The following is a 47678-nucleotide window of genomic DNA, read 5'->3' as shown; positions in this document are numbered from 1 at the left end:
GGCGGCGGCCCAGCAGCGGGGCCGCGCCGGGTTCGGGCAGCGACAGCTTCAGGCCCAGGCCCTGCGCCTCCTGGGCCACCCGCGCCGCGTCAGGGTGGGCCGCGCCGCCCAGCAGGGCATGCAGCTCGCGGAGCTGTTCCGGGGCCAGCGGGGTTGCGCCCGCCAGCGCGTAGGCCGTGGCTGCCGTGTGGGCCGCCGCCTGCACGTCGTCTGCGCCCTGTGTTCGGGCCTGTCTTCGGGCGTGGGTCAGCAGCGCGTGGCGGTAAGCGTCGGCCAGCGCCTCGCGGGTTTCCAGCACCCACTCTTCCAGCTCCCCCGACAGCTCGGCGTGGCCCAGGCCCAGTAAAAACGGCCCGCCGTACAGGTCCGCCGCCGCCGCCAGATCAAGGGCGTGCAGGGCCGCCTGAAACTGCGCCGCGTCGCACGCCAGCAGGGTAGACACCCGGCTCTCGGTGGCCACGATCAGCGTGGGCGAGGTTTTGCGGAGCTGGGCCACCGCCACCGACAGACTGTTCATCGGATTGGCCGCCGACGGCCAGAAGAGCTGGGCCACGTCCCGGCGCGGCTGCTCTCCGCGCAGCGCCAGATACGCCAGCAGCAGCAGCGGCTTTTCACGGCCAAAGGCGTGACCGATCAGCTCCAGGCATCCCAATGTCCGTAGATATGGCGTCCGCAGATGTGGCGTCCGCGAAGGCCGTGGGCGGAGATGACGGGCCGTCATGCGCCGATTGTAGTCGCTGGCGCAGGGAAAGCCCGGGTCTGGCCCGGCGCGGTGGGACACATGGGATGCCAGAACCGCTGGTCCAAAAGCCCTAGAATGCCCGACATGTTGTTTCTGTCGGCCCTGTTGCTGCTGGTGGCCTTTCTCGTGGGCAGCCTGCCGCTGGGCTATCTGCTCCTGAGCCGCGCCGGGGTCAACACCCGCCTGAGCAACGCCCACAACCTGGGCGTGGAAAACATGCTGCGGCTGGTGGGGCCGGGACTGGCGACGGCCTCCGCGCTGCTGGACGCGGGCAAAGGGCTGCTGGCGGTGCTGATGGCCTCCAGCCTGGGCCTCCCGGAAGTGAGCGTGCTGGCGGCGCTGGCGGCGTACCTGGGGCATCTCAATCCGCCGAACGCGCTGTATCGCCCGCTTTATGGCCCAGCTTTTGGAAGGGTGCCGCCGCGTGGGCGCGGGAGTCTGGTGCTGCTGGGCGTGCTGGCGGGAGTGGCGGTGACCGGGGCCGTGCCGCTGTGGGCCGCCGCCCTGCCAGTGGTGGTCTACGCGGGCGTCACCGGGTACTGGGGCTATGTCAGCGCGGCAACCCTTTCGGGACTGGCGGCCTTCGCCGCCGTGGTGGCGCTGCTGCCCATCGGCGTTCCGGCCAAGCTGGGGGCGCTGGGGCTGCTGGTGGCGGCGGGCTGGCGCTTCAAGGAAAACATCGGGCGCATGCTGGACGGCACCGAGCCAAAATTTGGCGAGGAAGTGCCGCTGGCCGGAAAGCGCAGCGACGAGGTGGTGGCCGCCTTCATGATCCACCCGATGACGCTGGAGAATTTCTGGTCCGCCCCCCGTTTCGCGTGGCTCAGACCTCTGGTGGAACGCGGCGTGATCAGCGAGGCCAGCGTGCGCCAGATGGCCGCCAACCTGCGCCCCATGAAGGTGGGCGAACTGCGCGGCATCCGCACCCCGGAGGGCCAGAGCATCCGCTGCTACCTGCTGTCCAGCCCGCTGCTGCCCGACGTGTTCGACACCAACCCGGAACTGGCGACGCGCCGGGCCATCGAGGGCGCGCGGCTGGCGCATGAGCTGGGCGCGGAGGTCTTCGGGCTGGGCGCGTTCTGGTCCGTGGTGGGCAACAAGGGCGTGGACGTGCAGGCCGCCGTGCCCGAAATCACCGTGACCAACGGCGGCGCGTATACCTCCGGGACCATTAAAGCCGCCATTCCGGGCATCCTGAAACACTTCGAGTCCGAGGGCCGGGACCTGAAGGCCGCCACTGCCGGAATCGTGGGCGCGAACGGCGTGGTGGCTTTCGGCATCGCGCGGACCATTGCGCCGCAGGTGGCCAAAATTATCATGCTGGGCCGCAATCTGGACAAGCTGGAACGCAGCGCCGCCACCCTGCGCCGCGCCAACAAGGACACCGAGATCGTGACCACCACCGATTACGCCGCGCTGACAGAGGCCGACCTGATCTTCACGGCCACCAGCGACCCGCTGCCGGTGATCTTTCCTCAGCACGTCAAACCCGGCACCTGGATCTTCGACGAGGGCCGCCCGGCAGACGTGGACGAGAGCGTGGCGAGCATTCCCGGCGTGCGCATCATTCCCGGCGGCGTGGTGCGCCCCCCCGGCGGCATGACCAGCAACATCGACCTGCAATTCGGCGAGGGCGCGGTCCCCGCCTGTCTGGCCGAGACGCTGATCATCGCGGCCACCGGGGAGCATGGGCGCAAGAGCCTGGGGCCACAGACCCTGAGCGAGAACATCAATTTCTTTGTGGAACAGGCCGCGCGGCTGGGCTTTGAAGTGGTGGACTAGAGCGGTTACTGGAAGAAGCGAGAGAGTTGAGGCAGGCATCAGACGCGCTTCCCTCCCCTTCCCCCCGCTGACCATCATCCGGTCTCCGCGCCCAAGCTGACGCCTCTCTAAGAGATTTCGAGACATGCCTTAAACTGCGCCCTGCACGGTTCCGGCGGGCCTATGCTGCGGCGTGATGTTCCGTGCGGCGCGTTCCCTTCTGACCCTCGCGGTCCTGGCCTGCGGCGGAACAGGACTGGGCGCGGAATTGCCGCTTTTCCTGGGACCCGCGCTGCCTGCCGCACCCCTGAATCTGCCCGCCTGCGCCCCGCCCACGGACCCGCTGGAACGGGCGGTGTGGGGGGTAGTCACCGAGAATGGCCAGCCGGACCTGAGTTGTGACAATGCCTTCGTGGGCTACCTGCGGACGCCGCGCAGCCTGACTACACCGCTGGACGCTTTCGAGGTCACCGCCAGCCAGATCGCCAACGCCCACAGCGAGGTGCTGCTGGCCAGCATGGAATGGCAGGCCGGGCCAGGAAAACCCGGCTGGACCTTCGCGCAGGCGGTGGCCACCCTGTACGGGCGGGTGCGGGCCGATCCCGCCGCGTACCCGCAGGGCATGACGGTGCGGGCACTGCTGGGCGGCTTTCCAGACTTTCAGCGCCCGGATGGCCGCACGCAGCCACTGGCGCTGCTGGGCGATCTGCTGGGGCTGGGCGTGCCAATGGAAGACGCCCGCGTGGGCTGGAAGCTCAGCATCCTCAACTACCGCTACTTTCCGCACAGCCACGTCAAGCTGCACGTCATCGACGGACGGGACCTGACCGTGGCCGGCTACAACTACACCGACTGGCACCTGCCCGCTGCCGAACCGGGGGGACGCAGCCTGCATGACCTGGGCCTGCGCATGACGGGACCGGTGGCGCAGAACGGCGTGGCCGTCTTCGACGATCTGTGGCGGCACAGCCTGCAACTGCGCTGCCCGGCAGGGGTGACGGCGGCGGAAGCCGAAGCGCAGTGCCAGATGGCCCCACCGGACCCGGTGACGCACCCGGCAGCCGCGCGGGAAGCCGTGCCGGGCGGCCACGCGCGGGCCTTCATGCTGTACCGCCGCCCCGGCGACGACGCGGCGGACCGCGCCCATCTGGCCCTGCTGGGCGCGGCGCAGCAGCAGATCGAGCTGATGCAGGCGGATTTTGGCCCCACCCTGAACTGCTGGGGCGCGTACCTGAACCCGCAGGGCTGCGGCCCGGACTCCTGGCCGGTGTACATGACCGCCGTGCTGGACGCGCTGGAGCGTGGGGTGCATGTCCGGCTGCTGACCGTGGATTACGGAATCAGCGCGGCACCCAACCGCAGCGGCATCACCCTGTTGCGTCAGGAGTTACGCCGCCGGGGCATCGAGGACCGTTTCGAGGCGCGCTACACCACCTTCAACATGCACACCAAGGCGCTGTCGGTGGACCGCCGCATGGTGGTGGTGGGCAGCATGAACTTCCACTTCAGTTCCTGGGGCACCCTGGGGCTGGCCGAGGCTGCCCTGGCGACAGACGATCCAGCCGCCGTGCAGGAGCAGGAAACCAGCTTCGAGACCATCTGGAAGACCGCCAGCCGCCCTGTGCCGGACGAATGGTGGCTGAAGAACGTGACGCGTGATCTGACGACACAACCCGCCGCCGGGACAGCCGACACGGTCACGCCGCGCCCCGGCCCGTAAACTGGGGGCATGACTGACCTCTCCCCCGTTTCCCTGGGCCTGCCGCATGGTTGAGCGCATCTACCTTGCCAAGCCGCGCGGCTTTTGCGCGGGCGTGGTCATGGCCATCGGCGCAGTCGAACGCGCCGCGCGGACCGAGGAAAAACCGGTCACGGTCTACCATTCCATCGTCCACAACCACACCGTCGTGGACCGCCTGGCGCGCGACCACAGCGTGCATTTCGTGGAAAATCTGGATGACGTCGAAGCCTTGCCGGAAGGGGGCGAGACCGTCGTGTTCTCCGCGCACGGCATCAGCCCGCTGGTGCGCGAGCGGGCGCGGGCGCTGGGGCTGGCCACCATCGACGCCACCTGTCCGCTGGTCACCAAGGTCCACACCGAGGCCAAGAAATACGCCCGCGAGGGCCACACCATCCTGCTGATCGGCGACAGCGCCCAGCACCAGGAGGTGATCGGCACGCGCGGCGAGGCCCCGGACAACACCATTCTGGTGGGCGTGCTGGGCAAGCGCGGCGAGGGCCTGCACGACCCGCATACCGTTACGGTGCCGGACCCCGAAAAACTGGTGGTGCTGACCCAGACAACCCTCAGCGTGGACGACACGCGGCGCACGGTGGACATCCTGAAAGCCCGCTTCCCGAAGCTGATCGTGCCGCCCAGCGAGGACCTGTGCTACGCCACCAAGAACCGCCAGGACGCCGTGAAGGCCATCGCGCCCAACGTGGACGCCTTTCTGGTGCTGACCAGCACGCACTCCAGCAATGGCATGCGGCTGCTGGAGCTGGCCGCCGAAACCTGTGGCCGCGCCGAGCGACTGGAAACTGTGGCCGATCTGGCAGGACTTGATCTGGAGGGCGTGAAGGCTGTGGGCATCACCAGCGCCGCCAGCACCCCCGACGATCTGGTGCAGGAGGTGGTGGCCCACTTCCGCGCCCTGAACCCAGATTTGCAGGTGATCGAGGAAGGCGAGTGGGAGAATATCGAATTCCGGGAGCCGAAGAAGATCCTGGCCAGCCAGCCTCTGCCGCGCACGATGGGGTGATACAGACCGTCTGAACGTCTGATCGCCCGCCATCTGCCGTTTGCTCTAGCATGCCCCGCATGAGGGTACGAGCTTGATTGTGGTCAAAGTGGGCGGCAGCGCCGGGATCGATTACGACGCGGTGTGCGCCGATCTGGCGGCGCGCTGGAAGGCGGGCGAGAAGCTCATTCTGGTCCACGGCGGCAGCGGCGAGACCAACCGCGTGGCCGAGGCGCTGGGCCATCCGCCCAGGTTCGTGACCAGTCCCAGCGGCTATACCTCGCGCTTTACAGACCGCCAGACCCTCGAAATCTTTGAGATGGTCTACTGCGGCAAGATCAACAAGGGCATCGTGGAGCGGCTGCAACGGCTGGGCGTCAACGCGGTGGGCCTGTCGGGCCTGGACGGGCGCATCTTCGAGGGCCGCCATAAGGACAGCGTGCGCGCGGTGGAAAACGGCAAGACGAAGGTGCTGCGCGGCGATCACACTGGGACAGTGGAAAAGGTCAACACCGGCCTGATCGAGCTGCTGCTGGGCGCGGGCTACCTGCCGGTGCTGACGCCGCCCGCCAGCAGTTACGAGGGCGTGGCGATCAACGTGGACGGGGACCGCGCCGCCGCCGCGCTGGCCGTGGCCTTAAAGGCCGAGGCGTTGCTGCTGCTGTCCAACGTGCCGGGCCTGCTGCGCGATTACCCCGACGAAGCCAGCCTGATCCGCCAGATTCCGGCAGATGACGTGGAATCGTATCTGGAATTTGCCCAGGACCGCATGAAAAAGAAGGTGCTGGGCGCGGCGGAGGCGGTGGCGGGCGGCGTCAAGCGCGTCATCTTCGGGGACGCCCGCGCCGGGCAGCCGATCACGGCGGCGCTGGACGGAGCGGGAACCGTCGTTTCGTAAGCATCAGTATTGAGAGATAAGGAGACACATGGACAAGATCATGATCACCACCGCGAACGAGTTAGAGGGCTTCCGCGTCGTGCGCCAGTTGGGCGTGGTGCGCGGGCTGACCGTGCGCTCGCGCAGCGTGCTGGGGAATCTGGGCGCGTCGCTGCAAACCCTGATCGGCGGCAACATCACCCTGTACACCGAACTGGCCGAGAAGGCCCGTCAGGAGGCGTATGACCTGCTGGTGCAGCACGCGCTGGAGCATGGGGCCAACGCCATCATCGCCATGCGCTATGACGCCAACGACATCGCCGACGGCGTGACCGAGGTGCTGGCCTACGGTACGGCGGTGGTGGTGGAACCGCGCTGAGTCACCCTTGACTGCCATCAGATGAATGCCGCCGAACTCCTGAATTACCTGAACGCCAGAGGCGGCCAGGAATACCGTGTCACCGCCCTGCTACACGTCGGCAAGGGCAAGAAAGCCAGCGTGCGCGAGCTGGGCGAATACTGCCTGAACGTGCGCGGCACCCAGGTGCAGGCCACCGGCCCCAGCGGGCAGACCCGCCTGCTGGACCGGGGCGAATTCATGGCCGTCTTCAGCAGCTATTCGTTCAGCCCCGCGACACCCACCGGGGAAATGACCGATCTGGGACCACTATTCGGCTAGGCGAGCGTGCGCTTTTCGGCCTCGCCCATTTACGTCCGGCACAGCAAAAAGAGGAAGGGGGCAGAGGTCACAACCCCCCGCCCCACTCCTGGTATTCCTTCTGGATTTACTGCTGTTGCGCGGTGGGGAAAGTCACATCGCCGAGGTTGACCGTGACCTCGCGGGTCTGGCCTCCGCGCTTGACCGTCAGCTTCACGCTGTCGCCCATGCTCTTGCCCAGGACGGCGCTCTGAAGGCTGTTGTCGTCGGTGATCGGCTGGCCGTCGATGGCCGTGATCAGGTCACCGTCGGTGGAGACCGTGGTGGTCTGGCCCGTGGCGGGGTTGGTCAGCTTGATGCTGTCGTTGCTGCCCGCCTGCAACTTGGCGTTGGCGGCGGGGCTGCCCGGCACCACGGACTGGATCAGCGCGCCGCTGGCGGGCAATCCGGCGGTCTTGCGCTGGGCGTCGGTCAGGCCGCTGACATCGGTGAACTGGATGCCCATGCGCGGCGGCTGCACCACACCGCCGTTGCCTGCCTGAAGCTGAGGCAGCAGTTTCTTGACGGTGTTGACCGGGATGGCGAAGCCCACGCCCGCGCTCTGGCCCGCGCCGCCGGTCAGGATCTGGGTGTTGACACCGATCACCTCGCCAGCACTGTCCAGCAGCGGACCGCCGGAGTTGCCGGGATTGATGGCCGCGTCGGTCTGGATCAGCTTCTGATTGATGCCCTGCGTGCCCACCGGGGCGGTGCGTTCCAGGCTGGAGATAATGCCCTCGGAGACGCTGAAGTCCAGGCCGAAGGGTGCGCCCATCGCCACCGCTTTCAGGCCCACGTCCAGCCTGTCGCTGTCCCCCAGTGGAATCGGCTGGATCAGGTTTTTGGGCAGGCCCTCGGGACGGATCAGGGCCAGATCGAAGTCGGGGGCGCGGGCGATGACTTTGGCCTTGTACTCGGTCTTGTCGCCGTGGACGCGGATGGTGATCTCGCTGGCCCCGTCCACCACATGGTTGTTGGTGATGATGTCGCCCTGGCTGTCCACGAAAAAGCCGCTGCCCGTGCCGGTCTGGGGCTGGGGCGTGCTGTCCCCGCTGCCACTGCTCCCGCCACTGCCATCCCCGCCGTCACCGAAGGGAAAGCCAAAGGGCATCTGCTCCTGCATGCGCTTGCGAAGCTGCGCCTGTGGGCTGCTGGAGCTGTCGGCCTTCTCGGTCACGCTGACGAAGACCAGGCCGCCCTGCCGCTGCTTGACCACATCGACGGTGTTGGCCTCGGACTCGGTGCGGGCGCGGCCCCCGTCATAGCTCTGGGAAAGCGGGGCCTGGGGCGGCGTCGCCAGGGTCTGCACCATCTGCCCCTGGATGTTCTGGGAAGCGGTCACAGGTGTGGCGTTCTGGGCGCTGCCACGTTCATTAATGCCGTAGCCCACGAACGCGCCGAGGGCCAGCGTGCCCGACAGGGCCAGGATAGACAGGTTCTTCTTCATGCCTGTCACTTTGCCGCCCTATGGTTACACGGCGGTTAAAAGGAACCGCCCCCGACCATTTCGGGCCGGAGGCGGTTTCTTTTAAGCTCTGGTTTACTTCTTGCGTTTGCCGCCGCCACTGCTGCCCGGCTTTTTGGGGCCGCCCGTGGTGGTGCGTTCCTTGGCGTCGCGCATGAAGGAGCGCAGCTTGGCCTCGAACTGAGGACTCTGCCGCCCGATAGCGCGCGGACGCGGCACTTCCTCGGGTTCTTCGAGCAGTTCCTTGATCGACAGGTCCAGACGGCCCCGCTCATCGCGGCCCAGCACCTTGACCTCGATGCTGTCGCCCTCGCGCACGTGATCGTGGATGTTGCGCACGAACGAATGGGCGATCTGCGAGATGTGAACGAGGCCCGTCTCACCGTTCTCGAACTGGATAAACGCGCCGAAATCGGTCACGCGGGTGATGCGGCCCTCGGCCACCGCGCCAGAATCAAGTTGCACTAAAGGGTTTCTCCTAGGGAAAGCATGGCTCATATGGTACACCATGCGGGCCGCAAGAGAGTTGCTTTTTAAACGTGGGGTCAAGTCCAGATAGAAAATGCCGTCCAGACGCATAAAAATCGGCGCATGAAAACGCCTGGGCAGTCCGAAGACCGTCCAGGCGTTATGCCCAAGATTTGAAAAATTCAGGGGCAGACGGTTTTGGCCGAGGCGCTGTTACGCGGTGCAGGCGCAGCCGCCGTGAAGTCCTTGCCGTTGTTGTTGGTGTCGGTGCAACCATTGCCTGCGCGCAGGGCGGCTGTGGTGCTGCTCAGCCCCGGTGTGGCAGCGTTGCCCTCGGATTCGTTGGCATTGCCGTAACCGACGAAATCGAGCAAGTCGCTGTCGGTGACGCCAGTGACGGCTTCTGTATTGCCTGCCAGCACGACCTTGCCACCGCTACCGCCCATAGACAGTGTGCCGGTGGCATCTGCGGTTGGCAGATCAGCCTTACCCGCCGCACCTTTGGCAAGCTGGATCAGGTAGTACCCGCCCGGCTGGATAGTTGCATCGGGCAGATTAAAGACATTGCCTGCTGTAAAACCGCTGCCCGTCGCGCTGCCGTATTGTACGCTCTTGCCTGCCGTGCTGACCGCCACCTTCCCAGCATTGAACAGTTCCACGAAGTCGTTCTTGAATGGGGCTTCATCGGCTCCAGTGCCGTTGCCGCCGCCACCAAACACCTGACTGATCACCAGACCGCCCGCATTGGGGGCAGTGACCGTGACCTTCAGAGTGGTCGTGTCGATTTCCTTGTCGCCATCGCGTCCGGCCTTCACCGTGATGGTGTAGTTCCCCGCAACCTTGTAGGTATGGATATGTGGGCCGCTGGCCGCGATGGGAATTAGAGGCTCGAAGCCGCCTCCATCGCCCCAGTCGGCCACCAGCGTGGTGGGAGCGCCACTGGTGGTCACGTTGATGGTGTAAACCTTGCCCACAGTCGCCGTGTCAGGGCCAGTCGCCCCCACAGTCAGGGGAGTGGTGACTGCGCCGTCTGCCTTGAGCTTCAGGCCCACCACCACGGGATCGTGGTCACTGCTGCGGTAAGCGTTGGGCGCATACAGACCAGCGATCTGCTCGGGCGTCTTGAACTCCGTGTTGTAGTCCAGCACCACCGGCTCGTCGGAGTTGATGTGCCACTCGGTAATCCCGGTGATCTGTTCGCCCAGCCCTGCGCTGGCCAGGGCGTGGTCCAGATAGCCGAACTGGCCGTCGAACTGGTAGGAATAACGGTCTGCCAGGGGAATCTTCTTGTTCAGGCTCTCGAAGCCGCCTGCCTCCAGCGCCTTGATCGGCTTTTCCTCGCCGTAGGCGTTCAGATCGCCCATCAGCAGCACGTCTGGATCGGTCAATTTCAGCTTGTCGGCGAAGGCCAGCACGGCTCCGGCCTGCTGCACACGCTGCATATTCCAGCAGCCTTCGCCGGTGTCCACGTCGCCCGTCGTGGGGCAACTGCCCTTGCTCTTGAAGTGGTTGGCCACCACCGTGAACACGCCCTTCCCGGCCAGATCGCGGAAGGTCTGGGCCACGGGCGGGCGCGAGTAGACGCTGTTGGTGTCGATGCGGGCGCTTCCCACCGTTTCCACCTTGCCGGGGCGGTAGATGATCGCCACGCGGATGGCGTCGGTGCCCACCGTGCCGGTCATGACGCTGGCGTATTCGGTCTTGCCAGCGGCGGTGTTCAGGGCAGCCACCAGATCGTTCAGGGCAGTCTCGCCGTTGTTCTCGATCTCCATCAGGGTAATCACGTCGGCGTCCAGGGCGCGCAGTTCGGCCACGATCTTGGTTTTCTGGCGGGTGAACTCCAGGGCATTGTCTGCGCCGCGCGCATTGGAATCGACGTCACCCAGCGTGGTGAAGTAGTTCAGGACGTTCGCGCCCGCCACCTTCAGGGTGCTGTCGCCCACCGATTTGGGCGCGGCGGTGCGGGGGTTGCTGTTCACGAACACGGGCGCTTTGGTGGGTTCCAGCTTGTAGGCGTTGTTGGCGTAGTGCATCACGCCTTCCAGCCCGGTCACGGTGTCCCCGGAACGGCGCGTGTTGTCGGCGTTCAGGTAAGGAATGGTGGGCGGGTTCTGCTTGCTGAGGCCGTCATCCAGCACCAGGGTCCGCAGCGTGTTGGATTCCAGGCTGCCGCCCTGCCCGTTGGTGGGATTGAACAGCCGCCCGTCGCTGGACAGGCCCAGTTCGCCGTAACGGCCCAGCGTGAAGGTGTTGGTCACGGTCATGGTGTTGGTGACCGTGACCAGCATGCCTTCCACGTTTTCCAGCGCGTCCGGCGCAGACAGCGGGTAGGCCAGTTTCGTGGGCGCGGGCAGCGTCGTGGTGCCGCAGGAGGTCACGGTGGTCACGTTGTCGAGCTGGGTGGTCCCGAAGAATTCCTTGACCGTGCCGCTGATTTCCAGCACCTCGCCCACCTTGACAGTGTTGGGCGCGGCGGCGGTGTACACGAACAGGCCCTCGCTGGTCTTCGGGTCACTATCGGGCTTCATGTCCTGCACGAAAAAGCCGCTGAGGCCCGCCTGCGCGTCCTGCGTGACCACACCGCGAATGGTCACCACCTTGTCGGCCAGGGGGCTGGCTGCCCCGGTCCCCTGAACGCTAGAAATCGGCGTGACGGTGGTCCCCACCGGACAGGTGTAGGCCGGAATGGGCGGCTCGGTGGTGTCGGGGGTGTTGCAGGATGCCAGCAGCGCGGTCAGGCCGAGCAGCAGCGCGCCGCCTTGCAGAAACTTCATGGTCATGGGGACTCCGTGTGAACAGGGGAAAGAGGCGAAATGATTGTGATGGAGAGCCAGCTTAGCGGTTTCGCCCCCGCGCCGTCATGAGCGGGCCGGGACAGGCACGGGGGCAGAAGGACGCGGTCCCACGCTGCCTTCACATTGTCAGCGCACTTTCAGACCGTCAGCCGCAATGGGCCAGCGCTTCCCGCACGGCACTGGGCGGAATTCGGCCCGCGCCCGCCACCTTGAGCAGCAGTTCCAGACGCAGCCGCCACAGCAGTCCCAGATCGATTCGCCCGGACCAGCGCGCCAGCGCAGGCTCCAGCTCATCCAGCACGGCGCATTCGTGTTCCAGGGTGGCCCAGCCCGCGTTGCCCCAGTCCAGCAGCCCGGCGTACTGGCCCCGCGCGTCGGCCAGCAGGTTGTGGCGGTACACGTCGCCGTGGACGAACACGGGCGCGGTGAGCGGGTACGGCGTGGACAGCACCCGCAGCAGCGCGGCAAGCTCGGCAGGCGTCCAGTCCGTACCCTCTGCCAGCCCCGGATCGCCCACCCACAGTTCTGATGGACGGGGCGAGTACGCTTCAGGCGGGGCGGCATGCAACCTTTCCAGATCGTCCAGCACGGCGTTCCAGAAATGCGGCGTGAGCTGTGCGGGCGTGGGCATTCCGCCGGGCAAGCGTTCCCACAGGTTGTAATCCGTTCCCCAGAACAGCGGTCTGGCCGTGTGAACTCCCGCCGCCAACGCGCCCAGAGCCACACCCGCCTCCCGAGCGTGATCCGTCCTGGGACTGAGGCGCAGCACGGCGTCATCGGTCAACCAGACCTCGTTGGAAAAGCCCGTGTCGGCGCGGCGCAGGCCCACAAGGCTCAGGCCGTGGCGCGTGAAATAGAGGGCAGGATCGGCAGTCATGGGCAGGGCGCTGAGGGAAGACCCTTTCGCCAGCAAAAAGCATGCCATGCCCAATGACGGCAGGCCCCAAAACCACAGGTAAGTGACGATAGGCCCGGAAAAATACTGCCCGGTAGACTAATCTGAAGGTTATGGTCCCGCCCTCTTCCACCTCACTGTCCCAGGCCGAGACTCCCTCTCGCCCGGTCAAGCCGCTGTGGGTGGCACTGGGCTTCGTGCTGTGCGCGATTGGCTTCGTGGGATTGGTGCTGCCCGGTTTTCCGGGAACAGTGTGGTTCGTGCTGGCCGCCGCCAGTTTCGCGCGGGGCGATCCGCGCTGGGAGGCGTGGCTGCTGTCGCGCCCGGTGATCGGGCAACTGGTTCAGGATTACCGCGACGGCAAGGGCATGCCGCTGCGTGCCAAATGGTTCGCCTGCATCTGCATCGCCGTGGCGGTCAGCTTCAGCCTGGGCCGCATTCCGGTGCTGGTGGGGCAGGTGGGCTGGGTGCTTGTTGGGTTGTTCGGGATTTACTACATCTGCCTGCGGGTGCCAACAAAACGGTAGGAGACTGCCCCCCTGGGGTAGGGCGCGTATTGCCGTCCCCGCGCCCTACCCCAGGGGGGCAGGGGGATCTAACGTTGCACTGGGCACGAGTTCTCGAATGTGGGTGGCGGGAGTGGACGGCGATATCCGGGTCTGATGCTCTGCTCCATGACGCTGAATGCGGCCCGTCCGCTACGCGCCCGACGGCCTTCGGCTGCTGCTTTGCTGAGGGTTGCGAAAGTGCTGGGCTGGCGTCTTTGGCTCCTCTCCCCGTGCAGGGAAGACTGGAAAGGGGAAACGCAACCGCCTTCCCAGCACGGCTTGAACGAAAAGGCATCCATCTTCCGGCGCAAGATGAGACACCTTTTAAAACACGCTCTCGGACCGTTCTATCCCACCCGCCCCCGCGCAAACGCTCCGCCTACCTTCGGCGTCACACTCGCCAGCAGCACGCCGCCCACGCAGCCCAGCAGGCCCACCAGGGCCAGGGCGCTCAGGCGTTCGCCGTACAGGAAGTACGCTTCAATGACCACCAGGGGCGGCACCAGATAGAACAGACTGCTCACGCGGGCGGCGGGCATCCGGCGAATCAGGGTGAGCAGCAGCAGGATTGCGCCCACCGACAGCGCCAGCGTCAGCCAGACCAGCGAGACGATAAATTCCATGTTCCAGTGGATGTACGCGCCGCCGTGGACGGCGGTCAGGGTCAGCATGGCGACGGCGCTGGCCGCGTACTGTCCAGTGGTCCCGCCCAGCAACGGCACGTCCGCGCCCGAACGCCGCTGATACAGCGTGCCCAGCGTGGTGGCCAGCAGGGCAAACAGCGCCGCCAGCAGGGCTGGAGTCGTGTACGCGCCGCCCCCCGGTGCGCGGCCCAGGACCACCAGCACCACACCCACGAAGCCCAGACCCAGGCCCGCCCACTGCCGGGGACTCACCGACTCGCCCAGCAGTGGCCCCGAGAGCAGCCCCGTCAGCAGCGGTTGCAGCCCCACGATCACCGACATCACCCCGGCGGGCAGATGCTGGGCGATGCCGTAGGTCACGGCCCCCAGATACCCGGCGTGCAGCAATAGTCCGCTGACCGCCGCCTGGGTCCACTGCGCGCGTCCTCGCGGCCAGGGTGCGCGCAGGGCCAGGGTCAGTCCGGCCATCAGGAGTGCGGCCAGCACGAAGCGAACGCTTAAAAAGGCGAAGGGATCGGCATTCAGCGCCGCGCCCTTGGTGCCGATGAACCCGGTACTCCACAGAAAGACGAACAGCAGCGGGGCCAGCGTGGTGGCCGCTGGATTGGGCGAGGTGGGGACAGGACGAGGTGTCACGTCAAAGAGCCTAGAGCAAGCGTGTCAGCGGCAGCGGCCAGACGTCTTTCCTCTGAAGCGGATTGAGGCGTCAGGCCGTGAAACATCAGACGCGCCCGCCCACCACATGCTCGTCAAAGAAGGCCATCACGCGGTTCCAGGCGTCCACACTCGCCACCGCGTCAAAGTTGGGACCCTGATTGGCGAACGAATGCTTCGCGCCCTCGTAGACCTTGATGTCGTTGGGGACGCCCGCCGCCGTCAGTTCGTCGCGCAGCGCCTCGCCCTGCTTGCGCGTCACGTCCTGGCCCGGATAGCTGCCCACCACCGGGCAACTGCGCCGCACGGCCTCCAGCGGGCGCGGGTTGAAGCCGTAATACGGGGCGATGGCCTTCACGCGGTCATCGGTGCAGGCCATCGCCACCGCCAGACTGCCGCCCATGCAAAAGCCCACCGCTCCCAGCCGCGAGGCGTCCACGCCGTCCAGCTCGCCCAGCGCGGTTAGCGCCTGCTTCGTGTCCTGCACCCCCGCATGCTCCAGCGAATTGAGGAAGATACCCGACATCATGCGCGTCATGCAGACCGCGCGGTTCTGCTCGGCAAAGAGGTCCACAGCCAGCGCCACATAGCCCGCCGCCGCGAAACGGTCCGCGATGCCCCGAATATCGTCGTTCAAGCCAAACGCTTCGTGGATGACCAGCACGCCGGGGGCGTCCCTATCCATCAGGGCGGGGCGGGCCAGATAGGCGGGCAGGCTGCGGCTTCCTGATTGAACCCGGATGGTCTGAATATTTCTGGGGGAGGGCATGGGCCAGACTAGCGCCGCAAACCTGCCAGTCCTGCTCAGGGTTCACTCGCCCTGCAATTCTCCTGCCACCGCTGCCAGCGCGAAGGCGTATTCCTCTGCCGCCTCGTTCAGGGCGTCGTAGCGTCCGCTGCTGCCGCCGTGGCCCGCGCCCATGTTGGTCTTGAGGACCAGCGTACCGCTGCTAGGTTCCTCCAGCGTTCGCAACCGGGCCACGTACTTGGCTGGTTCCCAGTACGCCACGCGCGGATCGTTGAGGCCCGTGGACACGAACAGGTGCGGGTAGACGCCCGCCTTGAGGTTGTCGTAGGGGCTGTAGGCGCGCATGTCGGCGTAGGCTCCCGCGTCGTTGGGATTGCCCCACTCGTCGTATTCCCCGGTGGTCAGCGGGATGCTGGCGTCCAGCATGGTACTCAGCACGTCCACGAACGGCACGCCCACGAAGGCCGCCTTCCACAGGTCCGGGCGCAGGTTGACCACCGCGCCCATCAGCAGGCCGCCCGCGCTGCGGCCCATCGCCACCAGATCGCCTGCCATGCCAGCCGCTTTGAGGTGTTCGCCCGCCGCCACAAAATCGGTGAAGGTGTTCATCTTGTGGCCCAGCCGCCCCGCGTCGTACCAGCGCCGCCCGCGCTCCGAGCCGCCCCGGATGTGCGCGATGGCCCAGACCCACCCCCGGTCCAGCAGCGGCAGCCGGGTCATGGAAAAGGAGGGGTCCATAGGGATTCCGTAGCTGCCGTAGCCGTACAGCAGCGTCGGGGCGGGCAGGGCAGTGTCACGGCGGCGCACCACGCTCACCGGCACCTGTTCGCCGTCCGGGGCGGTGGCCCAGACCATCTCCGAGACGTACTGAGACGCGTCGTAATTGGGGACGGGCGTGGCCTTGACCAGCACCGTTTCCAGGGTGTTCAGGTCCAGGTCCAGATGTTCGGTGGGCCGGGTCAGGCTGCTGTAGAGAATGCGCGCCGTACCGGTGTCATAAACCCGGTTCCCGCCGATGCGGACGGTGTAGCTGTCTTCCGGGAATTCCACCCGGCGGGCCGCGCTGTAGCCGCTTTTTCCATCGGCACTGACCGTGCGCGGCAACACCCACAGCCGCGTAAAGCCGTCCTCACGCCCGGAGAGCAGCAGGTGGGTTTTGAAGAGGTGCATGCCGGTCAGGTGGCGCTCGGCGGTGTAGGGCACAACCTCGTCTGCGTTCTGGAGGTCCATCTCTCCTACTTTGGGCAGGCGCACCAGCTTGAATTCCTCCGCGCCGCCCGCGTTGGTCAGGGCCAGCCAGTGATCGCCGCCGTCGGCCAGCGTGACCTCGGTTCCCCGCACGCGTGGCAACAGCATCTGCGGCGTGGCCCCCGCGTCGTGGGCGTCCAGCGCCAGCCATTCCTGCGCCATGTTGGCCTCGCTGGCCAGCAGCAGCGTCTCCCCGTTCTCCGAGAGGGACGCGCCCACGCGGAAGGTGGAATCGTCTTCCTGCAACAGCAGTTCGTCGGTACTCTGCGGCTGGCCCAGTGTGTGTCGCCAGAGCTTGTCAGCGCGCTGGGTGTCGTCCTCGGTGGCGTACAGCAGGGCCGAACTGTCGGCGTGCCACGCCAGCGTCCAGCCGCTGATGCCCGTCAACGCGGCCTCGGCCAGTTCTCCGGTCTGGGTGTCCAGCACGCGCAGTTCCCAGACCTCCTGGCCCGTTTTGTCCATCAGGTAGGCCCAGTAGCGCCCGTCCGGGCTGGGGCGGGTCAGGTAGACCCAGACGTTGTCCAGGCCCTCGCGCTCTTTCAGGGCGTTCAGGTCCAGCAACGTCTGCTCCTCGCCCCCGGCGTGCGGGCGGCGCAGGAAGACCGGGTGTGCCTTGCCCTCCAGCGTGCGGGTGAAGTAGTGCCACTCGCCGTCCTGCACCGGGGGCTGCTCGTCGTCCTCCTGAACGTGCGAGAGGAGTTCCTTGTAAATGGTGGCCTGCGTCCCGCGCAGCGGCGACATCACCGCATCCAGGTGGGCATTCTCGGCGTTCAGATAGCCCAGCACCCCGGCGTCGGCCCTGCCGCGCGTCTTGAGCCAGTGGTAATCGTCCGGGCGGGTCTCGCCGTGAATGCTGTGGGTGATCGGTTCGCGGTCTGCGCTGGGCGGCTGTGCAGTGGGCGGCTGGGGGGTGGGCCGACTCTCTGAAGGATCAGGCATGGGTAGAGGGTAACAGTGCAGGGGGCAGGCGGAGGGTAGCCTGCGCCCATGTTCCGCCGCGATCCCGTCAAACTGGCCCTGGCGCGCGTCTCGGAGGTGCTGGAGGTGGACGCCCGGCCCCTGCTGCCGCTCACGCGCACGGTCTTTCGGCGCGGCGGCGTGCTGGCGGTCTCGCGCGGGGGGAAGCGGGTGCTGGTGCCGCTGGGCGGGGTGGAGGCAGGCGGCGTCTTTGAACTTGCCAGCGTGACCAAGCCCTTTACCGCCGCGCTGGCCGGGGCGCTGGTGGACGCTGGACGGCTGGAGTGGGAGGCACCGCTGTCCAGTCTGGGTAGCCCATTTCGCCGCCTGCCCGCCCACCTGACCGCCCTCTCGCTCGCCACCCACACGGCGGGCCTGCCGATGCATCCGGCGCGGGCAGCAGTGACCGTCTTCACGCGTTTCTATGACCCGTATGGCGGCATGGGCGCGGCGGACGTGATCGCCAGTGCGCGGCGCTGGAGCCAGCCTTCGCGCCAGCCCCGGTTCATGTATTCCAACCTGGGCGCGGGTATGCTGGCCCTGGCCCTGGCCCACGCGGCGGGCGAGGACGCCAGCGCGGCAGGGTATGGACGGGCGCTGGAGGGCTGGGTCACGGGACCGCTGGGGCTGGACGTGACCCTCGCTCCGGCGGGCGCGGTGGTGCGGCCCTCGGGTCTGCTGGGAGGCAGCACTTTAACTGGGTTTGGCCCACTGGCCGGAGCGGGAGGTCTGTTCGGCCCGGCAGCAGACCTGCTGACTTTTGGCGAGTCCCGGCTGGCTGCGCCGTCCCCACCCCTCCTGAACCCGCCGGGCCTGCCCCGCCACCTGCGCGGCGTGGCCCCCGGCTGGATGGTCTCCGGCCCAGACGGCGAGGTGCGCTGGCACGACGGGCTGGCGCGCGGCACCCGCGCAGGGTTGGGGTCTAACCTTCAGTCCGGCGCGGTGGTGGCGCTGCTGTCGCGCGGCACCGATTCACCGCTGGGTATGCGCGGGGCCATGCCTGCGCTGCTGCTTTCGCTGCTGGGGGCGGGTGGAGAGGACAGGTAAAGGCGGTCAAAGCTGTGCTTCTCCCCCGCCCGGTCCTCTGTGCATCACCCTTCTGCGCGTCAGCGCGGTCTCTCCAGAAACCGCAGACCGTCCCCACCGCAGCCGTCCAGAGCGTTTCAGGATCAACCCCCCAATCACGCGCCCATTCATATTGCAAGCCCGTCAGGCACATGCTAGAGTCCCTTTCGCCCGTGTTGCGCCGGGTTGCAGGACAAAACCAGAGATACGGGGCCATAGCTCAGCTGGGAGAGCGCGTCGTTCGCAATGACGAGGTCAGCAGTTCGATCCTGCTTGGCTCCACCACAAAAAAGTCCGTCATAGACGGACTTTTTATTTTTGTTCAAACACCGCTGGAGCCAGAATCCACCAAATTCGGCGAAGGTGTCACTACAGAACCCTGGGTTCATCACAGAAGTCACAAAGACAGTGACGCCCACGGAAGACGCAACCAGCGCGTCAAATGACCATCGTGCTGATCATGCTGTTGTAAGCCGATTCAGTTGGTGGCCCGCGTCGACAGAGGACTCCTGACCTCATACGGATTCCGTTTGTTTCGTGTAGAAATCGGGACAGCGCCGATTCCTACACTCCACGTCCAGCATCCGTTTTTTTCCTGCTCGCTCCGCTCGGATTACGGGTGTTTTCAACACCCTCTAATCGGAGTCCATATCACTCCCTCCGCTGACCGCCCAGTCAGTCTTCTGACCTCAACGCCACCGCGCGCGCCCTGGAGCAACTGTTCAGCAAGGGCTATATGTCGGCGCGGCGCAACGTCACGAATCGGCACTGGACCGGGGGCGAGGGTATCTGGAAGGACTCGCGGTGCGGGGCATGACCGGCTGCTCCCAAACTCCGGGGCGAAGTGACTTGGCCTGTGGTCCCGCCCGAAGGTTTCATTCCAGACGGTCCAGTACATCCACCACCCTCTGTCACTCCGTCAGACGAGACACCAGTGCCCGCAACTGTGCCGGGCGAAAACCATCGGTAATCAACGCAGGTAAATCCAGTTCCACCGCCACATCGGGATTCCACAGTGCCAGATGCACCACCCGGCGTCCACTCAGGTTCCGCGCCAATTGCTGGACTGCCTCGCCCACTTCCCAGCGTTCGGTGGTGGCCAGAAGAATGGCCGCGTCTGGACATTCTGAGAGCAGAGCCGTCACGACAGACAGGTCCTGACCATCATGCAAGGCCAGCCGCAGCTTCGGAAAGGCGGGCCGCAGAGCGTGTGCCAGCTCCTCGCCGCCCAGGCTGTCACCGTATGGCCCGCCCAGTCCCGGTTGCCGGTGGGCAATCAGCACCACCGTCTCCTGAGAATCCAATCTGGGAAGGTGGCCCAGACTGTGCAGACTGCGCTGAGCAATGCCAGTGGCCCAGGCGTCATCGGTTTGCTGCTGCGCCGCCGGGTATGCCCTGGGACGCCCAGGAAAGCGCCGCGCGGCCTGTTCCAGGCGTCCCACCGCTTCCACCACCCGCGCCGCTGAGAGTTCACCCGCCTGAACGGCACGCTGGACCGCCTCCAGATGCCGGACATGAATGTCCAGACCACCGTGACCACAGACCAGCACGGCGTCCGCCCCAGCGCCCAGCGCCAGCGGCGCGCCGTGTCCGTCCGGGTAACGGTCCGCCACCGCCCGCATGTCCATCGCATCGGTGACGATCACGCCGCCGTAGCCCCACTCCCGGCGCAGCAAGTCGTGCAGCAGCGCGGGCGAGAGGGTGGCGGGATGTTCGGCGTCGATCTGCGGATAGAGAATATGGGCGGTCATGATGCTGCCCAGATTCGCCCGGACGGCGGCGCGGAAGGGCAGCCACTCCACCGCCTCCAGTTCGGCGCGGGACTTGTCTACCACGGGCAGCGCCAGATGGCTGTCGGTACGCGTGTCGCCGTGGCCGGGAAAATGTTTGACGGCGCTCAGCACACCCATCTCCTCGCTGCCCTGCGCCCACGCCACACCCAGGTCAGCCACCACGCGCGGGTTCGCGCCGAAAGACCGCTCACCGATCACCGGATTCAGCGGGTCCACGTTGACATCCAGGCTGGGCGCGTAATTCCAGTTGATGCCCAGTTCGATCAGGCCCCGCGCCGCCACCCGCCCGGCCTCGCGCGCCGCTTCGGCGTCACCCAGCCGTCCCAGCGCCTGTGGTGTGGGAGGATGCGGCACGTCCAGCCGTCGCAATACCGCCCCGCCTTCCTGATCGGTGGCCACCAGGGCGTCGTGGCCCAGGGCGCTGCGGATATCGGTCACCAGACGCGCCGTGCGCTCAGGAGTCGTGATGTTGCGCGCGAACAGACACACACCGCCGAAACTATGCTGGGCAAGGAAACGCCCCTGCTCTGGCGTCAGGTCCGGTCCCGGAAGGTCCACGATCAGGGTTCGGGCAGGATTCACTGGAGGCCACCGTGAACGGGGTCAAAGAGGATGAAAACGTCCGCCCCTGCGGCCCTCAGACCCCTGAGTCCTCTCACTTCACGGCTCCTTCCATGCCGCGCATGAACAGCTTCTGCGCCGCCAGGAACACCAGCAGCACGGGAATCATCATGATGATCGAACCGGCGGCGATGTTGAAGGGATCGTAGTTGAACTGGCCCTTAAGCTTCAGCACGGCCACGCTCAGCGGTACGGCGTCGGGCGCACCTGACAGCGCCAGCATGGGCCAGAAATAGGCGTTCCAGGTGCCCACCAGCGTGAAGATGCCCAGCGCAGCCAGCGACGGCACGCTCAGCGGCAACATGATGCGGGTCAGGATGGTCAGCTCGCCCGCGCCGTCCAGCCGGGCCGCCTCCAGCAGCGCCTGCGGAATGCTTAGAAACGCCTGACGCATCAGAAAGATGCCGAAGGCCGCCGCCACGGTGGGCAGCACCACGCCCAGGTGTGTTCCCAGCAGCCCCATCTTCTTGAGGGTCAGCGTGTTGACGATAAAGGTGGTCTCGCCGGGCAGCACGAGGGTGGCGATGATCACGGCGAAGATGATGCCCTTGCCCGGAAAGCGGAAGCGGGCCAGTGGATACGCTGCCAGCGCCGACACCAGCAGCGTGCCGATGATGGTCATGCCCGTGATAGAGACACTGTTCCAGATGTATTTGCCCAGGCTGAAGGTGCGGTACACGTCTGCGAAGTTGTGGAACGTGATGGCCTTCGGGAACAGGCTGGCCGGGAAGTTGTAGATGCTGCCGCCCGCCGTCTTATCGGTCAGGGCAATCGCCAGCGTCCACAGAAAGGGAAAGACCGCGAAGATCAGCACCGCGATCAGAAAGACGTAGCGCACGATGATGCGGCCCAGCTTGACGTTGCGGCGGCGCGGCGCGGCGGTCTGGGAGGGCGCGCGGACGACAAGACTCATGATTCTCCCCCATCGCTTTCACGGAACAGGCGGAAGTTGACCACCGACAGCAGCAGCGCCACCACCGCCACCACCAGTCCGGCGGCGCTCGCCAGACCGTAATCGAAGTTGAAGCCCTGGAACGCCTTGGAATACACGTACATCAGCGCCGTGTACGTGCTGTTCAGCGGTCCACCGTTGGTCAGCACCAGCACTTCCTCCAGCACGCGCAGCGCGGCGATGGTGGACAGCAGGCTGCACAGCAGGATGGTGGGTTTCATCAGCGGTACCGTGATGCTCCAGAACCGTTTCCAGGAATTTGCCCCGTCCAGCACCGCCGCTTCCTCCAGCTCGGCGGGAATGCCCTGAAGTCCGGCCAGATACAGCACCATGTAATAGCCGAAGCCGCGCCAGAAGGTCACCAGCATCACGGCCCAGAAGGCGGTCTGCTCGTTGTTCAGCCAGCCGAAGAAACTGCCTTCAGGAATGATGTGCAACACGCCCAACGCCCAGTTCAGGGTGCCTTCCTTGTTGTACACCCAGTCCCACATCACGGCGGCCAGCGAGATGCTGGTGACCACCGGGACGTAATACGCGGCCCGGAAAAAGGCCATGCCGGGCAGGTTCTTGTTGACCAGCACGGCCACCGACAGCGAGGCCAGTTGCAGCACGGGCACGATCACCAGATATTTGACGCTGTTGCCCAGCGCCGTGATAAACAGCGGATCGGCGGCCAGCGTGCGGAAGTTCTCCAGCCCGATCCATTTGGGGGCCAGCCCCTGGGCGAAGCGCGCCCCGCCGTACTCGGTAAAGCCCAGATACGAGCCGTAGGCCAGCGGATAAAAGGTGAACAGGGTCAGCAGAATCAGCGCCGGAGCCAGAAAGCCGTAGGACAGCAGCGTGTCCCGCAGGGAATATCTGGCGCGGGGTTGTTTGGCCTTGAGTGGCTGTGAACGGGTCATGTCATCACCTCCTGGGGTGGGACGCATCGAGGGCGTTTGTCTTCCCCGTGGGCGAGGGCCGATCTCCTTGCCCCAAAAGTAAAGCCCCGCCCGTCGATCTCAGGGCGGGCACTCTGGGATTTAGAGGGCGGCTGAGAACAGCGTCAGCCTCCCGCCGAAACTCACTTCTTCATGTTGGCGTTCCAGAACTTCACGGAGTCGTTCAGCGCGGCCTTGGGGGTCTTCTTGCCCAGCAGCGCGGCCTCGATGTTGTCGCTGAAGTTCTTGTACAGGTCATCGCTGTTGCCCGGAGCCTTGAAGCCGGGGTTGATAAAGCGGCCCGATGCGCCCACCAGGGCGGTGGCCTTGGCAATCGGGTCGCTGGACGCGCCCTTGAACAGCGGATCGTTCTGCGCGGCGGCGGTGGTGGGAACAATCGGCACGATCTTGGCAAAGGCGATCTGGTTGGCGTTGTTGGTGAAGTACGCGGCCAGTTTGGCGGCCTCGGCGGGGTGCTTGCTGGCCTGCGGAATGACCATGCCCATGCTGGTGCCGGTCTGGGTGTTGGCCTTGCCCAGCGGCGCGGTGGTCACCACTGTCTTGGCATACAGGCCGGGGTTGGTGTCCTTGATGCGGTTCAGTGCCTGCGGGCCGCCCACGATCATGGCGACGCGGTTCTGCGCGTACAGTTCGGTGGCGAGCTGGAAGGCTTCCTTGCGCAGCGCGTCCTCGGGGAAGTAGCCGCCCTTGAACAGATCGACATATTTCTGAAGGATCGCCACGTGTGCCGGGCTGTTGAACGCCGCCTCACCCTTGGCGTTATAGATCGGCAGGCCGTCGGAGGAAAAGTAGCCCAGGAACGACGCGCCACCCGGATCTTTCAGGGCCGGGACCCAGGCGAAGGCCCCGGTCTTATCCTTGATAGTCTTGACCATGTTCAGCAGCTCGGTCATGTTCCTGGGGGCCTTGACGCCCGCTTTCGCCATCAGCTCCGGGTTGTACAGCAGCACACCTTCGTTCAGCGAGCCGTACCACGGGTAGCCGTAGACCTTGCCGCCAATGGTGAAGTTGGCCAGGGTCTGTGGATAGAAGGTGGATTTCAGGTTGGCCAGCGGCGTCAGGGCGTCCACGTTGCGCAGAAAGCCGTTCTGGGCAGCCTTGCCGGTTTCGTCGATATTGAGGTTCACCACGTCCGGGGCGCTTCCCAGGTTCACGCTGGCGATGAAGTCCTGCACCATGCTGTCCTGCTTGTCGAACCACTTGACCTTGATCGTGGGGTTGGCCTTCTCGAAGGCGGCGATGGTGTCTTTGATGTACGGGTCAAACTTGGGGCTGAGGTACCACGTCCAGAAGGTGATCTCGGTGGCGGCCTGCGCGGCGGCAGGTGCAGAAACAGCGGTCAGGCCGAGGCCGAGGGTCAGGGCGAGCAGTGCATTTTTGTGGAACTGTTTCATGGGCATTCCTCCTGGGAAAGTGAGGGGGCGAATGGACGGGGTTCAGTACTTTTTTTCCACGACACTTTCGGCAGTGACGCGCAGCATGGCGTTGGATTCGGGACGGTGGCCCAGAACAGCGGCGTACAGCACTTCCAGCAACATCACCTGACTGGTCAGGGTGTCCAGCACGGCGTCGGTCAGGGGATCTTCCTGGGCGGCGGTGAACAGCACCATGCCGGCGTGGCGCGTGATCGGGCTGCTGGCCCGGTGGGTGATCGCCACGGTGGACACCCCGCACGACTGCGCCAGCTTCAGGTGCTGCACGGTGTCGATGGTGCTGCCTGAACTGCTCAGGCCGATCACCACCCCCCCACGCGGCAGCGTGCTGATGCTCACGGCAGCCAGATGTGGGTCGGTATACGCGCTGGCGGTAATGCCGATCCGCATCAGGCGGTGGGCGAAGAACTGCGCGATCAGGCCGCTGTTGCCCTGCCCCGTCAGGTCCACCCTGGGGGCGCGGGCCAGCAGCCGGGCCACGTCCTCCAGCGTCACAGGATCGAGCAGGCGGGCAGTGTCGTCCAGCGTGCGCGCCGCCTGCTGGAACAACCGCTGGGTGGCCGTGGGCATGTCCGCGCCCACCTGTTCCTGTGCCGTGCGCCCCCGCTGTTCGCGTCCGCCCAGATCGGCAGCCAGGGCAATCTTGAAGGCGTGAAATCCAGCGTAATCCAGCTTGCGGCACAGCCGGGTGATCGTCGCCTCGGACACGCCCACGCTGGCGGCCACCTCGGTAATAGTCTGATGGACGGCGCTGTCGGCATGTTGAATAACGTGTTCCGCCACGCGGCGCAGGCTGGGCGAGAGGCTATGGGCCTGGAGGCGAATGCGCCCGATGGCCCCACTGGACGGGGAACTGGGCAATGGAAACTGAAGCTGGGTCATGGTGCTGGCCCCCTCTGACCGGGTCATGCCGACGTGTGGTGCAACTGGTTCAGCTCGAACGTTTGGATTTGGCTGTGTAGTCACAGTACGCTTGAAAATTATTTTTGTCAACTTTTTGAAAATGCTGAGAATAATTTTCAGGATGATCCAGAACGGACCCTAGAAAAAGTTCCATCAGAAAGAGCAGAGTGGGCTTTTGCATCCACGGCAGTGGGTCTAGAACGGCCATTATTAGTACCACATGACGCAGGAGATTTTTGCCGGGCAGGATGAACTCGAAAAGCTGCGAAGGAGAGACTGAAGCTACCAGAAAAACGGACTTCCGGCACCTCGTTCAGAGACCTGCTCTAAACCTCAACTGCCTGACGACGAGGCCGCTCCCCAGACAGGTTTCACACTGGCGGCAGATGTAAAATAATTTCCAGGATCACTGTGGACGCACGACACAAATTCTGCCTCGAAGAGGGGGACGCAATGCCTGGAAACCGATTGGCTGGCCCACAGATTCTGGAAACCGACCTGTTGCTGTCGGTGGCCTCGCTGGGGCCGAGTGTTCATATCTCAGTCGAGCAGCGAGGAGAGGTTTTTCCATGACGCACGCCCTGACGACGGCCCAGATCCTCATTCGCCTGCACAATCGCCTCAACGAGCTGGGGGCCTGGCGCGACGCCCGGCGGCAGCCGCTGCCGGGCGGTGAGTTCTTCGCTCATGGCTCGGATCGGGCCTCTCCCATTGCGTTGAATGAGAGCTGGCCCAGCCGCGCTTTCCCGGTCACCCTGCGCTTTGAGGCCACGGTGCCGGCAGATTGGACGGGGCCGGTCTCCCTGCGTTTTGATGTCGGCGGTGAGGGTCTGTTGACTGTGAACGGGCGGCCCATAGGCGGTCTCAATCCATACCACCTTGAGTACCGGCTCCCTGAGATCTCCGGCGGGCAGCGGCTGAGCATCGAGATTCAGGCCAGCCCCAAGGACCTGTTCGGACGCCCGAACCTGCATCCACGGCTGAAGGTGGCCCATCTGGTGGAGCCTGACCTGGAGGTCCGCGCGCTGCACGACGATCTCAGCGCGGCACATGAAGCGGCCCGGCAACTCCTGGCACACGGCCAGCCTGATCTGGCCGCCCAGATCGCCGACGCCCTCAGTGAGCTGTTGACTGGGCTTCCGGTCCAGCGCAGTGACAGCGCCGCGTACCTTTCGCGCGCGGTCCAGCAGCCTGAGCAGGCGGACCAGATCGCCGGGATCTGGGACGAGTGGGATTTTGCCAGCGAGGACAGCCCGCCGTTCCCCGATGACCTGCGCCCGGCGCTCAGGCAGGCACGCCAGATCTGGGATGAGCGCCAGGCAGAGCTGCTGAAACGCTTCCCGCCCACCGGGGAGATCAGCCTGTCGGGCCATGCCCACATTGATCTGGCCTGGCTGTGGCCGCTCTCCGAGACGCGCCTCAAAGCGCAGCGCACCTTTTCCACGGTGTTGACCCTGATGGAGCAGTACCCCGATTTCACCTTCAACCAGTCCTCGGCCCAGCTTTACCGTTACGTCGAGGAAGACGCCCCCGCACTGTTCGGGCGCATCCAGCAGCGCGTTCAGGAAGGCCGCTGGGACGTGGTCGGCGGCATGTGGGTGGAACCCGACGGCAACCTGATTTCCGGCGAATCGTGGGCGCGGCAGTTGCTCTACGGCCAGCGCTATTTTGCCGAGAAATTCGGCAAGGTGGCCCGCGTCTGCTGGCTGCCCGACACCTTCGGCTACGCCGCCAACCTGCCGCAACTGCTGCAACTCTCGAACATTCCCTATTTTTTTACCACCAAGCTGACCTGGAACGAGACCAACACCTTTCCCTATGACCTGTATCGCTGGGAGGGGCTGGACGGCAGCCAGGTGCTGGCCCATAGCTTTTTCAATCCCCTGCCCGCGCAGGGCTACAACGGCGATATCGCCCCGCTGGACATGTTGCAGACCTGGCAGAATTTCCGGGGCAAGCGCCAGAGTCACGCCTCACTGCTCAGCTTTGGCCACGGCGATGGCGGCGGCGGCCCCACCGCCGAGATGCTGGAAAGTTACGGACGCCTCAGGGAGTTCCCCGGTCTTCCGCGCCTGAAGATGACACGGGTGGCCGAGTTCTACGACGAGGTGAAGGCCAACAAACTGCCCGTCTGGCACGGTGATCAGTACCTGGAAATGCACCGGGGCACGTTTACTTCCCAGGCCCGCATGAAGAAGTTCAACCGCCGTCTGGAACACACGCTGATGGAAACCGAGGCGGCCTGTACCCTGGCCTTCCGGCTGCTGGGACACCCCTACCCCCGACAGGATCTGACCACGTTGTGGCAGACGCTGCTCAGGAACCAGTTTCACGACATTCTGCCGGGTTCCAGCGTCAAGGCCGTGTACGACGTGGCCCACCAGGAACTTGGCGCGGCACTGGAGAAGGCGACTGCCATGCGAAATGCAGCGCTGCAAGCCCTCAGCGACGCGGTGAGCGGCCCGGAGCGCATCGTCGTCTGGAACCTCTCTTCCGATGATCGCCCGCTGCAGGCTGTCCTTGAAACGGGGCGTCCGCTGGCCCTGACGACGGATGAAGGACTTGCGGTCCAGACGCACTTCCAGGGTGGGCAGCTTCACCTTCACGGTGAAATGACCGTGCCGGGTCTGGGCTACCTGGCGCTCAAGGTGGGGCAGGCCGAGGCTCCAAAGTCAGCCCGCAGCACTGACACTGACGACCTGACGCTGGACAATGCTTGCCTGCGCGTGACGGTAGGCGACGACGGCACGCTCACGTCCATGTACGACAAACGGCTGGCCCGCGAGATGCTCGCTGGGCGCGGCAACCAGGTGTGGGCCTACGTGGACATCGCCCGCGAGTACGACGCCTGGGAGGTGGACGCCGCCTACGCCGAGGACGGTGAAGAACTGCTGGCTGCTCAGCCTCCACAACGGCTCTCGGACGCGCCGTATCCGGCCATTCGGGTGATCCGCAAGCACGGCGACAGCACCATCACCCAGGTCTATGAGCTGCGGCCCGGCAGTGCCCGGCTGGACATCGAAACGGAAGTGGACTGGCGTGGCCGCCACACCTTCTTGCGCTCGCTGACGCCTGTGAATATTCGCAGCCCACACGCCACCTACGAAACGGCCTACGGCAGCGTCGTTCGCACCACCCACACCAACACCAGTTGGGACGCCGCGCAATTCGAGGTGCCCGCCCACCGCTGGGCTGACCTGAATGATGGGGCCTGTGGGGTCAGCCTGCTCAATGACAGCAAGTATGGGTATTCGTGCCGGGGCAACGTGCTGGGCCTGAGCTTGCTCAGATCGCCGGTCTATCCTGATCCCACGGCGGATGAGGGGCACCACCAGTTCACCTACGCGCTTTACCCGCACGCGGGGGACTGGCGCGGGGGCACCCTGAGGGAAGCCCAGGACCTCAACGCCCCCCTGACCGCCCTTCACAGCGCGGCAACGGAAGGCACACTTCTGGCCCAGTCGCGCTTGATCAGCCTGCCCGCTGGTCTGCGCCTGAGCGCCCTCAAGCTGGCCGAGGACTCAGACGCCGTCATCCTGCGCGTCTATGAGGCCCACGGCCAGCAGACCTCGCTGGACGGCCTGAGTGCGCTGGAGATTCACCGCTGGAAGGTTGTGAATCTCCTGGAGGAAGTGGTTTCAGACTCCGCAGAGACGGAGCAAACCATCAGGCCATACCAAGTGATAACGCTCCTCGCAGGCGAGTGAAAGAACAGAGGTGCCCAGTCGGTCCAGCAGCGAACCCATCTCCATCTCATGGAACCGCCAGAGTCGCCGTGGTCCAGGCAAACCCAGTCAAGAATGCGCCTCTCGCCCAGGAAGAATGATCCCGGAAATGCGCTCATATCGGAGAGGACCTGACCCCACCGTGTGGTCTTATCAATGGTTCGGACAGTTTTGGGTGGCGTCGCGTGCTGGATGGAGAGGAGAAAAAGTGGGGTGTCGCGAGACGTCCAAGGCTCTGCTGGACACAGAATGCTCTGTATTCAGGTGATGTGTCTCCGATTGATCAACAGGGCTGTCTGGCAGGGCAAATAAATAATATCAATCCGGGTGTCGGTGTCGGATTGAGTTTAATTCGGGCAACGGTTGAAAAACACCGTTCTGCTGGCAGCGTACCTGCTGAAAACTGTCCGAACCATTGCTGATACGGACTCCGTTTGTTTCGTGCAGGAATCGGAACAGCGCCGATCCTTCCACTCCACGCCCGGAACCCGTTTTTCTCCTTCTCGCTCCGCTCGGATTTTCAGGTGTTTTCAACACCCTTTAATCGGAGTCCGTATTATCCCTGCTGACCCAGCGCCGTCAGCGTCTCGTCCAAGTCCTCCCCGTGCGTCAGGCGTTCCTCGTTGTCGACGGTGCGGTAAAACGCCAGCAGGGTCCGGGTATCGGTGTGTCCAAGGTCTGCGGCAACGAGTTCGAGCGCGACGCCCCGTTTCCGCCGCAGGGTGGTGAATATTCGGCGCAACGCTTGGATCGACAGGGTCTGGACGCCAGCCTCCGCACAGACGCTCGCGAAGACGGTCTTGAGGCTGTTGGGGTCGATGGGGCCACCCGCCGGGATGCCCTTCCGCCCACCCACGCGCGTGCTGAAGATTAGCCCCTGGTCCGTCCACGCGCCCCCTGAGGCAACCAAAACCTCACGCTCGGCGGCCTGGACCATCTGCCACTCCCACAAACGCTCGAGCAGGCGCGGCGGAAGCTTGACCACGCGTTCAGAGCCATCCGTTTTCAGCGGCCCAAGACTGGGTTTGCCCGTGACCACTTTGACGCCGCGCACGAGACGCACGGCTCCTGCGGCCCAGTCGACGTGCTTCCATTCCAGGCCGCAGGCCTCGCCACGCCGCGTCCCCAGCACGAGGCTCAGCTCGTGCCCACCTCCAAAAGTTCAGACCGCTACTGTTTGGTCATGCCTGCTGAGGGTTCAGCGTTTGAGCCAGGCGGTCCGCAGCCCGATATAGCTGGTGTTGGCAAAATGCGAGTAGCCCTGGACCGATTTGCGCGCCGCCTCGTACTGGGTGCTGGAGTAGAGGAAGACCATCGGCGAAAGGTCCACCAGGCGTTTTTGCACGTCCACATACAGCTTCTTGCGGGCTGCCGGATCGGCCACCTGCCGGCCCTGATCCAGCCACTTGTCGATGGTGGCATCCTTGAAGTTGGTCAGGTTGCCGCCCGAATCGGACGCAAACGGCGTGTACAGATAGTCGTCCGGGTCGCCCTGGCCGCTCTCGCCCAGGATGGTGGCGGTGTATTTCTTCGCCAGGATGTCGGGCAGGAAGACGCTCCACTCCAGGGCATTGATATTGACCTTGATCCCGATAGGTGCCAGTTGCGCCTGGATGATCTCGGCGGGCACCCGCAGGAAGTCGTAGGTGCTGGTCACCTTGAGGTCCAGGGTAAACCCGTTCGGGTAGCCTGCCTCCTTGAGCAGGGCGCGGGCCTTGTCGAGGTTGGGCTTGCCGTAGCTGGCGTCCGGCGAGGCGTAGTAGTTGCCGTCAGGGAAGACCGTGCCAGGCGAGGCGATCCCGCCCACGCCCAGCAGCGCGACGTCCACGATCTCCTGGTTGTTGAGGGCGTAGGCGATGGCGCGGCGCACCTTGGGGTTGTCCAGCGGCTTCTGGGCCACATTGAAGAACAGCGCGCGGTAATTGGCAGCGGGGCCACCCAGCACATTCACGCCAGCGTCGGCCTTGAGCGTCTGGATCGAGGTGGACGGCACGTACTCGATCCAGTCCACGTTACCGGTCCGCAGGGCGGTCACGCGCGCTGTGGCGTCGGGCAAATACGAGTAGGTGATGCCGTCGAGGTACGGCAGCTTGTTGCCCTTGGCGTCCTTGCCCCAGAAGTTGGGATTCTTCTTGAGCACCATGCGGGTCTGCGGGACGTACTCGACAAAAGAGAAGGGGCCGGTGCCGACAGGCTTGGTGTTGAGGGTGGCCGCCGCCTCCTTCGGCACGATCACGTTCAGGGTGAAGGCCAGCTTGCTCAGCAGCGGCGAGAAGGGCTTGCTCAGGGTAATCACGGCGGTGGTCTTGTTCGGTGCGGTCACGCTCTTGATCAGCTCGAAGTCGCCGCTGCGGGGGGACTTGGTGGCGGGGTCCTTGATGCGGTTAATGGAATACACCACGTCGCTGGCCTCGAAGGCCCGTCCGTTGTGAAATTTCACGCCGCTACGCAGGGTAAAGGTCCAGGTCAGCCCGTCCTTGCTCGTCGTCCATTTGGTTGCCAGCGACGGCACGATCTTGCCGCTGGGATCGAAGGCCACCAGGGTGTCGTAGACGTTTTCCAGTTGGTTGCGCGTGGAGGTGGCCTGCGTGACGTGCGGATCGAGGCCCACCGGATCGGCCTGCATTCCGGCCCGCAAAATGCCACCGGAAGTCTGTGCCTGGGCTGAAGTGACCGCGCCCGTGAGCAGGAGCAGGGTGCTGAGACCAAGGATGCGGGCAGTGTGCTTATTTTTGAACATGGGTCCTCCTGTAGGGGACGTGCAGTGGCTGTGAAGAGAGTCTAGCGGCCCAGCCGGGGATCGAGGGCGTCGCGCAGGGCGTCACCCAGCAGATTGAAGCCCAGCACCGTGACCATGATTGCCAGTCCCGGGGCCACCGAGATCCAGGCGTTGAGTTCCAGGAAAGGCCGTCCATCGGCGATCATCTGGCCCCAGGCCGGGGCGGGCGGCTGCGTTCCCAGGCCCAGGAAACTCAGGGCGGCCTCGCCGAGAATGGCGTAGGCCAGCCGCAGCGTGACCTCCACCATGATCGGCCCCAGCGAGTTGGGCAGCACATGCCGCCACAGCAACCGGGCGTCCGACGCGCCCAGCGCGGTACTGGCCTCCACGAACATGGCCTCGCGGCTGCGCAGAACTGCGGCCCTCACCACCCGTGCAAACGGCGCGGTGAAGGCCACCGCAATGGCCAGCGTCAGGTTCCAGAAACCGCCGCCTAAAAAGGCCAGCAGGGCGATGGCCAGCAAAATCGCTGGAAAGGCCAGCAGCACGTCGGTCAGGCGCATGATCAGGGTGTCCACCCATTTCAGGTAAAAGCCCGCCAGCGCGCCCAGCAGCCCGCCGACGATCAGCGCGAAGGACACGCTGAGGATGCTGACCGACAGGCTGATGCGGCTGCCGTAGATCACCCGCGACAGCAGATCGCGTCCATACAGATCCGTGCCGAGCCAGTGGCGCACCGATGGCCCCTGCATCCGGTCGGCGGGCAGGTATTTGACCGGGTCATACGGGGAAATCTGGGCGGCGAAGACGGCGCAGATCACCACCAGCAAAACCAGCGCCAGCCCCACCACGCCGCTGGGCGTGCGGAAAAAGAGCTGCGCGGCGCGGCGGGCGGGCGAACGCGGAACGGCAAACTCGGGCTGAGAAACGGCGCTCACGAGTAGCGCACCCGGCTATCGATCACGCCGTACAGCACGTCCACCACCACATTGACCAGCACGTAACTCACCGCGATCCATAGCACCGCGCCCTGCACCACCGGGTAATCGCGCAGGTTGATGCCCTCCAGCGCGAAACGCCCGATCCCAGGCAGGCCGAACAATTGCTCGATGATCACCGCCCCGCCCAGCAGGTTGCCCACCTGGAGGCCGATCACCGTGATCACCGGAATCAGGGCGTTGCGTAGGGCGTGGCGGATCACCACAGAGCCGCCACTGAGTCCCTTGGCGTGGGCAGTACGGATGTAATCCTGCGACAGCACGTCCAGCAGGCTGGCCCGCACGATCCGGGTGGTGGCGGCGGCCAGCCCGAAGCTCAGGGCCAGCGCGGGGAGAAACAGGCTCCTCAGGTTGCCGATCAGCGACTCGCCCGGTGAGACGTAGCCGTTGGGCGGGAACCAGCCCAGGTTGAGGCTGAACAGCAAGATCAGCAGGATCGCCAGCCAGAACTCCGGCGCGGCCAGGCCGACAAGGACAAAGGAGCTGGAAATCAGGTCGGCAGCCTTGCCCCGCTTGAGCGCGGCCAGGATGCCCAGCGGCAGGCCCACCAGCAGGGCGAACAGCAGGGCCATCGCTGAGAGCTGGAGCGTGACCGGGAAGCGCAGCAGCAGATCGGCGAAGACGGGCCGGTCTGTGCGGAGACTGACGCCAAAATCGCCGCGCAGCAGCGCCCCGAACCAGCTCAGGAACTGCATCCAGATCGGTTGATCCAGACCGAACAGGCGGCGCATCTCGGCCTGCTGCGCAGCGCTGACGTTGCCCTCCAGGCCGATCAATTGCGTGACCACGTCGCCGGGGATCAGCCGCAGCAGGGTAAAGACCAGCACCCCCACACCGAAGGCGGCCAGCAGGGCCAGCAGCACGCGCCGGACCAGCCAGCCTCCGGTCAAAGTTTTTCCAGCAGCACGTAGCTGAGGGTCACGTCCTCCAGCACCTCGGCCTCGTGAACCTCCCCTGCTGGGATCAGGGTCACGTCGCCGCCGCGCAGGGTATAGCTCTGACCGCCGCTGACGGCGCGCAGCACGCCGCTGTGAATGAACGAGATCTCGTCCTGCTCATGGCTGCCCGGTGGCAGGACGGTGCCCGCAGCGAAGCTCAACATGCCGACGCGGGCGGGCAGGGCCGTGAACTCTCCAACGTTGACGTTCTCGCTCATGGTGAGCCGTTCCATACGTCCTCCTTTGTGTTTGCGGCTTCCACTATGGCGCTTTAACGGCACGACAGTCCGCACTCAGGCAGGCAAGGTCAACCCGGCAAAGTGAGACTGTCCAGATCGCGCGGGTAATCGGTCAGCAACTCCATGCCCGACGCCGTGATCAGAATGGTATCGGAGTGCCGGAAGCCCCCCAGCCCTGGCACGTACAGCCCCGGCTCGACGCTCAGCACCATGCCCGGCTCCAGGGGGCGACTGTCGCCGATGTCCAGAAATGGACTTTCGTGGATGCGCTGGCCCAGGCTATGGCCTACATGGTGGCGCCAGTGGTCCCAGAGCTGCTCACGCTCGTAGTACGCCCGCACCGCCTCGTCGACGTGGGCACAGGTCAATCCTGGTTTGAACGCCTCAAAAGCGATGTCCTGCAAGTTGAGCATGTGCTGAAAGAAGCGCTGCTGCTCCCCGCTGGCCTCGCCGACGAACATGGTGCGTTCCAACTCGCTGATGTAGCCCCAGACGGCGGCCCCGGCCCCGGTGACCAGCGTGTCGCCGTGCTGAAAGGTGGCCCCGGTGGTCATGGCATGCGGCAGGGCACTGTGGACGCCGATTTGCCCCCGGTACAGCGCCACCGCGCCGCTCATCCAGCGGTTCTGGCCCCGGTAAGTGTCGCCCAGCGCGGCGATCATGGCAGCGGTGGCCTCTTTGGTGGCGCGGGCTTCGACCTCGGTCTCGTTCTCGCCGACGCGGGTGTAGTCCTGGAGCAGATGGTGGGCGTACGCGCCCCAGCGGGCGCTTTCCCGGATCAACTCCACCTCGGCGGGCGATTTGAGCGCCATCTGATGGTCCAGGGCGCGCGACACCCGACTGACGGTGGCCCCTGGCAGCGCCTCGCTGAGCGCCGGGCCGTCATAGCCCATCACGGGCGGATAGCCGTCATGGTCCACGCCGATAGAGGCTTTCTCCAGGCCCAGTTCGGTCAGCAGATCCGCCAGTTGCCGCAGCGGATGACGCTGGCCGGGAAATTCCGGGTAGTCGGCCACGCGCTCGGCCTCGCTGACCTGCTGGGCGTGTTCGCGTTCCAGGCGGGGAACGAACAGGATGCGCTCACCCTCCCGCGTGATGACCAGGGCCACCGGCCGCTCGATGGGGAAAAACGCGAAGCCGCAGTAGTAAAAGATGAACTGATCGTCGAACAGCACCAGGGCGTCTTGCGGCGATTCCAGATGACCAAAGGCCGTCTTCGCCCGCGTGGCGCGCTCTTCGCGGCTGATCGGCTGAGCAGTTTGACGGGGCTGGGCGGTCATGCGCCCACCGATGACAGGTGACGGGTCAGGAACTCGCGCACGGTCTTAAGGTAAAGGGGCTGCTCTTCCAACTGCGGTGAATGCCCGCTGTGGTCAAAGACCACCAGTTCACTGTTCGGCAGATGCGCGGCCAGTTCTTCACTGGCCTCCAGCGGGGTAATCCAGTCATGACGGCCCACCGTGACCAGCACCGGCACCTGGATTTCTTTGAGTCGGTCTACCACGTCGTAGTTCGGCTGGTTGCGCGAGAAGGCCCAGTTGTGCGTCTGGTAGCGAAAGGGGATTTTCGACAGGCGCTCGGCCTCCGCCGCAGGATCACGTTCCACGGTATACAGCGGCTGAATCTGAGCGAAGCTGATACGGAAGTCGTCGTCGTCGCGCATCTGGCCGGAAAACATGCGGTCCAGAGAAGCCTCGTCCATCGGAAATTCGCTGTCCATCGCCCGCTTCTTGCTGGTGTCCTGGAAGCGGTTGCTGGCTGCCGTATCGCGCAGGATCACGGCCTGGAGGTTCTGGGGACGCGCCAGCGCGTATTCCAGGGCCAGAAATCCCCCATAACTGCCGCCCAGCACCACGATCTTGCCCAGCCCCAGCGTCTCGCGCAGCGCCTCCAGATCGGCCACGAACTGCGCGTGCGAGTACGGCTCACCCCCCTCCGACTGGCCGTTGCCGCGCTGATCGTAGGAAATCAGGCGGAACTCGTCGGTCAGGGGCTGAAAGGCGGCCCAGTCCCCGGCGCGGCTGCTCATGCCTGGCCCGCCGTGCAGGGTGACGATGGTGGCCTTCTGGTTTTCGCTGACTCCGGAATCGTCATAAACGAGGTTGACGCCATTGACCTCGATGCTGCTGCTCACCGGAACCACGCCTCTTTCAGCACCCGCATCACGTTGCCGCCCACCGCCTTGGCGATGTCGCCGTCGCTGTAATCGTGCTTGACCAGCCAGCGGACGATGTTGGGAAACGCCTCGGCGGGACTTTCGATGCCGTCCACGTACTCGACTTCCTCGTACTGAAGGTGGCCGCGAGAAGCGCCGATGGACAGCGCCTCCGACAGTGCGTGGTGCAGGCCCACGTGGTCGCCAAACAGCACGTCCGGCCCGAAGGCGACGTGGTCGATGCCGACCAGGTCCACGCAGTACTCAAAGTGCTCCATGAACGATTCGAGGCTGTGGCGCGGGTGCTTCTCGGTCAGGGTGGTGTGTGGTGCGGCCTCAATGCCGATGACGCCGCCCTTGTCGGCGCAGGCTTTGATCACGTCGTCAGGCTTGAGGCGATTAGAGTTCCACAGGGCGCGCGCGCCCGCGTGCGTGATGAAAATGGGCTTCTCGCTGACCTCGATGGTGTCCAGCGCAGTCTGATCACCGCTGTGGCTGACGTCGATGGCGATGCCCAGTTGGTTCATGCGCCGCACCGCCTGCCGCCCGAACATGGTCAGGCCGCCGTCGCGCGGCTCCTTGAGTCCTGCTCCCAGCGCGTTGCCCTCACTGTAGGCGATGCCCATACACCGCACGCCCAGCCCGTACAGGATGTCCAGCCGGTCCAGCTCGTTCTCGATCATGGCCGCGCCTTCCAGCGAAACGATGAAGGCGATCTGGCCGTTCTTCTTGGCATTGACGATGTCCGCAGTGGTCTTGCAATGCACCACCATCTCCTGATGGGCAATGTCGGACAGGCGCATCCCCAGATCGAAGATCGTGTCGTCCCACTTCCAGCCGCCGCGCGAGGTGATCATGGCCGTGCCGTTCATCAGGTTGTCGAACACGGCGTCCAGGCCCGATACGCTCAGGCCCTCGTAGCCGGTGAAATCACGGCCCCAGCGGCGAAACTCCAGAAACCGCGAGAGATCCTGCGGAGCCACGAAGCAGTGGTCGTGCAGCGAGATCATCAGTTCTTCCTGGAAGAGCCGCCGCACCCGTGCCTCCTGCTCCGGCGTGACTTCAGGCGAGCGGCTGGGCACACGGTTCAGCTCCGGCGACAGCGGCCAGTCCGGATAATCCTTGCCTGCCTCCAGGTAGGAAAAGGATTTGTAGCCGCTGTAATTCTTCTGTTGCATGGGAGCCTGTGTGGTCTGGACGTCCTTGAGATCGGTCATGTTGACTCCTGGCTGTGAAAGCGAGAGAGAAACGTGCTTGCGCGGTGACTTACTTCTCCACGGTGTCGAGCTTCTCAGACCCTGTCGGACTGGGAATCCAGCCCTTGACGCCCACGCCGCTGGCGACGAGCAAGCGGGAATGCACGATGGGGATCCGCACGGCTTCCCTGAACATGATCTCGTCTACCTTCTGGTACAGGGGCAGACGCTGGGCGGGGTTGGACAGCTTGCGCGCGCTTTCCAGCGCGGTGTTGGCTTCCGGGCTGTTCCAGGTGATGTCGGTGGTGGACCCGGGCGCGATCAGGTAGGTGTAGGCGCTGTCGGGATCGGTGACGTACACGAAGCCCAGCATGAACGCCTGGAACTTGCCGTCCTGGCGGTCTTGCAGGTACTTGGCCCAGTCCTCGGTTTTGAGATTGACCTTGATGCCGATGGCGCTCAGGTCGGCAGCCATCGCCTCAGCGATGGGCTTGGGCGTGGGGTAGTACGGACGGGACACCGGCATGTACCACAGGTCCAGCGCGAAGCCATTCGGGTAACCCGCGTCGGCCAGCATCTTCTTGGCGGCTGCCGGGTCAAATTTGTAGTCAGTCACGCTCTTGGCATAGTTCTTGGCGAGTGGCGGCGGCAACAGGTGGCCGTCAGTGATGCCCAGACCGTTCCAGAAGGTCTCCACGATGGCTTTCTTGTTCAGGGCGCTGGCGATCGCGGTTCTTACGCGCACGTCGGCAAGTGGCTTGTAGCTGGTGTTCAGGCCCAGATAGCCCAGGTTCAGGGCCGGGCGCAGCACCGCGTTCAGCTTGGTGTTGCTCTGGATCGCCTTGAGCTGATCGGGCAGCAGTTCGGCGGCGATGTCCACCCCACCGGTCAACAGCTCGTTGAGACGGCTGCTGGGATCCTTGACGAAACGGAACAGCAGCGCTTCGGACTTTGGCAGCCCGGCGCGGAAGTAGTTGGGGTTGCGGACGAGATCGACGTTGACGCCGCTGGTCCACTTCTTCAACATGAAGGGGCCGGTGCCCACAGCGATGCCCGCAGGTGTGCCGTACTGCGCTGGATTCTTCTTGATGGCCGTGGGAGAAGCGATGCCGAACAGCCCGGAATCCGCCAGGATCGAACCCAGGGCGGGATACGGCTTGTCCAGAATGATGTCGATGGCGTACTGGTTACGAACCTTGATGTCCTTGACCAGAGAGCCGTCCTCGCCCTTGAAGCCGCCCAGATTGTTCTTCCAGCCCAGGAACGGCTTTTTTGCACCGAATTCGTTGCTGGGGTCCCACCAGCGCATGAAGTTGAAGCGCACGGCCTCGGCGTTCAGTGGCGTACCATCATGAAATTTGACGTTCTGACGCAGGTAAAAGGTCCAGGTCAGACTGTCGTTGCTGACCGTCCAGCGCAGCGCCAGATCCGGTTGCAGGTCAACGGTGCCGGGCTTGAAGCTGATCAGGCTGTTGTAGATCTGGGTGGTCACATAGGCAGTGTTGCCATCGGCAGTCACGCTGGGATCAAGGCTAATGGGTTCACCGCTCAGCCCGAAAACGATGGTTTTCGCAGACGCGCCGCCGGCCATCAGAAGTCCCGCCAGAAGCCATTTGCTCATGCTTGTTCTATTCATGCCTGTCTTATTCATAATCGGCTCCTTGTGGGGCCGCTGGCCCCCGCGTGAATTCATCCAGAAAGGTGACCATCGAACGCTCGAAGTCCAGGATGCCCGCCACCGTGCAGTACTCGTTGCTGGAGTGCTGCCGCGAGCCGTGGCCCAGCCCACCCGTGACGTAGGGCAGACCCAGGAGGCGCTCGAACACGTAGTACGGCGCGCTGCCGGGGTTGATCGGCCACAGCTCCAGTTCGCCGTGCAAACCCTGGTAGGTGCGGATCATGGCCTGCACGGCGGGCTCGTCCAGGCTGAGCTTGGACCACGGGTACTTGTTGTAGACCTTGATCTCGATGTCAGTGAAACCTCCTTGGTCCAGGTGGGCGCGCAGTCCGGCCAGCACCCTGTCGGGGTCCATGTCCGGCACCATCCGCACGTCCACCTTGGCCGTCGCCTGGTGCGGCAGTACGGTCTTGGTTTCCGGCCCGGTGTACCCCGCAAACAACCCGTCGATGTTGAGCTGCGGCTGAGAGAACAGGCGGTGCCAGGCCTGGCGGTCATCGGTGTCCTTGAGCTGCCGCACGGCGTAGGCATCGCGGAAGACCCCCGCGTCGAACCGGCCCGCGTCGATCTGCTCATCAAGCAGAGCTGCCTCGCGCTGGGACAGTAGGCGCACGTCGTCGAAAAAGCCGTTCACCAGGATGTTCTCGTTGTCGTCCACGAAGCTGGCCAGCGCCCGTGTCAGCCGCCACACTGGGCTTTTCACCCAGGCGTTGTAGCTGCCATGAATGCCGCGATCAGTGGGGCCGCCCCAGTCGCCGCCGGTACAGATCAGCTCGACGTACAGCATGCCCTTGGTCCCCAGCACCAGGCTGGGCATCCCGGCCTCGTCCTGTTCGAAGAAGGGAAACAGGACCGCGTCGGCGCGCTTGAGCTTCTCCGCATACTGTTCGGCAAAAGCAGGAAAGGAACGGCTGCCCATCTCCTCCTCGCCCTCGATGGCGAACAGCAGGTTGACGGGCAGTTTTCCCTCCACACGCACGATGGAGCGCATGGCCGTGAAGAAGGCGGCCAGCGGCCCCTTGGTGTTGACGGCGCCCCGGCAGATGACACTCGGCCCCAGTCCCGGCAGGTCGTGGATCTCGGCCCCGAACGGCTCCGCGATCCAGCCGTCCTCATCGGTGGGCATCACGTCGTACATGCCGTAGATCAGCAGAGTCTTGGGGGCGTCCTGCCACAACTCGCCGTACACGATGGGATGGCCGGGCGTCTGCACCACCTCGGCCTCGCCGCCCAGCCCGGCGATCAGGTCAGCCACGGCCTGCGCCGTTTCGGCGATGCCCTCCCCGGTGTAACTGATGCTGGGGCGCCGCAGAAACTGGCGGATGTCCTCCAAATCCTGATCGAAATGCTGTTTCAAGTCGGCGTGAATGGCGTTGACGTTCATGTTCCTCCTTGTCGTGGAGCTGAGTTATGGAACCCGCTGGCTTCTGAAGTTCAACGCCCCTGAGGATCGCTGGCGTCGCGCAGGCCGTCACCGAGCAAATTGAAGGCGACGACGGTGATCAGGATCAGGGCGCCGGGGTAGACCGCCAGCCACGGGAACGAGTACATGTAGTTCTGCGCGCCGGTCAGCATGTTTCCCCAACTGGCATCCGGCGGCTGGATGCCCACGCCCAGAAAGGACAGCGCCGATTCGGTCAGGATGGCGAACGAGATGCCGATGGTGGCGTTGACGATCATGGTGGGGTACACCTGCGGCAGCACATGCCGCCACAGCACCCGCAACTCGGACGCGCCAAGCGCGCGCGCAGCTTCCACACTCAGTTCCTCGCGCTCACGCAGCACCTCGCCGCGCACCAGCCGCGCCAGGCCCATCCAGGAGGTCAGTCCGATCACCAGCACCAGTTGAATCAGCCCCGCCCCAAAAAAGGTCAGGGCCAGCAGGCTGATGAAAAAGCCTGGAATCGCCAGCATCCCGTCGGTCAGGCGCATGAGAACGGCGTCCGTGGCTCCCCGGAAGAAACCGGACAGTCCCCCGATCAACACGCCGAAGACCAGCGAGACGGCCACCGCAAAAAAGCCCACCGCCAGCGACACGCGCCCGCCGAGCATCAGGCGAATCAGCACGTCGCGGCCATTCTCGTCGGTTCCCAAGGGATGGTCCCAGCTCGGCCCCGCGAACTGCCGGGAAAAGTCGATGGCCTCCGGCGAGGCGCGGTACACCAGCGGCCCCAGCAGCGCGAACGCGACGATCAGCAGCAGCACAGCCAGCGACCACACGGCGGAGGGGTTACGCCGCAGTTTCTGGGCACTGCGGCGCGCGGGCGAGAGGGCCACGGGTTGCGGCACAGTCCCCTGCACCTCAGCCTTCCGCCCGCACGCGCGGGTCGAGCCAGGGGTACAACAGGTCGATCAGAAGGTTAAAGGTCACCACGGCAAGCGCCACGAACAGCGTGATGCCCATGATCAGCGGGTAATCGCGGCCCAGCGCGGCCTCCACGCTCAGGCGGCCCATGCCCGGCCAGCCGAAGATGGTCTCGGTGATGGCCGCGCCCCCGATCAGGCGCGGCAGTTGCAGCCCCACCGCCGTCAGGATCGGGATGGCGGCGTTGCGCAGAATGTGGCGGTAACGCAGCGCCCACTGCCCCACCCCCTTGGCCCGGGCGGTCCGCACATAGTCCTGGGTGCTGACGGTGCGCGTGCTGGAGCGGGTATAGCGCAGGATCTCGGCGATGCTGGCTGCCGACAACACCACGGCGGGCAAGATCAGGTGCCGCAGCAGATCACCGAGGTTGCCCTCCTGGCCGGCGGTGTTCATGCCGCCCGCAGGCAAGAGACGCCAGGTCACCGCGAACAGGATGATCAGCAGCAACCCGAACCAGAAGACGGGCACGGCCACGAAGACCAGACTGACGGTACTCGTGATCCGGTCAAAGGCGCTGCCGGGACTCATGCCGCTTGCCAGTCCCAGCGGCAGCGCCACGACCAGCGTGAGCAGCAGCGAGGTTCCCGCCAGAATCAGCGTGTTGGGCAGCCGGGTCATGATGATATCGACCGTGGGCGCGCCGTACAGAAAGCTGTTGCCCAGGTTGCCGCGCGCCGTCTGGCCTGCCCACTTGGCGAACTGGATGGGAAGCGGATCGCTGAGGCCCAGCCGCTCCTCGATGGCCTGACGTTCCACGGCGGACAGTTTGGGGTCTGCCAGCAGCGACGGCCCGCCGGGGGCGAGGCGCACCACGAAGAAAGTGATGATGCCAACCATGACCAGCACGATCAGGGCATGGAACACCCGCTTAAGCAGGTATGAAAGCGTCATCTCCCCTCCTCCAAGAAGTTCCTTCGCGGTTCAGTGCCTGAATCTATGCCCCCGCCTCACTTCAACTGAAAGTCCTCGCTGTGGCGCAGCGCGTCGCGGATGCCCAGGTCTGGCACGCCACTCAGGTTCTTGCGGATGGCCTGGAGTTCCTTGGGGTAGTACAGCACCAGCACGGGCGGGTTGGTCATCTCTAGCCGCTGGAACTCGTTGTAGATCTTCTGGCGCTGCGTCACGTCCGCCGTCTCGCGCCCGCGCTTGAGCAGTTCATCGGCTTTGGGGTTAGAGAAAAAGGCGTTGTTGTTGTCCTGACCGGTGGCATAGAAGGAGTACTGGTCCGGGTCGGGCGGCGTGGTCCACCAGATCAGGTTGGCGTCGTACTTGCCCGGCAGCAGGTAGTCGCGCACCAGCGTGGCAAATTCAAGCGGCTGGAGCGTCACGTCCATGCCGATCTTTTTCAGGTCCTGCTGCACCGCCAGCGCCGCCTGTTCGCGGCTGGGATTGCCCCGGTCCACGATCAGGGTGAACTTGAACGGCTCGCCCTTGGCATTGACCAGTTGCCCCTTGGCGTCCGGCTTCCAGCCCGCCTGCGCCAGCAGCGCCTTGGCACGGGCGGGGTCGTACTGGATCGGCTTGATGGTCTTGTCGTAATACTTTTTCAGCGCGGTGGGCAGCGTACCGGTGGGGTAGTCGGCGTAGCCCTTCAGCACGCCGTCGATGATCGCCTTGCGGTTGACCGCGTACTGCATGGACTCGCGGACCTTGGCCGGAGCAAACAGCGGGTTTTTCTGGTTGAAGAAGACCAGGAAATGCTGCACCGCATTGGCCTGCTTGAGCGTGATGTTGGGGTCGTTTTGCAGGCTGGCCAGGTTGTTCGGCTCGACATTGACCCAGTCGAGTTCGCCGGACCGGAGCTGGGCCACCTGCGCGTTGATATCGGGAACCACCTTGAAGACCATCCCAGCCAGCTTGGGTTTGGTGCCGTAGTAATCCTTGTTGGCTTCCAGCGTGATGCTGGCACCCGGGACCACCCGTGTGACTCTAAACGGTCCAGTGCCGATGGGTGTCGAGCGGTTGAACGCAGTGGCGTCGTTCAGGGGCTTGCCGTCCAGCAGGTGCTTGGGCAGGATACCCGCGTTATGGCCCAGCAGCGTCAGGAACGGCGCAAAGGGACGCGAGAGGGTGAACTTGACGGTTGTGGAATTGACGGCCACAACGTCCTTGATCGAGGAAAAATCGGACACCAGCCGGGACCCGGACTTGGGATCGGTGGCCGCCTTGAACGTGAACACCACGTCGGCAGCGGTAAAAGGTTTGCCGTCGTGCCACTTCACGTCGTTTCGTAGGGTGAAGGTGTAGACCAGCCCGCCATTGGTGATGGTCCACGATTTTGCGAGGTCCGGTTCAGGCAGCAGATCCTCGTTGGGCCGCACCAGACCAGGAAAAATGACCTTGTTGATCAGCACCGACCCCAGATCAGGAGCGATCACCGGATTCATGATCGGGTCGTTGATCAGGGGCAACTTCAAGATGCCGCTCTGGGCCTGTGCGCCGCTTAAAGTCAGGGTAAAACTGAGGGTGAGAAGGCCAACGCTGAACAGTCGCTTGGGCATGGGGTTCTCCTTTCCGTACCAGTGAAGGGCGAGGCAGAACTTGCTTTCGGCTGGACGTGGGCTGAGCGAGAAGCTTGCGCTTCAGCTCGGGACTGGTACAGTCAGTGCGCGCTCCACTGCGGTGTGCGCCTCGCGCAGAGCGGCCATCACGCGATTCTGACCGCGCATCAGGTGGGTGCGGTAAAAGCCGATGCGCTCAGGGGAGGCGTGGGGCAGGTCCTCGGCCACGGCCAGATCGGGGAGCGGCGGAATCGACTCGGCAGGGTCGTGGAAAAACGCGGCCTCGCGCGTGAAGTTCACCCGCACGAGCTGGCGGGCCAGGCAGATCTGGGCGTCGTTGACGGCGCGCGCTCCAGGCGAGGTGAGCGGCTGATCTTTCAGGCTGGCGGCCTGCGCTCCAAGCTGCCCCACGGCGGAACGCAGGCGGGCGATTTCCGCGCGTAGCGGCTCGAAACTGAAGTGGTCACCCGCCGCCGCCTGGTAACGCTCGACGGTGACACGGAAATCATCCAGCGTGAGCGTGAAATCAAACGGAATCACGGTGCTGTTGGCGGTTCGCATGGCGGCCAGCAGATAGATGCGGATGTCCTTGAGCAGGATGTCGCGGTCCGCGATCTCCAGCAGGTCATCTTCCGTATGCCAGGCGATGTTGCCGCCGCAGCCCCCCACGGCGTAGTAGTCCTTCTCAGCGCGCAGCTCGTCAGGCATAGTGGACAGCAGCATGAAGTACCCGCTGAGGCCGATGTTGTTGAACGAGTAGTCTCCAGCCTGATGGGGTCGCTCGGCGCGCAGTTCCTTGCCAGTCACGTCGCGGATCAGTTCGGCGGCGAAGCGCTCGGTTTCGGGCATCAGGCTCACGTCCTGATATTCGGTGGCCCAGCGGCAGCCCGGCGAATCGCAGTTGATCTGCGCGATACAGTTCTCGTCCAGCTCCAGCCCGAAGGCGTCCGAGTACCAGGTGCTGCCCGCGTAGCGCCCGGTGGAATGGCCCGGCCACCACGCGATCTTCACGCTGCGCCGCAGTTTGTCCTTGTTCGCCCACAGCACCCGCGCGATTTCCAGCAGCGTGGCGTCGCCCACCGCGTTGTCGCCGATGCCGTAATCCCAGGAATCGTAGTGGCCGTGGAGCAGCACGAACTTCTCCGGCTCTTCCGTACCGGGAATGGTCACGACCGGAACGGGTGACTCGAACCAGCCCTCGTTCAAGTCGGTCTTCAATGTGGCCTCGCCACCGCCACGTGCCCACTCGATCAGGCGCTGGCCGTCCTCGGCGTTCACGTTGACCACCGCCACGCCCGGCTTGCGCGGCAGATCGTACAGGTCCGGGCTGCCCCAGATGGTGGTACACACGCCCCAGTGGGCGCGTTTGCCGGGGTTGATAGCGATGATGCCCAGCGCCCCGCGCCGCTCCAGATCGCTGACCTTGCCGGGCATTCCGAAGCCCTCACTGACCACGATCTTGCCGCGCACGTCGATCTCGTCGGCTGGGGCCTGCCGCGAGAACAGCTCGTCGGCGTCCAGCGCGTACCCGCTGGGTTGATAGACCAGTGGCGCAGTGATGCCATCTGGGAAAACGGCGCTCATCGCCATCGCCTTAGCGAACAGGGCCACGCCGTCGATGGTCACGCTGGCCTGGCGCGGAATGCTCAGGAACAGTTCGGGGCAGTGGATATCCACCGGAACGCCGTGCCGTTCCAGGCGCTCGGCGATCAGCGAGGCCGCCTGCTTCACGTCTTCCGGGTCTTCGCGCTTGAGGGTGGTGAACCGTTCGATCAGTTCCCACGGAGTATCGAGGTTGACGGCGTCCAGGATGGCCTGCTCTGCGGAGCTGATCATGGTTCCCCCTCAATCGGTTCACTGTATGAATCGGCGATTCACTAAATGAGCCGGTTAAGCCGCTAGTCTGTGGGAAGCGCATGAAGAAGTCAAGCGAAGCCATCCAGACAACCGAGCCGGAATACGGCATTACTGCCCTTGAATCCGCCCTCCAGGTGCTGGAAGCCGTGGGCGAGCATCCTGGGCTGAAGGCCAGGCAACTGGCCGAACTGACCGGTTTGACCAAGAGCAAGGTCTTCCGCATCATTCGGACCCTTGAAAGCCTGGGCTACGTGGATCTGGACGCGGATCACGCCAGCGTTCTGGGACGCAGCGCTTATCTGCTGGGCAAGCGCGCCGAGCAGCAGTGGTCCCTGTCGCGGGCGGCCACACCGGTTCTGGACGAGTTGGCGGCGCTGACCCTGGAGAATGTTCATCTGGTCGTGCGGGAGGGGCTGCACTCGCTGGTCCTGGATGTCCGTATCTCGCCCCAGCCCATCCGCATGTATGCCCAGGTGGGCCGCATCGGGCCGCTGCACGCGGGCGGCACCCCCAAAGTTCTGCTGGCTTACGCGCCTGAAGAAGTGGTTCAGAAGGTCCTGCACTCCAGTCTCGACCAGTTCACCGGCACCACGGTCAGCGACGCCGATGATCTGGAAAACATTCTCCGGCGGATCCGAACCGACGGTTACCATCTCGCCCTCGCCGACCTCGAAGAGGACACCTTCTCGATCGCCGCGCCAGTCTTCGACCATCAGGGCCAGGTGATTGCGGCGCTGAGCATCGCCGGCCCCTTGATGCGGCTGGACTCCAAAAAGCGCCGTGACTTTATTCATCTGGTCATGAGCGCCGCGCGTCAGTTGTCGCGCGCTCTGGGATACCGCAGTGAACTGTCGTCGCTGGGCCGGGCGGCCGACTGAACTTGCGAGAGGAAAAGCGGTCGCCGGATCACCTGCGCCAGGCAGCCACGACTGGCGAACAGGTTTACACTCCGGAGATGAAGAAACTCGGATGGTTGCTGTTCTGTGCCCTCGCGTCTGCTGGACTGGCCGTGGATTCCAGCGTGACCATCGCCGGTCATGTTCCCGGCACGCTGTCGCTGCCTGACAACTCCAGTGGCAAGGTTCCCGCCGTCCTGCTCCTCCACGGTTTCGCCAGCCAGAAGGACGAGGTGGGCGACATGTACAAGAATCTCGCCGCGAAGCTGGCCGCCCAGGGCGTCGCTTCACTCAGGATCGACTTCCAGGGCAGTGGGGACAGCAAGATCCCCTTTGAACAGATGACCTTCACCAACCAGGTGTCGGATGCGCAGGCCGCCTTCGACTATCTGCGGGGGCGACCCGAGGTGGACGCCACGCGCCTGGGGCTGCTGGGCTTCAGCATGGGGGGCGGCGTCGCCATCGAGCTTGCGGCCAACGCCGCCAATCCGGTGAAATCGCTGGCGCTGTGGTCCAGCACCAGCAGCCGTAGTCTGGCAGACATCGAGGCCGGGTCCAGGGCCACGGCGGAAAAAGAGGGTGTGGTGGACGTCGATCTGGGCTTCACCAAGATCAAGTTGGGCAAGGCGTTTTACAGCAGCCTCCAGAACCAGAACCTGGAGGCGGACATCGGCCGGTTTAAGGGCAACACGATGATCGTCTACGGCACCGCCGATCCGCTCTCCGGCAACGCGCCGTACTTCCTGTACAACCTTCAGGGCAAGGTTCGCAATCTGGTGCTGATCGACGGGGCGGACCACATTTACCACGTGCTGACGGACGACAAGAGCGAGAGCAACCAGGTGATCGACACCACCACGAACTGGTTCCGGGGGTTGTAGCTCAAACAAGACCGTCCTGGACGGCATCGCAGAGGTAAAATCCCAGGGCCACCTCTCCCCGACAAATCATCTGGGCTGAGCACATGACCTCAGGGTCAGCAGTTCGATCCTGCTTGGCTCCACCACACAGAGAAAAACCCGCCATCGCAGGCGGTTTTTTCTCTGACCTGATTTGCTCGGCCCCTACTTCGGCAGCACGCCGGGGAATTCGGGCTTCTCGCGCAGCGGCACCAGTTGCGCCAGACGGATCGGGAAGGTGATGTCCTGTTCCGCGCGGGTCAGGGTCACGGCGGGGGCGGGGGCCAGAACCAGGCGGGCCGCCGTGCCGGGCAGCCCGGCCAGTGCCGAGAGCAGCACGAAGGGCACGTTGTTGAAGGCCCGCACGGCCACGGGCAGCAGCGCGCCGTCCACCATCAGGTTGGCGGTGCGCGGCGTCACGCTGCTGACGCTCAGGCCCAGCGCCCCGGCACTGGCAGCCAGCGGCAGGTAGATCTGGCCGCCGTCGGCGCGGGCCACCCCGGCAGCCACAATGGCCTGCTGCTGCGGCGTCAGCACCGGCACGGGCTGGGCTGGAGCGGGGGC

General features: G+C 64.9%; 37 protein-coding genes, 2 tRNA genes and 2 pseudogenes. 13 read left to right on the top strand and 28 right to left on the bottom strand.

The window, feature by feature from the left end; genetic code table 11:
- Window positions 1-721 (bottom strand): annotated as a pseudogene (locus BOO71_RS25020) (hypothetical protein); the annotation flags it as partial.
- 105 nt (window positions 722-826) lie between these two features.
- On the opposite strand from BOO71_RS25020, the gene BOO71_RS25015 reads away from it, so the two are divergent.
- From BOO71_RS25015 to BOO71_RS24990, 6 genes are all read left to right on the top strand, one after another.
- A complete protein-coding gene (locus BOO71_RS25015) occupies window positions 827-2524 on the top strand; it encodes a glycerol-3-phosphate acyltransferase (RefSeq protein ID WP_075836952.1) in 1698 nt (565 codons plus the stop codon).
- A gap of 175 nt (window positions 2525-2699) precedes the next feature.
- On the top strand, window positions 2700-4223 hold the full coding sequence (locus tag BOO71_RS25010; RefSeq protein ID WP_075836944.1) for a phospholipase D-like domain-containing protein: 1524 nt from the start codon (window positions 2700-2702) through the stop codon (window positions 4221-4223).
- A 46-nt stretch (window positions 4224-4269) separates the two neighbouring features.
- The gene (gene ispH, locus BOO71_RS25005) at window positions 4270-5265 is read left to right on the top strand and encodes a 4-hydroxy-3-methylbut-2-enyl diphosphate reductase (RefSeq protein ID WP_075836943.1); all 996 of its coding nucleotides are present in this window, start codon (window positions 4270-4272) and stop codon (window positions 5263-5265) included.
- Between the two features lie 73 nt (window positions 5266-5338).
- Window positions 5339-6142 carry a [LysW]-aminoadipate kinase gene (locus BOO71_RS25000; RefSeq protein WP_075836942.1) on the top strand — a complete coding sequence of 268 codons (804 nt, stop codon included), beginning with the start codon at window positions 5339-5341 and terminating at the stop codon, window positions 6140-6142.
- A 28-nt stretch (window positions 6143-6170) separates the two neighbouring features.
- Window positions 6171-6500, top strand: a complete 330-nt coding sequence (locus BOO71_RS24995) for a YbjQ family protein (RefSeq protein WP_075836941.1) — start codon at window positions 6171-6173, stop codon at window positions 6498-6500.
- Between the two features lie 21 nt (window positions 6501-6521).
- A complete protein-coding gene (locus BOO71_RS24990; protein ID WP_075836940.1) occupies window positions 6522-6800 on the top strand; it encodes a hypothetical protein in 279 nt (92 codons plus the stop codon).
- 106 nt (window positions 6801-6906) lie between these two features.
- On the opposite strand, the gene BOO71_RS24985 is transcribed toward BOO71_RS24990, so the two are convergent.
- The 4 genes from BOO71_RS24985 to BOO71_RS24970 form a co-directional block, all read right to left on the bottom strand.
- A complete protein-coding gene (locus tag BOO71_RS24985; protein ID WP_075836939.1) occupies window positions 6907-8265 on the bottom strand; it encodes a S1C family serine protease in 1359 nt (452 codons plus the stop codon).
- 93 nt (window positions 8266-8358) lie between these two features.
- Complete coding sequence (locus BOO71_RS24980; RefSeq protein WP_075836951.1) at window positions 8359-8781, bottom strand: S1 RNA-binding domain-containing protein; 423 nt, start codon at window positions 8779-8781, stop codon at window positions 8359-8361.
- Between the two features lie 152 nt (window positions 8782-8933).
- Window positions 8934-11531, bottom strand: coding sequence for an ExeM/NucH family extracellular endonuclease (locus BOO71_RS24975; protein ID WP_075836938.1), 2598 nt, complete (start codon window positions 11529-11531; stop codon window positions 8934-8936).
- A 160-nt stretch (window positions 11532-11691) separates the two neighbouring features.
- Window positions 11692-12423 carry a phosphotransferase gene (locus tag BOO71_RS24970; protein ID WP_075836937.1) on the bottom strand — a complete coding sequence of 244 codons (732 nt, stop codon included), beginning with the start codon at window positions 12421-12423 and terminating at the stop codon, window positions 11692-11694.
- 131 nt (window positions 12424-12554) lie between these two features.
- On the opposite strand from BOO71_RS24970, the gene BOO71_RS24965 reads away from it, so the two are divergent.
- A complete protein-coding gene (locus BOO71_RS24965; protein WP_075836936.1) occupies window positions 12555-12968 on the top strand; it encodes a YbaN family protein in 414 nt (137 codons plus the stop codon).
- A 368-nt stretch (window positions 12969-13336) separates the two neighbouring features.
- On the opposite strand, the gene BOO71_RS24960 is transcribed toward BOO71_RS24965, so the two are convergent.
- The 3 genes from BOO71_RS24960 to BOO71_RS24950 all read right to left on the bottom strand — a co-directional run bounded on the left by BOO71_RS24960 (window position 13337) and on the right by BOO71_RS24950 (window position 17222).
- Window positions 13337-14269 (bottom strand): DMT family transporter, encoded by a 933-nt coding sequence (locus tag BOO71_RS24960; RefSeq protein ID WP_075836935.1) that lies wholly within the window; start codon window positions 14267-14269, stop codon window positions 13337-13339.
- 85 nt (window positions 14270-14354) lie between these two features.
- A complete protein-coding gene (locus BOO71_RS24955; RefSeq protein WP_139323193.1) occupies window positions 14355-15056 on the bottom strand; it encodes a dienelactone hydrolase family protein in 702 nt (233 codons plus the stop codon).
- Between the two features lie 42 nt (window positions 15057-15098).
- The gene (locus tag BOO71_RS24950) at window positions 15099-17222 is read right to left on the bottom strand and encodes a S9 family peptidase (RefSeq protein WP_075836934.1); all 2124 of its coding nucleotides are present in this window, start codon (window positions 17220-17222) and stop codon (window positions 15099-15101) included.
- A gap of 48 nt (window positions 17223-17270) precedes the next feature.
- Here BOO71_RS24950 and BOO71_RS24945 point away from each other — a divergent pair, with 48 nt between their 5' ends.
- Both BOO71_RS24945 and BOO71_RS24940 read left to right on the top strand, forming a co-directional pair.
- Window positions 17271-18287: a serine hydrolase domain-containing protein gene (locus tag BOO71_RS24945; RefSeq protein WP_075836933.1), complete on the top strand. Its 1017-nt coding sequence runs from the start codon at window positions 17271-17273 to the stop codon at window positions 18285-18287.
- Between the two features lie 227 nt (window positions 18288-18514).
- Window positions 18515-18590, top strand: a tRNA-Ala gene (locus BOO71_RS24940).
- Between the two features lie 626 nt (window positions 18591-19216).
- On the opposite strand, the gene nagZ is transcribed toward BOO71_RS24940, so the two are convergent.
- The 5 genes from nagZ to BOO71_RS24915 form a co-directional block, all read right to left on the bottom strand.
- On the bottom strand, window positions 19217-20680 hold the full coding sequence (gene nagZ, locus BOO71_RS24935; RefSeq protein WP_083653822.1) for a beta-N-acetylhexosaminidase: 1464 nt from the start codon (window positions 20678-20680) through the stop codon (window positions 19217-19219).
- Between the two features lie 73 nt (window positions 20681-20753).
- Entirely contained in the window at window positions 20754-21632 is an 879-nt protein-coding gene (locus tag BOO71_RS24930; protein WP_029483168.1) for a carbohydrate ABC transporter permease, read from the bottom strand.
- Window positions 21629-22573 carry a carbohydrate ABC transporter permease gene (locus BOO71_RS24925; protein WP_139323192.1) on the bottom strand — a complete coding sequence of 315 codons (945 nt, stop codon included), beginning with the start codon at window positions 22571-22573 and terminating at the stop codon, window positions 21629-21631. Before BOO71_RS24925 ends, BOO71_RS24930 begins: the two co-directional genes overlap by 4 nt.
- Before the next feature lie 161 nt (window positions 22574-22734).
- On the bottom strand, window positions 22735-24006 hold the full coding sequence (locus tag BOO71_RS24920; protein WP_075836931.1) for an ABC transporter substrate-binding protein: 1272 nt from the start codon (window positions 24004-24006) through the stop codon (window positions 22735-22737).
- A 42-nt stretch (window positions 24007-24048) separates the two neighbouring features.
- Entirely contained in the window at window positions 24049-24927 is an 879-nt protein-coding gene (locus BOO71_RS24915) for a MurR/RpiR family transcriptional regulator (protein ID WP_075836948.1), read from the bottom strand.
- 590 nt (window positions 24928-25517) lie between these two features.
- Here BOO71_RS24915 and BOO71_RS24910 point away from each other — a divergent pair.
- Entirely contained in the window at window positions 25518-28655 is a 3138-nt protein-coding gene (locus BOO71_RS24910) for an alpha-mannosidase (RefSeq protein ID WP_075836930.1), read from the top strand.
- 574 nt (window positions 28656-29229) lie between these two features.
- On the opposite strand, the gene BOO71_RS24905 is transcribed toward BOO71_RS24910, so the two are convergent.
- The 14 genes from BOO71_RS24905 to BOO71_RS24840 form a co-directional block, all read right to left on the bottom strand.
- Window positions 29230-29805 (bottom strand): tyrosine-type recombinase/integrase, encoded by a 576-nt coding sequence (locus BOO71_RS24905; RefSeq protein ID WP_075836929.1) that lies wholly within the window; start codon window positions 29803-29805, stop codon window positions 29230-29232.
- 66 nt (window positions 29806-29871) lie between these two features.
- Window positions 29872-31413, bottom strand: a complete 1542-nt coding sequence (locus BOO71_RS24900) for an ABC transporter substrate-binding protein (RefSeq protein ID WP_075836928.1) — start codon at window positions 31411-31413, stop codon at window positions 29872-29874.
- Window positions 31414-31454: 41 nt separating this feature from the next.
- Window positions 31455-32330 carry an ABC transporter permease gene (locus tag BOO71_RS24895; RefSeq protein ID WP_075836927.1) on the bottom strand — a complete coding sequence of 292 codons (876 nt, stop codon included), beginning with the start codon at window positions 32328-32330 and terminating at the stop codon, window positions 31455-31457.
- On the bottom strand, window positions 32327-33280 hold the full coding sequence (locus BOO71_RS24890) for an ABC transporter permease (protein ID WP_075836926.1): 954 nt from the start codon (window positions 33278-33280) through the stop codon (window positions 32327-32329). Before BOO71_RS24890 ends, BOO71_RS24895 begins: the two co-directional genes overlap by 4 nt.
- Window positions 33277-33561: a cupin domain-containing protein gene (locus BOO71_RS24885; RefSeq protein ID WP_075836925.1), complete on the bottom strand. Its 285-nt coding sequence runs from the start codon at window positions 33559-33561 to the stop codon at window positions 33277-33279. Before BOO71_RS24885 ends, BOO71_RS24890 begins: the two co-directional genes overlap by 4 nt.
- 74 nt (window positions 33562-33635) lie before the next feature.
- Window positions 33636-34847 carry a M24 family metallopeptidase gene (locus BOO71_RS24880; RefSeq protein ID WP_075836924.1) on the bottom strand — a complete coding sequence of 404 codons (1212 nt, stop codon included), beginning with the start codon at window positions 34845-34847 and terminating at the stop codon, window positions 33636-33638.
- A complete protein-coding gene (locus BOO71_RS24875) occupies window positions 34844-35710 on the bottom strand; it encodes an alpha/beta fold hydrolase (RefSeq protein WP_254843292.1) in 867 nt (288 codons plus the stop codon). The genes BOO71_RS24880 and BOO71_RS24875 overlap by 4 nt, the downstream gene beginning before the upstream one ends.
- Window positions 35698-36939, bottom strand: a complete 1242-nt coding sequence (locus BOO71_RS24870; RefSeq protein WP_083653820.1) for a dipeptidase — start codon at window positions 36937-36939, stop codon at window positions 35698-35700. The genes BOO71_RS24875 and BOO71_RS24870 overlap by 13 nt, the downstream gene beginning before the upstream one ends.
- 49 nt (window positions 36940-36988) lie before the next feature.
- The gene (locus tag BOO71_RS24865) at window positions 36989-38539 is read right to left on the bottom strand and encodes an ABC transporter substrate-binding protein (protein WP_075836923.1); all 1551 of its coding nucleotides are present in this window, start codon (window positions 38537-38539) and stop codon (window positions 36989-36991) included.
- Window positions 38540-38561: 22 nt separating this feature from the next.
- Entirely contained in the window at window positions 38562-39980 is a 1419-nt protein-coding gene (locus tag BOO71_RS24860; RefSeq protein ID WP_075836922.1) for a M20/M25/M40 family metallo-hydrolase, read from the bottom strand.
- A 50-nt stretch (window positions 39981-40030) separates the two neighbouring features.
- Complete coding sequence (locus tag BOO71_RS24855; RefSeq protein WP_175607536.1) at window positions 40031-40885, bottom strand: ABC transporter permease; 855 nt, start codon at window positions 40883-40885, stop codon at window positions 40031-40033.
- A gap of 13 nt (window positions 40886-40898) precedes the next feature.
- Window positions 40899-41852 carry an ABC transporter permease gene (locus BOO71_RS24850; RefSeq protein ID WP_075836921.1) on the bottom strand — a complete coding sequence of 318 codons (954 nt, stop codon included), beginning with the start codon at window positions 41850-41852 and terminating at the stop codon, window positions 40899-40901.
- Window positions 41853-41908: 56 nt separating this feature from the next.
- Entirely contained in the window at window positions 41909-43462 is a 1554-nt protein-coding gene (locus BOO71_RS24845) for an ABC transporter substrate-binding protein (protein WP_075836920.1), read from the bottom strand.
- An 81-nt stretch (window positions 43463-43543) separates the two neighbouring features.
- Window positions 43544-45298 carry a M28 family peptidase gene (locus BOO71_RS24840; RefSeq protein ID WP_075836919.1) on the bottom strand — a complete coding sequence of 585 codons (1755 nt, stop codon included), beginning with the start codon at window positions 45296-45298 and terminating at the stop codon, window positions 43544-43546.
- An 80-nt stretch (window positions 45299-45378) separates the two neighbouring features.
- Here BOO71_RS24840 and BOO71_RS24835 point away from each other — a divergent pair, with 80 nt between their 5' ends.
- From BOO71_RS24835 to BOO71_RS28145, 3 genes are all read left to right on the top strand, one after another.
- Window positions 45379-46197, top strand: coding sequence for an IclR family transcriptional regulator (locus tag BOO71_RS24835; RefSeq protein WP_075836918.1), 819 nt, complete (start codon window positions 45379-45381; stop codon window positions 46195-46197).
- A 77-nt stretch (window positions 46198-46274) separates the two neighbouring features.
- Window positions 46275-47096 (top strand): alpha/beta hydrolase, encoded by an 822-nt coding sequence (locus BOO71_RS24830; protein ID WP_075836917.1) that lies wholly within the window; start codon window positions 46275-46277, stop codon window positions 47094-47096.
- Window positions 47087-47221: transfer RNA gene (locus BOO71_RS28145), tRNA-OTHER, on the top strand. Before BOO71_RS24830 ends, BOO71_RS28145 begins: the two co-directional genes overlap by 10 nt.
- A 58-nt stretch (window positions 47222-47279) precedes the next feature.
- Here BOO71_RS28145 and BOO71_RS28140 read toward each other — a convergent pair.
- A pseudogene (locus BOO71_RS28140) lies at window positions 47280-47678 on the bottom strand (serine/threonine protein kinase); the annotation flags it as partial.

The sequence above is a fragment of the Deinococcus marmoris genome (genome assembly GCF_001949125.1).
GTDB lineage: Bacteria > Deinococcota > Deinococci > Deinococcales > Deinococcaceae > Deinococcus > Deinococcus marmoris_A.
The sequence above is the reverse complement of the archived record's forward strand: the minus strand, read 5'-3'. Positions and strand labels throughout refer to the sequence as shown.

Coding starts and splice junctions, on each gene's coding strand:
- BOO71_RS25015 (WP_075836952.1), top strand. CDS start 827: ATGTTGTTTCTGTCGGCCCTGTTGCTGCTGGTGGCCTTTCTCGTGGGC.
- BOO71_RS25010 (WP_075836944.1), top strand. CDS start 2,700: ATGTTCCGTGCGGCGCGTTCCCTTCTGACCCTCGCGGTCCTGGCCTGC.
- ispH (WP_075836943.1), top strand. CDS start 4,270: ATGGTTGAGCGCATCTACCTTGCCAAGCCGCGCGGCTTTTGCGCGGGC.
- BOO71_RS24995 (WP_075836941.1), top strand. CDS start 6,171: ATGGACAAGATCATGATCACCACCGCGAACGAGTTAGAGGGCTTCCGC.
- BOO71_RS24990 (WP_075836940.1), top strand. CDS start 6,522: ATGAATGCCGCCGAACTCCTGAATTACCTGAACGCCAGAGGCGGCCAG.
- BOO71_RS24985 (WP_075836939.1), bottom strand. CDS start 8,265: ATGAAGAAGAACCTGTCTATCCTGGCCCTGTCGGGCACGCTGGCCCTC.
- BOO71_RS24980 (WP_075836951.1), bottom strand. CDS start 8,781: ATGAGCCATGCTTTCCCTAGGAGAAACCCTTTAGTGCAACTTGATTCT.
- BOO71_RS24975 (WP_075836938.1), bottom strand. CDS start 11,531: ATGACCATGAAGTTTCTGCAAGGCGGCGCGCTGCTGCTCGGCCTGACC.
- BOO71_RS24970 (WP_075836937.1), bottom strand. CDS start 12,423: ATGACTGCCGATCCTGCCCTCTATTTCACGCGCCACGGCCTGAGCCTT.
- BOO71_RS24965 (WP_075836936.1), top strand. CDS start 12,555: ATGGTCCCGCCCTCTTCCACCTCACTGTCCCAGGCCGAGACTCCCTCT.
- BOO71_RS24955 (WP_139323193.1), bottom strand. CDS start 15,056: ATGCCCTCCCCCAGAAATATTCAGACCATCCGGGTTCAATCAGGAAGC.
- BOO71_RS24950 (WP_075836934.1), bottom strand. CDS start 17,222: ATGCCTGATCCTTCAGAGAGTCGGCCCACCCCCCAGCCGCCCACTGCA.
- BOO71_RS24945 (WP_075836933.1), top strand. CDS start 17,271: ATGTTCCGCCGCGATCCCGTCAAACTGGCCCTGGCGCGCGTCTCGGAG.
- BOO71_RS24930 (WP_029483168.1), bottom strand. CDS start 21,632: ATGAGTCTTGTCGTCCGCGCGCCCTCCCAGACCGCCGCGCCGCGCCGC.
- BOO71_RS24925 (WP_139323192.1), bottom strand. CDS start 22,573: ATGACCCGTTCACAGCCACTCAAGGCCAAACAACCCCGCGCCAGATAT.
- BOO71_RS24920 (WP_075836931.1), bottom strand. CDS start 24,006: ATGAAACAGTTCCACAAAAATGCACTGCTCGCCCTGACCCTCGGCCTC.
- BOO71_RS24915 (WP_075836948.1), bottom strand. CDS start 24,927: ATGACCCAGCTTCAGTTTCCATTGCCCAGTTCCCCGTCCAGTGGGGCC.
- BOO71_RS24910 (WP_075836930.1), top strand. CDS start 25,518: ATGACGCACGCCCTGACGACGGCCCAGATCCTCATTCGCCTGCACAAT.
- BOO71_RS24900 (WP_075836928.1), bottom strand. CDS start 31,413: ATGTTCAAAAATAAGCACACTGCCCGCATCCTTGGTCTCAGCACCCTG.
- BOO71_RS24885 (WP_075836925.1), bottom strand. CDS start 33,561: ATGGAACGGCTCACCATGAGCGAGAACGTCAACGTTGGAGAGTTCACG.
- BOO71_RS24880 (WP_075836924.1), bottom strand. CDS start 34,847: ATGACCGCCCAGCCCCGTCAAACTGCTCAGCCGATCAGCCGCGAAGAG.
- BOO71_RS24870 (WP_083653820.1), bottom strand. CDS start 36,939: ATGACCGATCTCAAGGACGTCCAGACCACACAGGCTCCCATGCAACAG.
- BOO71_RS24865 (WP_075836923.1), bottom strand. CDS start 38,539: ATGAGCAAATGGCTTCTGGCGGGACTTCTGATGGCCGGCGGCGCGTCT.
- BOO71_RS24860 (WP_075836922.1), bottom strand. CDS start 39,980: ATGAACGTCAACGCCATTCACGCCGACTTGAAACAGCATTTCGATCAG.
- BOO71_RS24850 (WP_075836921.1), bottom strand. CDS start 41,852: ATGACGCTTTCATACCTGCTTAAGCGGGTGTTCCATGCCCTGATCGTG.
- BOO71_RS24845 (WP_075836920.1), bottom strand. CDS start 43,462: ATGCCCAAGCGACTGTTCAGCGTTGGCCTTCTCACCCTCAGTTTTACC.
- BOO71_RS24840 (WP_075836919.1), bottom strand. CDS start 45,298: ATGATCAGCTCCGCAGAGCAGGCCATCCTGGACGCCGTCAACCTCGAT.
- BOO71_RS24835 (WP_075836918.1), top strand. CDS start 45,379: ATGAAGAAGTCAAGCGAAGCCATCCAGACAACCGAGCCGGAATACGGC.
- BOO71_RS24830 (WP_075836917.1), top strand. CDS start 46,275: ATGAAGAAACTCGGATGGTTGCTGTTCTGTGCCCTCGCGTCTGCTGGA.